The 40,917-nt window shown below is 70.4% G+C and carries 28 protein-coding genes and 1 pseudogene (1 of these 29 cut by a window edge); 15 read left to right on the forward strand and 14 right to left on the reverse strand.

Going from position 1 to position 40,917, the window contains the following annotated elements; all coding sequences use genetic code 11:
- Nucleotides 1–191: the 3' portion of a hypothetical protein gene (locus ACFYWX_RS30380; protein ID WP_389427461.1), read on the forward strand. Its footprint begins 1,192 nt before the window's first position; the window shows 191 of its 1,383 coding nt (coding positions 1,193–1,383); its start codon lies off the left edge, out of view; the stop codon is at nucleotides 189–191.
- Between the two features lie 102 nt (nucleotides 192–293).
- Here ACFYWX_RS30380 and pyk read toward each other — a convergent pair whose 3' ends face one another.
- The 3 genes from pyk to pta all read right to left on the reverse strand — a co-directional run bounded on the left by pyk (nucleotide 294) and on the right by pta (nucleotide 5,143).
- Nucleotides 294–1,724, reverse strand: a complete 1,431-nt coding sequence (pyk, locus tag ACFYWX_RS30385) for a pyruvate kinase (RefSeq protein WP_389427463.1) — start codon at nucleotides 1,722–1,724, stop codon at nucleotides 294–296.
- Between the two features lie 129 nt (nucleotides 1,725–1,853).
- Nucleotides 1,854–3,056 (reverse strand): acetate kinase, encoded by a 1,203-nt coding sequence (locus ACFYWX_RS30390; protein WP_389427465.1) that lies wholly within the window; start codon nucleotides 3,054–3,056, stop codon nucleotides 1,854–1,856.
- On the reverse strand, nucleotides 3,053–5,143 hold the full coding sequence (gene pta / locus ACFYWX_RS30395) for a phosphate acetyltransferase (protein ID WP_389427467.1): 2,091 nt from the start codon (nucleotides 5,141–5,143) through the stop codon (nucleotides 3,053–3,055). Before pta ends, ACFYWX_RS30390 begins: the two co-directional genes overlap by 4 nt.
- A gap of 242 nt (nucleotides 5,144–5,385) precedes the next feature.
- Here pta and ACFYWX_RS30400 point away from each other — a divergent pair, with 242 nt between their 5' ends.
- A complete protein-coding gene (locus ACFYWX_RS30400; RefSeq protein WP_389427469.1) occupies nucleotides 5,386–6,411 on the forward strand; it encodes an ATP-dependent 6-phosphofructokinase in 1,026 nt (341 codons plus the stop codon).
- Here ACFYWX_RS30400 and ACFYWX_RS30405 read toward each other — a convergent pair.
- Complete coding sequence (locus ACFYWX_RS30405; protein WP_389427471.1) at nucleotides 6,408–7,124, reverse strand: helix-turn-helix domain-containing protein; 717 nt, start codon at nucleotides 7,122–7,124, stop codon at nucleotides 6,408–6,410. The two genes, ACFYWX_RS30400 and ACFYWX_RS30405, sit on opposite strands and share 4 nt — an antisense overlap.
- 177 nt (nucleotides 7,125–7,301) lie before the next feature.
- Here ACFYWX_RS30405 and ACFYWX_RS30410 point away from each other — a divergent pair.
- A pseudogene (locus tag ACFYWX_RS30410) lies at nucleotides 7,302–7,792 on the forward strand (PPOX class F420-dependent oxidoreductase).
- A 42-nt stretch (nucleotides 7,793–7,834) separates the two neighbouring features.
- On the opposite strand, the gene ACFYWX_RS30415 reads toward ACFYWX_RS30410, so the two are convergent.
- Nucleotides 7,835–8,713, reverse strand: a complete 879-nt coding sequence (locus ACFYWX_RS30415) for a nucleosidase (RefSeq protein ID WP_389427473.1) — start codon at nucleotides 8,711–8,713, stop codon at nucleotides 7,835–7,837.
- A 65-nt stretch (nucleotides 8,714–8,778) separates the two neighbouring features.
- Here ACFYWX_RS30415 and ACFYWX_RS30420 point away from each other — a divergent pair, with 65 nt between their 5' ends.
- Complete coding sequence (locus ACFYWX_RS30420; RefSeq protein WP_389427475.1) at nucleotides 8,779–9,339, forward strand: hypothetical protein; 561 nt, start codon at nucleotides 8,779–8,781, stop codon at nucleotides 9,337–9,339.
- Nucleotides 9,340–9,346: 7 nt separating this feature from the next.
- On the opposite strand, the gene ACFYWX_RS30425 is transcribed toward ACFYWX_RS30420, so the two are convergent.
- Both ACFYWX_RS30425 and ACFYWX_RS30430 read right to left on the reverse strand, forming a co-directional pair.
- Nucleotides 9,347–10,045 carry a response regulator gene (locus tag ACFYWX_RS30425; protein ID WP_389427477.1) on the reverse strand — a complete coding sequence of 233 codons (699 nt, stop codon included), beginning with the start codon at nucleotides 10,043–10,045 and terminating at the stop codon, nucleotides 9,347–9,349.
- On the reverse strand, nucleotides 10,042–11,721 hold the full coding sequence (locus ACFYWX_RS30430; RefSeq protein WP_389427479.1) for an ATP-binding protein: 1,680 nt from the start codon (nucleotides 11,719–11,721) through the stop codon (nucleotides 10,042–10,044). Before ACFYWX_RS30430 ends, ACFYWX_RS30425 begins: the two co-directional genes overlap by 4 nt.
- 153 nt (nucleotides 11,722–11,874) lie before the next feature.
- Between ACFYWX_RS30430 and ACFYWX_RS30435 the strand changes: the two genes are divergently transcribed.
- Nucleotides 11,875–13,269 (forward strand): cation:dicarboxylate symporter family transporter, encoded by a 1,395-nt coding sequence (locus ACFYWX_RS30435; protein WP_389427481.1) that lies wholly within the window; start codon nucleotides 11,875–11,877, stop codon nucleotides 13,267–13,269.
- Between the two features lie 151 nt (nucleotides 13,270–13,420).
- Here ACFYWX_RS30435 and ACFYWX_RS30440 read toward each other — a convergent pair whose 3' ends face one another.
- The gene (locus ACFYWX_RS30440) at nucleotides 13,421–14,038 is read right to left on the reverse strand and encodes a TetR/AcrR family transcriptional regulator (protein WP_389427483.1); all 618 of its coding nucleotides are present in this window, start codon (nucleotides 14,036–14,038) and stop codon (nucleotides 13,421–13,423) included.
- Between the two features lie 114 nt (nucleotides 14,039–14,152).
- Between ACFYWX_RS30440 and ACFYWX_RS30445 the strand changes: the two genes are divergently transcribed.
- On the forward strand, nucleotides 14,153–14,800 hold the full coding sequence (locus tag ACFYWX_RS30445; protein ID WP_389427485.1) for a TetR/AcrR family transcriptional regulator: 648 nt from the start codon (nucleotides 14,153–14,155) through the stop codon (nucleotides 14,798–14,800).
- On the opposite strand, the gene ACFYWX_RS30450 is transcribed toward ACFYWX_RS30445, so the two are convergent.
- Both ACFYWX_RS30450 and ACFYWX_RS30455 read right to left on the reverse strand, forming a co-directional pair.
- Nucleotides 14,784–15,740, reverse strand: coding sequence for an aldo/keto reductase (locus ACFYWX_RS30450; protein WP_389427487.1), 957 nt, complete (start codon nucleotides 15,738–15,740; stop codon nucleotides 14,784–14,786). The genes ACFYWX_RS30445 and ACFYWX_RS30450 overlap by 17 nt on opposite strands.
- A 1-nt stretch (nucleotide 15,741) precedes the next feature.
- On the reverse strand, nucleotides 15,742–16,662 hold the full coding sequence (locus tag ACFYWX_RS30455; RefSeq protein WP_389427489.1) for an NAD-dependent epimerase/dehydratase family protein: 921 nt from the start codon (nucleotides 16,660–16,662) through the stop codon (nucleotides 15,742–15,744).
- A 45-nt stretch (nucleotides 16,663–16,707) separates the two neighbouring features.
- Here ACFYWX_RS30455 and ACFYWX_RS30460 point away from each other — a divergent pair, with 45 nt between their 5' ends.
- The 9 genes from ACFYWX_RS30460 (at nucleotide 16,708) to ACFYWX_RS30500 (ending at nucleotide 34,554) form a co-directional block, all read left to right on the forward strand.
- A complete protein-coding gene (locus tag ACFYWX_RS30460; RefSeq protein ID WP_389427491.1) occupies nucleotides 16,708–17,217 on the forward strand; it encodes an Lrp/AsnC family transcriptional regulator in 510 nt (169 codons plus the stop codon).
- Nucleotides 17,218–17,246: 29 nt separating this feature from the next.
- Nucleotides 17,247–17,675 (forward strand): MerR family transcriptional regulator, encoded by a 429-nt coding sequence (locus tag ACFYWX_RS30465; RefSeq protein WP_389427493.1) that lies wholly within the window; start codon nucleotides 17,247–17,249, stop codon nucleotides 17,673–17,675.
- Complete coding sequence (locus ACFYWX_RS30470) at nucleotides 17,648–18,004, forward strand: thioredoxin family protein (RefSeq protein ID WP_389427495.1); 357 nt, start codon at nucleotides 17,648–17,650, stop codon at nucleotides 18,002–18,004. Before ACFYWX_RS30465 ends, ACFYWX_RS30470 begins: the two co-directional genes overlap by 28 nt.
- 170 nt (nucleotides 18,005–18,174) lie before the next feature.
- Nucleotides 18,175–20,406 (forward strand): HelD family protein, encoded by a 2,232-nt coding sequence (locus tag ACFYWX_RS30475; protein WP_389427497.1) that lies wholly within the window; start codon nucleotides 18,175–18,177, stop codon nucleotides 20,404–20,406.
- Between the two features lie 81 nt (nucleotides 20,407–20,487).
- On the forward strand, nucleotides 20,488–21,897 hold the full coding sequence (locus ACFYWX_RS30480) for a cytochrome (RefSeq protein WP_389427499.1): 1,410 nt from the start codon (nucleotides 20,488–20,490) through the stop codon (nucleotides 21,895–21,897).
- Between the two features lie 409 nt (nucleotides 21,898–22,306).
- The gene (locus ACFYWX_RS30485; protein WP_389427501.1) at nucleotides 22,307–26,632 is read left to right on the forward strand and encodes a LamG-like jellyroll fold domain-containing protein; all 4,326 of its coding nucleotides are present in this window, start codon (nucleotides 22,307–22,309) and stop codon (nucleotides 26,630–26,632) included.
- 161 nt (nucleotides 26,633–26,793) lie between these two features.
- Nucleotides 26,794–33,765, forward strand: a complete 6,972-nt coding sequence (locus ACFYWX_RS30490) for a polymorphic toxin-type HINT domain-containing protein (RefSeq protein WP_389427503.1) — start codon at nucleotides 26,794–26,796, stop codon at nucleotides 33,763–33,765.
- A gap of 26 nt (nucleotides 33,766–33,791) precedes the next feature.
- The gene (locus tag ACFYWX_RS30495) at nucleotides 33,792–34,043 is read left to right on the forward strand and encodes a hypothetical protein (protein WP_389427505.1); all 252 of its coding nucleotides are present in this window, start codon (nucleotides 33,792–33,794) and stop codon (nucleotides 34,041–34,043) included.
- A gap of 106 nt (nucleotides 34,044–34,149) precedes the next feature.
- Nucleotides 34,150–34,554 carry a hypothetical protein gene (locus ACFYWX_RS30500; RefSeq protein WP_389427507.1) on the forward strand — a complete coding sequence of 135 codons (405 nt, stop codon included), beginning with the start codon at nucleotides 34,150–34,152 and terminating at the stop codon, nucleotides 34,552–34,554.
- Between the two features lie 58 nt (nucleotides 34,555–34,612).
- Here the strand turns inward: ACFYWX_RS30500 and glgB are convergent, their stop codons facing one another.
- The 4 genes from glgB to ACFYWX_RS30520 all read right to left on the reverse strand — a co-directional run.
- Nucleotides 34,613–37,291 carry a 1,4-alpha-glucan branching enzyme gene (gene glgB, locus ACFYWX_RS30505; RefSeq protein ID WP_389427509.1) on the reverse strand — a complete coding sequence of 893 codons (2,679 nt, stop codon included), beginning with the start codon at nucleotides 37,289–37,291 and terminating at the stop codon, nucleotides 34,613–34,615.
- 33 nt (nucleotides 37,292–37,324) lie between these two features.
- Nucleotides 37,325–38,713, reverse strand: coding sequence for a maltokinase (locus ACFYWX_RS30510; protein WP_389427511.1), 1,389 nt, complete (start codon nucleotides 38,711–38,713; stop codon nucleotides 37,325–37,327).
- 87 nt (nucleotides 38,714–38,800) lie between these two features.
- A complete protein-coding gene (gene treS, locus ACFYWX_RS30515; RefSeq protein WP_389427513.1) occupies nucleotides 38,801–40,501 on the reverse strand; it encodes a maltose alpha-D-glucosyltransferase in 1,701 nt (566 codons plus the stop codon).
- On the reverse strand, nucleotides 40,498–40,917 hold a 420-nt coding region (locus ACFYWX_RS30520; RefSeq protein WP_389427515.1), incomplete at its 5' end, for a DUF3459 domain-containing protein. The genes ACFYWX_RS30520 and treS, both read right to left, overlap by 4 nt.

The following is a 40,917-nucleotide window of genomic DNA, read 5'->3' on the forward strand; positions in this document are numbered from 1 at the left end:
GCGCCACGGTGATGTACACGGAGAAGATATCCGGCAACCTCTTCGGTCTGATCCCGGTGACGTTCAGCCCGGAGAGCCCGCCGCCGCTGAACATCCCGCTCATCTACTTCACCAATGTGACGGTCCAGCAGGCCGGTCAGTTCGGCGGCACCCTGCACGTGCCCGGACTGCATCAGTACGCGACCGGCTGAGCGGCCTTCAGAAGCCCGTTCGGGAGCCGCAACACACTGAGGGCGCCCCCTGACTCAGGGGGCGCCCTCAGCGCCGTACAGGGCCTTGTGGGCCCGGGGGCATCAGTTCTGCGAGCCGCCGCCGAGGTGGTGGACGCGAACCATGTTGGTGGTGCCAGGGACACCGGGGGGCGAACCGGCGGTGATGATGACGATCTCGCCGGGGTTGAAGCGGTTGAGCTTGATGATCTCCTGGTCCACCAGGTCGACCATCTCGTCGGTGCTGTTCACGAACGGCACGACGTGCGACTCGACGCCCCAGCTGAGCGCCAGCTGGTTGCGGGTGCCCTCGTCGGTGGTGAACGCGATGATCGGCTGGGCCGCGCGGTAGCGGGACAGGCGGCGGGCGGTGTCGCCGGACTGGGTGAAGGCCACCAGGCCACGGCCGCCGAGGAAGTCGGCGATCTCGCACGCGGCACGCGCGATCGAACCACCCTGCGTCCGCGGCTTCTTGCCCGGGACGAGCGGCTGGAGGCCCTTGGAGAGCAGCTCCTCCTCGGCCGCGGAGACGATCTTCGACATCGTCTTCACGGTCTCGACCGGGTAGGCGCCCACGCTCGACTCGGCGGACAGCATGACCGCGTCGGCGCCGTCCAGGATCGCGTTGGCCACGTCGGAGGCCTCTGCGCGGGTCGGACGGGAGTTGGTGATCATCGACTCCATCATCTGGGTCGCCACGATCACCGGCTTGGCGTTGCGCCGGCACAGCTCGATCAGGCGCTTCTGCACCATGGGGACCTTCTCGAGCGGATACTCGACGGCCAGGTCGCCACGGGCCACCATGACGGCGTCGAACGCCATCACGACGTCCTCCATGTTGTCCACCGCCTGCGGCTTCTCCACCTTGGCGATGACGGGGACCCGGCGGCCCTCCTCGTCCATGACCCGGTGGACGTCGGCGACGTCCTTGGCGTCCCGCACGAAGGACAGCGCGACCATGTCGCAGCCCATGCGCAGCGCGAAGCGCAGGTCCTCGATGTCCTTCTCGGACAGCGCGGGCACGTTCACGGCCGCGCCGGGCAGGTTGATGCCCTTGTGGTCGGAGACGACACCGCCCTCGACGACGATCGTCTTCACCCGCGGGCCCTCGACCTCCACGACCCGCAGCTCGACGTTGCCGTCATTGATCAGGATCTGGTCGCCGCGCGAGACGTCACCGGGCAGGCCCTTGTAGGTCGTGCCGCAGATCTGCTTGTCGCCGGGCACGTCCTCGGTGGTGATGACGAACTCGTCATCCCGCTCCAGCTCGACCGGCCCCTCGGCGAAGGTCTCCAGACGGATCTTCGGGCCCTGCAGGTCGGCGAGGACGCCGATGGCGCGGCCGGTCTCCTTGGCGGCGGCACGGACACGGTCGTACCGGCCCTGGTGCTCGGCGTGGGTGCCGTGGCTGAAGTTGAAGCGGGCCACGTTCATGCCGGCTTCGATCAGGGACACGAGCATCTCGTGGGAGTCGACCGCGGGGCCGAGAGTACAGACGATTTTCGAACGGCGCATGGGACGATCCTATCGGTTTGTTTCCCTACGGAATATTCCGTCTGGCGGAAAATACAAATGGGCGGCTCTGTGCTCAGGCGTGTTACTGCCGTGTATTGCTCAGCTGCCACGCGGCGGAGCCGCATATTGTTACTGCCCGACCAGTGCGTACGTCTGTGTGGCGATCTCCAGTTCCTCGTCCGTCGGCACCACCGCGACCGCCACACGCGCGTGCGCGGGCGAGACCAGCCGCGGCTCGTCGGCCCGTACGGCGTTCAGCTCGCCGTCCACCGCGAGCCCGAGTTCCTCCAGGCCCGCCACGGCGGCCTCCCGCACCGGCGCCGCGTTCTCGCCCACTCCGGCGGTGAAGGCGACCGCGTCCACCCGGCCGAGCACCGCGTAATAGGCGCCGATGTACTTCTTCAGCCGGTGAATGTAGATGTCGAAGGCCAATTGGGCCTGTTCGTCGCCCTCGTCGATCCGGCGCCGGATCTCCCGCATGTCGTTGTCCCCGCACAGGCCGATCAGCCCGCTCCTCTTGTTGAGGAGAGTGTCGATCTCGTCGATGGACATTCCTCCAACGCGCGCCAAATGGAAGATGACGGCCGGATCCATGTCTCCGGAGCGCGTACCCATCACGAGCCCCTCCAAAGGCGTCAGCCCCATGGACGTGTCCACGCACTTCCCGCCCCGCACCGCGGAGGCGGACGCCCCGTTGCCGAGGTGCAGCACGATCACGTTGACGTCCTCGGGCGCCTTCCCCAGCAGCTTCGCCGTGGCCCGGGAGACATAGGCGTGCGAGGTGCCGTGGAAGCCGTAGCGCCGTACGCGGTGCTCGTCGGCGGTCTTCACGTCGATCGCGTAGCGCGCCGCCGACTCCGGCATCGTCGTGTGGAAGGCGGTGTCGAAGACGGCGACCTGGGGCAGGTCGGGGCGCAGCGCCCGGGCGGTGCGGATGCCGGTGAGGTTGGCCGGGTTGTGCAGCGGGGCCACCGGGATCAGCCGCTCGATCTCGGCGAGCACCGCCTCGTCGATCACCGTCGGCTCGGTGAAGGACTGCCCGCCGTGCACCACCCGGTGCCCGATCGCGACCAGTTCCGGCGAGTCCAGGCCGAGCCCGTCCTTCTCCAGCTCCTGCGCCACGGCCTTCAGGGCGGCGTCGTGGTCGGCGATCGGGCCGCTGAACTCGCGGGACTCGCCCGTGCCGAGCGGCGTGTGCTTGAGCCGGGAGCTCTGCTCGCCGATGCGCTCGACGAGGCCCAGCGCCAGCCGGCTGTTGTCGCTCATGTCGAGCAGCTGGTACTTCACCGACGAGGAGCCGGAGTTGAGGACGAGGACGCGGGTGGCGGTCACTGGGCGGTTGCCTTCTCGGTTGTGGTCTGGGCCTGGATCGCCGTGATGGCGACGGTGGTGACGATGTCCTGGACGAGGGCGCCCCGGGACAGGTCGTTGACCGGCTTGCGCAGACCCTGCAGGACCGGGCCGACGGCGATCGCGCCGGCCGAGCGCTGCACGGCCTTGTAGGTGTTGTTGCCGGTGTTCAGGTCGGGGAAGATCAGCACGCTGGCCTGCCCCGCCACCTCCGAGCCCGGCAGCTTGGTCGCCGCCACCGTCGGCTCGACGGCCGCGTCGTACTGGATCGGCCCCTCGATCTTCAGGTCGGGCCGCAGCGAGCGGGCGATCTCCGTGGCCAGGCGCACCTTGTCGACGTCGGCGCCCGAACCGGACGTACCCGTCGAGTACGACAGCATCGCGATCCGCGGCTCCACGCCGAACTGCTCGGCGGTCGCGGCCGACTGGATGGCGATGTCGGCGAGCTGCTCCGCGTTCGGGTCGGGGTTGACCGCGCAGTCGCCGTAGACGAGGACCTTGTCGGCCAGGCACATGAAGAACACGGACGACACGATCGAGGCGTCCGGCTTCGTCTTGATGATCTCGAAGCCGGGCCGGATGGTCGCGGCCGTGGAGTGCACGGACCCCGACACCATCCCGTCGGCCAGCCCCTCCTGCACCATCAGCGTGCCGAAGTAGTTCACGTCGGAGACGACGTCGTAGGCCAGCTCCACCGTGACGCCCCGGTGGGCGCGCAGCAGGGCGTACTGCTCGGCGAAGGAGTCCCGCAGCTCGCTGGTGGCCGGGTCGATCAGCTGGGAGTCGCCCAGGTCGATGCCGAGGTCGGCGGCCTTCTTGCGGATCTGGTCGACCGGCCCGAGCAGGGTCAGGTCGCACACCCCGCGCCGCAGCAGCACCTCGGCCGCGTGCAGCACCCGCTCCTCGGTGCCCTCCGGGAGGACGACCCGGCGCCGCTCGGAGCGGGCCTGCTCGATCAGCTTGTGCTCGAACATCATCGGCGTGAGGCGGTCGCTGCTGGGGGCGGAGACGCGCCTGTTGAGGTCGGCGGTGTCGACGTGCCGCTCGAAGAGGCCGAGTGCCCGCTCCGCCTTGCGCGGGGTGGCCGCGTTCAACTTCCCCTCCAGGGAGAAGAGTTCGGCGGCGGTGGGGAAGCTGGTGCCGGGGACCGAGATCACCGGGGTGCCCGGGGCGAGGCGGGCGGCCAGGGTGAGGACGTGGTCGCCGGGCACCTCGTCCAGCGTGAGCAGCACGCCGGCGATCGGCGGGGTGCCGGCGCTGTGCGCGGCGAGCGAGCCCACCACCAGGTCGGCGCGGTCGCCCGGGGTGACGACCAGACAGCCCGGGGTCAGGGCGCCCAGGAAGTTCGGCAGCATGGCCCCGCCGAAGACGAAGTCCAGCGCGTCCCGGGCCAGCCCCGAGTCGTCGCCGAGCAGGACCTTCGCGCCGAGCGCGTGGGTGATCTGGGCGACGGTGGGGGCGGAGAGGGCCGCGTCGTCCGGGAGGACGTAGTACGGCACGGGCAGCCGGGAGTCGAGCCGCTCGGCTATCTCGTCCCGGTCCTCGGGGGCCACGCGGTTGGCGACCATGGCCAGCACGTCGCAGCCAAGGCCCTCGTACGCCCGGTAGGCGTTGCGGGTCTCGGCGAGCACGGACTCGGCGGTCTGCTTCCGGCCGCCCACGACCGGGATCACGGACGCGCCGAACTCGTTGGCGAGCCGGGCGTTGAGGGACAGCTCGTCCGGGAGCTGGGTGTCGGCGAAGTCGGTGCCGAGGACGAGGACGACGTCGTAGTCCCGGGCGACGGCGTGGAACCGGGCGACGAGCGTCGAGACCAGCTCGTCCGTGCCCCGCTCGGCCTGGAGGGCGGACGCCTCGGGGTAGTCCATGCCGTAGACGGTCGCCGGGTCCTGGGACAGCCGGTAGCGCGCCCGCAGCAGCTCGAACAGGCGGTCGGGCCCGTCGTGGACGAGGGGGCGGAAGACCCCGACCCGGTCGACCTGCCGGGTCAGGAGTTCCATGACCCCCAGCTCGACGACCTGGCGACCGTCGCCGCGGTCGATACCCGTCACGTACACGCTGCGCGTCACGCGGGATCTCCGTTTCGTCTGTGCGTACAAACCGTGAGTACAAACCGTGTGTATAAAAATCGCCCACCGAGGTGAGCAGAACCCTCTTGACAATACCCCTGGCGATGGATAAGGCGCTCGGAGCCAGGGTGGAGTGCGGGGGGAGTGCCGGTGGAGCTGGACGGAAGCGACATGGCTCCGGAGGGCATGAAACAATCGGACCTGGCTCACCGGTGTCAACAGCGAGCAGGAGACACAGCACGATGCGTATCGGAGTTCTCACCGCAGGCGGCGACTGCCCCGGCCTGAACGCCGTGATCCGGTCGGTCGTGCACCGCGCGGTCGACAATTACGGCGACGAGGTCATCGGCTTTGACGACGGGTACGCGGGCCTGCTGGACGGCCGCTACCGCGGCCTCGACCTGAACGCGGTCAGCGGCATCCTGGCCCGCGGCGGCACCATTCTCGGCTCCTCCCGCCTGGAGCGCGACCGCCTGCGCGAGGCCTGCGAGAGCGCCTCCGACATCGTCCACGACTTCGGCATCGACGCCCTGATCCCCATCGGCGGCGAGGGCACGCTGACCGCCGCGCGCATGCTGAGCGACGCGGGTCTGCCGGTGGTCGGCGTCCCCAAGACGATCGACAACGACATCTCCTCCACCGACCGCACCTTCGGTTTCGACACCGCCGTCGGGGTCGCCACGGAGGCGATGGACCGCCTGAAGACGACTGCCGAGTCCCACCAACGAGTGATGGTCGTCGAGGTCATGGGCCGGCACGCGGGCTGGATCGCCCTGGAGTCCGGCATGGCGGCCGGCGCCCACGGCATCTGCCTCCCCGAGCGCCCCTTCGACCCGGCGGACCTGGTCAAGTTGGTCGAGGAGCGCTTCTCCCGCGGCAAGAAGTTCGCGGTGATCTGCGTCGCCGAGGGCGCCCACCCCACCGAGGGCACCATGGACTACGGCAAGGGCGCGATCGACCAGTTCGGCCACGAGCGCTTCCAGGGCATCGGCACGGCCCTCGCGTACGAGCTGGAGCGGCGGCTCGGCAAGGAGGCCAAGCCGGTCATCCTCGGCCACGTCCAGCGTGGCGGCACGCCGACCGCGTACGACCGCGTCCTCGCGACCCGCTTCGGGTGGCACGCGGTGGAGGCCGCGCACCGGGGCGAGTTCGGGCGCATGACCGCGCTGCGCGGGACGGACATCGTGATGGTGCCGCTCGCGGAGGCGGTGACCGAGCTGAAGACGGTCCCGAAGGACCGGATGGACGAGGCGGAGTCGGTCTTCTAGGACGGGCCCCGGCCGGAGTTGTTCTCCACGGCCGTCCAGAAGTGATCGACGATCCCGTCGAGGAACTCCCGGCCGCCCTCACCCGAGTCGCCGGCGTCGCCCCAGTTCAGGGTGGCGACCATCTGCCCCTGGTAGGTCCTGTGCAGCTCCTGGAGGACACCCTCCAGGAGACGCCGCTCCAGGGGCACGACCTTGCCGAGGGGGCGCACGTACGCCTTCCAGCGCGTGGTGACCGCGCCGCGCAGCAGGTCGGCCAGTTCGGCGTCACGCCCCGCGACGGTGACCAGGTCGGAGGCGGACAGGCCGAGCAACTCGGCGAGCGCGGCGGACTGCCGCTCGGTGCCCTGCCATCGCTCGCCCTCCTCCATCCGCAGATACGCCCGCAGTTCCTGCCCGACGGCACGGGCGACGTCCTCCGGCGCGAACCCGCGGGCGATCCGGTGTTCGCGCAGGGTGCGCGGACGGCCGATGAGTTCACCGGGGGAACACCACAGCACGCCCGCGAGCGCGGTGAGTTCCGGGCTGCTCGGGCTGGTGGCCCCGCGCTCCCAGGCGATGACGAGGTCCGGGGTGACGTAGGGAAGACCGTACGAGGAACGCAGGCCGTAAGCGACGTGCTCGGGCCCCATGCCGAGGGCGGCGCGCAAGCGTCGGGCGGCGGGGGCGTCGAACGGGGGGCCGGGCTGGTTCGGCAGGGCTGGGGGGCGGCGCATTGGCCACAACGTAGGGGCGGGGCGAGGAGCTGACTACGCTCTGTTCGGCCAGTATCACTCATTGTAGAACATACGGTTTCGGGTGTGGGGTAGGGGTGGCTGAAGATCGTCTGTCGACGGGACAGGACCGGTCGCGAGGATGGCGTCGGGCCACCCGGGCGGGGGGCCGGGAGGAGCGTGACTTTCGTGTACGAGGTGAACGGCAAGGTCGAGGGGCATGTGCGCGAGCGTCTGCTGGCGCCGAACTTCTGGCATCTCGCGACGGTCGGCCCTGACGGGACGCCGCAGATCTCGCCCATGTGGGCGGACCTCGAAGATGAGTTCGTCATGGTCAACACGTCGATGGGCCGGGTGAAGGAGGCGAACCTGCGGCGCAATCCGAACGTTTCCCTCTCCCACCACGACCCCGACAACCCCTACGACCGCGTGGAGATCCGGGGCCGGGTCGCCCTCCCCCACTGCCTTAAGGGCGTGGGAGGTGCCCCCACGTCGAGGGCGAGGAGGCGGAACGCTCCATGGACCGCCTCACCCGGAAGTACATCGGCGAGGACCGCTACCCGTGGCTCCTGGCCGGCGAACGCCGCGTGATGCTGCTGATCGAGCCGGTACGGGTGCGCAGGGTCGTGGGGGTGGAGCCGTTCCGGCCGGGGGTGTTGCCGGAGGGGTGACCGGAGGGGCTCAGCCGCGGTACGGGACCGTGGATCGTGCCCTTACCCCCGCCCTCCGTTGATCTGCTTGCCGATGACCGTCCCGTGGAACGTCCCGCCCCGGAAGTCGAAGTGGTCCCCGGTGTTCGACACTGCGTCGCCGGGACCTCGTCGGGGTCCCTCCTTGGAGCCGACGGAGTCCGCGGAGTCGGAGGAGGCCCTCGGGCGGTGTTTGTGGAGCACGCCCATGGCCACCGTCGCCGCCTGTTCGGCCGCCCGCTTCTGGGAGCCCGAGGCGTCGGCCCTGTGCTTCGCCGCGTCGGCGTGGTCGCTGATGCCCCGGATCACGAGCGCGCCCACCTGGCCGTTCAGATGGGCCGCATGGGCCGCCCCGGAGCCCTCCATCTCGATCGCCGCCGCGTCGTTGTAGTGCTCGCGCAGGTGCCGGGCGATCTCGGAACGGGAGTGCGCCAGCACCACGTCCGCCGTCGCGATCGGCTTGAAGTGCGCCCGTACGTCATCCATGTCCCGCACCGCGGAACGCGCCGCCTGCACCAGCGCGTTGGAGCCCGGCCAGGCCTCGGGGCGGACGAGGAAGCCCTCGGGGGTCTGCTTGCCGCCGTGGATGCCGTAGACCTTCGTGCCCACGACGACGTCCCCGATCCCGATGTCGTCCTTCAGGCTGCCCGCCACCCCGACGAACAGCACCGCCTGCGGCCGCAGCCATGACACGAGCTGTGCCGTCTGCGCGGCGGCGTTCGTCGCGCCCTCGCCGAGTTCCGCGAGGGCGACCGTCCACGGTGTGCCCTCGAGGCGGCCGCGTTCGACGCGGGGCCCGTCCTCGTGGACGAGTTCCGTCCGCTCGGCGATGTGGGCGCGCACGGCGGCGTACTCGACCGCGAGGGCGGTGAGGATCACGACGGTGGGAGGTGTCTCGGGCACCCCTTTAAGGTACTGGCAAGTCGCCGACGCGGGAGTGTCGTTGGCAGTGGGGGAAGGGGCAGCGTGTGGCAGAGCGGGAGGATCTCGGGGTCGGGCAGCTGCTGCTCGCCGAGTACCAGAGCGTCAAGGACGAGCAGAAGGCCCGGATCGGCTTCCGGGACAACCTGCTGTACGTGACGCTCGCCGTGGTCGCCGCGGTGATCGCCGCCGCGGCTCAGGCCAGGCAGACGTCCATGCTCCTCGCACTGCCACCGGTGTGTGTCGTGCTCGGGTGGACCTATCTGGTCAACGACGAGAAGATCTCGGCGATCGGCGCCTATGTGCGGGGCGACCTGGGGCCCCGGCTCGCCGAACTCACGGGCGAGGGGCGGACGAACGCCTTCCACTGGGAGACCTTCCACCGCGGTGACGCCCGCCGGGTGTCGCGGAAGATCGTGCAGTGCGCCGTCGATCTCCTCGCGTTCTGCCTCGTGCCGTTGAGCGCACTGGTCGTGTACTGGGCGGGTGGGCAGGTCTCCGCCGGGCTGCTGGTGCTCTCGGTGGCCGAAGCCCTCGCGGTCCTCGGGCTGGGGGTGTACATCGTGGTCTACGCCGTGCCGTTCGGGGTGGGGAGCGGCACACGGTGACCCGCCCTCACCGCCCCCGCCCGCCCGGAACCCACCGATACACCAGCTCAGGTCTCCCCACCTGCCCGTACAACGGCTTCCGCTCGGCTCTCTTGCCCTCCACCAGGTGCTCCAGGTAGCGGCGGGCCGTGATGCGTGAGATGCCCACGACCTCGGCCACCTTGGCGGCCGTGAGGCCCTCGGCGACCTCGCGCAGTGCGCCGGTGACGCGTTCGAGGGTCGGTGCGCTCAGGCCCTTCGGCAGGGCCGCGGGGCTCGGGGCCCGTAGCGCCGCGAGGGCGCGGTCCACCTCGTCCTGGCCGCTGGCCTCGCCGGCGGCTCCCCGGAACTCGGCGTACCGCACGAGGCGGTCGCGCAGGGTGGCGAAGGTGAAGGGTTTCAGGACGTACTGGACGACGCCCAGGGACACGCCCTCGCGTACGACCGTCAGGTCCCGCGCGGACGTCACCGCGATGACGTCCGCGTGATAGCCGGCCGCCCGCAGGGTGCGCGCCAGTTGCAGGCCGTGCACGTCGGGCAGGTGCAGGTCGAGGAGGAGCAGGTCGACCGCCGTACGGTCGAGCATCCGCCGGGCCTCGGCGCCCGTGTGGGCCTTGCCGACGGCGACGAAGCCGGGGACCCGGCTGACGTACAGGACGTGCGCGTCCGCCGCGACCGGGTCGTCCTCCACGACCAGGACACGGATGGGCTGCTCGGACGTCGTCACACCGCACCTCCAGAGGCTGTTCTCTCAGAGGTGCTTCTTACGGAGGTGGGGCTCACGGAGGAAGAGGCGGAGGCGGAGGCGGACGGCCCCAGGGGCAGTCGTACCTCGAACTCCGCGCCGCCTCCGTCGGCCTCCGCGACCGCCAGCGTGCCCTCGTGCCGGTGCACAGCCTGCCGTACCAGGGCCAGGCCCAGGCCACGGCCGCCCGGTCCCGCCGGCTTCGTCGAGAAGCCGCGCTCGAAGACGAGGGAGGCGTGCGCGGGATCGACGCCCGCCCCCGTGTCCGACACCCGCAGCACCAGCTCGGCGCCCTCGGTGCGCGCCGTCACCGTGACGCGGGCCCGCAGGCTGCCCTGGGCCGCGTCCACCGCGTTGTCGATCAGGTTGCCGAGGATCGTCACCAGGTCGCGGGCCGGCAGCGACTCCGGCAGCAGCCCGTCGTCCAGGCCGCTCTCCTCCGACACCACCAGTTCCACGCCCCGCTCGTTGGCCTGGGCCGTCTTGCCGAGCAGCAGGGCCGCGAGCACCGGCTCGCTCACCGCCGCCACCACCTGGTCGGTGAGTGCCTGGGCGAGTTCCAGCTCGGCCGTCGCGAACTCCACGGCCTCCCCGGCGCGGCTCAGCTCGATCAGGGAGACGACCGTGTGCAGCCGGTTGGCGGCCTCGTGCGCCTGTGAGCGCAGCGCCTGCGTGAAGCCCCGCTCCGAGTCCAACTCGCCCATCAGGGACTGGAGTTCGGTGACATCGCGCAGTGTCACGACCGTTCCGCGCCGCTCACCGCCCGACACCGGGGACGTGTTCACCACCAGGACGCGCGACGACGTCAGGTGCACCTCGTCGACCCGCGGCTCCGACGCCAGCAGCGCCCCCGTCAGCGGTGCCGGGAGGCCGAGTTCCGCCACCGACGTGCCCACGACGTCACCGGGCACGCCCAGCAACTCCCGGCCGCCGTCGTTGATCAGCGCCACCCGGTACTGACCGTCGAGCATGAGCAGCCCCTCGCGTACGGCGTGCAGCGCGGCCTCGTGGTAGTCGTGCATGCGGCTGAGTTCGGACGCGTTCATGCCGTGAGTGTGGCGGCGCAGCCGGGCGTTGACGACGTACGTGCCGACGGCGCCGAGTGCGAGCGCGCCGGCCGCGACGCCGAGCAGGGCCGTCACCTGGCCCCGCACCCGCTCGCTGATCGCCTCGACCTTGATGCCCGCGCTGACCAGGCCGATGATCCGCTTGTCGCCGTCCTCGATGGGGACGACCGCGCGGACCGACGGGCCGAGGGTGCCGGTGTAGGTCTCGCTGAAGGCCTCGCCCTTCAGGGCCCGCGCGGTGTGGCCGCGGAAGTGCTGCCCTATTTCGTCCCGGTCGGGGTGGGTCCAGCGGATGCCCTGCGGGTTCATGATCGTGACGAAGTCGACCTGGGTGTCGTGCATGATCCGCAGCGCGTACGGCTGGAGTGCGGCCGAGGGGTCGGGGCCGCGGATCGCCAGGTGCACGGAGGGGGCGTCGGCGACCGAGTGGGCGACCGCCATGGCCTGGCGGGTCGCCGCATCCTCGGCCTGGCGGGTGTCGCTGACGTACGTGAAGAGCGCATATCCGGCCACGACGACGGCGATCAGCACCGCCTGCATGGCGAAGAGCTGACCGGCCAGGCTGCGCGGCCTCGGGGCGGGTATACGCATGTCGTCAGTCTGCCTCTTGGCCGATTGTGAACTAAATGAACGGAAGGGTGACCGCGCTCACAGGGGCGGGAATAGTCACGGCTAACCCCCACAACCCCATCCGGACGTGAGCCGCACGCCGGTGATGCCGACGAAGACGTCAAGGAGGGCACCGTGGCCGCCGCCAGCAACTCCCCAACGGCACCTGCCGCACCCGCCAAGCGGGACCGCACGCATTATCTCTACATCGCGGTGATTGCCGCGGTTGCGCTCGGTATCGCCGTGGGCTTGATCTGGCCCGACTTCGGAGTCGAGCTCAAGCCGCTCGGCACCGGATTCGTGAACCTGATCAAGATGATGATCTCGCCGATCATCTTCTGTACGATCGTGCTGGGCATCGGCTCGGTGCGCAAGGCAGCCAAGGTCGGCGCCGTCGGCGGTATCGCGCTCGGCTACTTCACGGTGATGTCCCTGGTGGCCCTGGGCATCGGCCTGGTCGTCGGCAACATCCTGGAGCCCGGTACGGGCCTGCAGCTCACGGACGCGATCAAGAGCGCCGGGCACGACCAGGTGGACGCCGAGGCGCTGCCGCCGGTGGACTTCGCGCTCTCGATCATCCCGAAGACCATGGTCTCCGCCTTCACCGAGGGCCAGGTCCTCCAGACTCTGCTGGTCGCCCTGCTCGCCGGCTTCGCGCTGCAGGCGATGGGCCAGGCCGGTGCGCCGATCCTGCGGGGGATCGACCACATCCAGCGACTCGTCTTCCGTATCCTCGCCATGGTGATGTGGGCCGCCCCGATCGGTGCCTTCGGCGCCATCGCCGCGGTCGTCGGTTCGGCCGGTGTGGACGCGCTGAAGAGCCTCGCCGTGCTGATGTTCGGCTTCTACGTCACCTGCTTCCTGTTCGTCTTCATCGTGCTCGGCGTGCTGCTGCGGGTCGTCGCGGGCCTGAACATCCTCACGCTCTTCAAGTACCTGGGCCGTGAGTTCCTGCTGATCCTGTCCACCTCCTCCTCCGAGTCCGCGCTGCCGCGCCTCATCGCGAAGATGGAGCACCTGGGTGTCAGCAAGCCGGTGGTCGGCATCACCGTCCCGACCGGCTACTCCTTCAACCTCGACGGCACCATGATCTACATGACCATGGCCTCGCTGTTCATCGCCGACTCCATGGGTACGCCGATGTCGATCGGGGAGCAGATCCCGCTGCTGCTCTTCCTGCTCGTCGCCTCGAAGGGTGCGGCCGGTGTCTCCGGTGCCGGTCTCGCCACGCTGGCCGGCGGCCTGCAGTCGCACAAGCCCGCCCTGGTGGACGGCGTCGGCCTCATCGTCGGCATCGACCGCTTCATGAGCGAGGCCCGCGCCCTCACCAACTTCGCGGGCAACGCCGTCGCCACGGTCCTGATCGGCACCTGGACCAAGGAGATCGACAACGACCGCGTCCGGCAGGTCCTCGCCGGCGAGGTGCCCTTCGACGAGAAGACCCTGCTCGACGACGGCGAGGGCGACACCGCCACCGCCGGGGTGCCCGAGCAGCGTGAGGACGGCGAGAAGGAGCTGGCGAAGGCCTGACCTCCGCCCCCTCCGCCCACCCGCTCCGGGTGTCCGGCCCGGCCTGAACCCGGGCCGGGCACCCGGCACGGACGCCGGGCGGCTGAGTACTCCCCCGTATGCTCAGCCGCCCGGTTCCCTTTCCCCAGGTCCGGGGAGTCCGGAACGAGACCTACTCGCTCAGCTCGGCCACCAGCGAGGTGGCCCTGGAGGCGGGCACGCCCGCCGTGGTCAGCAGTGTGACCGCGGCGGAGCGGCCCGCCTCCTGTGCTGCCGGCAGTCCGTCGTTCACCGCTTCCATGAGGGCGAACAGCATCTGCTCGTGCACGTACGCCAGCGCCTGGGGCGGCAGCGGTGACGTGAAGACCCCCTGCTCCAGGCCCCGCCGGAGCACTTCGGCGCCGGCGGCGCGGGCCGGGGCGAGCCGCTCGCGGATGCCCTGCACGGTGACGCTGCGCTGGGCCGGCGCCACGAGGATGCGGTAGCGGTCGGCGACCTCCCAGACCGCGAGCGTGGAGCGCGCCACCGCCTCCGCCGGGTCCCGGGCGTCCTCGCGGCCCGTGGTGTGTGCCGCCTCCACCGCCTCCACCGCACCGTCGACCAGCGTGCTGATCAGCGCCTCCCGGCTGGGGAAGTGCCCGTACACCGTCCGGCGGACGACGCCCGCGGCGCGCGCGATCTGGTCCATGGACGCGTCCGGGTCGCGCAGCAGCTCGGCGAGGGCGACGTCGAGGATGCGGCGCCGGTTCGCGTCCGCGCGGCTGGTGCTACCCGTGGTCATGGCCGTCATTCCGCCTCCCTGCTCATCGGCCCCGGCCTCGCTCCGTGAGGGCTCCGCCCCCACCTCCCAGAACTAAGCGCACGACCGATCGTGCATGTCGCTCATTTGTGGCAGGATGACGGAGTGAACGAGCCGGTGCAGCGTGTGGGGACGGGGACGAGGGCGGCGACACGGGTGCGGGACGGGCGGCTGCTGCGCGGCGTCCGGAGCCGGCAGGTGGTCGCCCGGCGGGCCGCCGACGTGGCCTCCGTGGAAGGGCTCAACGGGCTCAGCATCGGGCGGCTGGCCGCCGATCTGGGGCTCAGCAAGAGCGGGGTCCAGACGCTGTTCGGGACCAAGGAGCGACTCCAGGTGGCCGCCGTGGAGTTCGCACAGCAGGCGTTCGTCGAGGCGGTCGTACGGCCCGCGTCCGCCGCTGAGCCCGGGGCGGCCCGGCTGCGCTCGCTGGTCGAGCACTGGATCGCCTACGCCGAGACACCCCTGTTCCCCGGCGGCTGCTTCTGGGCCGCCAACCTCGCCGACTTCGACAGCCGCCCCGGCGTGGTCCGCGACGCCCTCGCCGCCCATCACCGCGACTGGCTCGGCCTCCTCGCCGGGGAGTTCCGCGAGGCCGCCCGCGCGGGCGAGACCGCCCCGCTGAACGCCGAGCTCACCGCCTTCCAGCTCGACGCGGTCCTCACGGCCGCGAACATCGCCCTGCGGATGGGCGACACGGACGCACCGGCCAAGGTCCGGCAGGTCCTGACGGAACTCCTCACCCCGCCTGCCTGACCTCCGCCCGCCCGACCTCCTCGTCGAGGCGGGACAACTCCTGCGCCCCCAGCACCAGATCAGCCGCTGCCGCCGAGTCCCGGATCGTCTCCGGGCGGCTTGCTCCCGGGATCGGAAGCACGGTCGGGGACTGAGCCAACAGCCAGGCCAGGCAGACCTGTTGGGGGCTCACGCCGCGCTCGCGGGCGACCTCGTGAAAGGCCCCGAAGGCCCCGAAGGCCCCGAAGGCCCCGGAGGCCCCGGAGGCCCCGTGCCTCCGCTCGCCCGCCAGGCGGGAAGGGCCGTCCAGCGAGCTGCGGGAGATGCCGCCCAGGGGGCTCCAGGGGAGGAAGGCCAGGCCGAGCTCGGCGCACAGGCGCAGCTCGGGGGCGCTGTCGCGCACCGCGGGGGAGTACCGGTTCTGTACGGAGACCAGTCGGTCGCCGAGGATCTCGCGGGCCGTGTGGATCTGCCGGGTGGTCGTGTTGGAGACGCCGGCCAGCCGGATCTTGCCCTCGTCCAGCAGATCGCGCAGGGCGCCGACCGACTCCTCGAAGGGGACCTCCGGGTCGGGCTTGTGGAGTTGGTAGAGGCCGATGGCCTCGATGCCGAGCCGCTCGAGGGAGGCCTCGGCGGCCGCCCTGAGGTGGCGCGGGGAGCCGTTCACCGTCCAGTCGGCGCCGGCCGGTCTGCCCCGGCCGCCCTTGGTGGCGACCAGGACGTCCGCCGTGTCACCGCCGTGGGTGGCGAGGGCGCGGGCCACCAGGTGCTCGTTGTGGCCGGGTGCGGCGCCCGGCAGATGGTAGGAGTCCGCCGTGTCCAGCAGGGTGACGCCCGCGTCCAGCGCCGCGTGGACGGTGGCCAGGGCGCGGGCCTCGTCCGGGCGGCCCTCGATGGACAGCGGCATCGCGCCGAGCCCGATCGCGCTCACCCGCAGGCCGCCCAGGGTGCGGTATCGCATGTCAGGCGCCCTTTCCCACGGTCTGGAGGGTCTCCGCCACCGCCCGTGGCAGCCACTGGCGGACGTGGCCGAAGGCGAAGCCGAGCCGGGTGGCCCGGGAGTTGTCCATGCCGTAGGAGCGGGTGAAGGCGTAGGGGGAGAGTTCACCCACCTCGACCTCGTGGAAGCGGGTCCTGCCGTCGGGCAGCTGGGCGGCCACCGCCGCGCACAGGTCCTCGGTCGTCAGCGTGCCGTGCGACGCCGCGTTGACCGGGCCCGTGAAGTCCTCGCCCACCGCCCAGAACAGGAAGTCGGCGATCTCCTCGACGTGGATGTACGTCGCCGGCTGGTTCACGGGGGGTACGGCGATCGCCTCGCCGGCCCGGACGCGGTCCACGTAGTGCCGCAGGCGGCCGGTGAAGTCGTCGTCCCCGCCCAGCACATGGGCCACCCGTATCGAGGTGTACGGGAAGCCGGGGTCCGCCGCGAGCACCGCCTCCGCCTGCCGCTTGCCCTCGCCGTAGTGCGTGTCGAGGAACTCCGGGTCCGTCCAGGGGAGTTCGAGGTCGACGGGGACGGTCGTCGGGTCGACGTCGGCCTCGCGGACGGGGGCGATGGAGTCCTCGTACTCGTACACCTCGACCGTCGAGGTCATCACGTGGCGTCGGGTGCGGCCCGTGAAGACGCGGCGGGCGATCGCCGCCTGGAGCGGGGTGTAGCAGACCTGGTCGACCACGACGTCGAAGGTGCGTGAACCGAGCGCTTCGTTCAGCGACTTCTCGTCATCGCGGTCGGCGACCAGATGAATCGCTCCGGGAGGGGGAGCGGAAGAGCCGCGATTGAGGACCGTGACCCGGTCGCCGGCGGCCAGCAGACGTGCGATCAGTCGCTTGCCGAAATAGCGGTTCCCGCCGATGACCAGTATCTCTCGTTCCTTTTTCATGACCATAATTCTCCCGGCGTACACGCACGTCCTGAAGGGGGAACCATGGGAGTTGAGGCCGCCGCACCGAAAGAAACGCGGTATCTGCGCGCCGCCGCCAACGAAACGTCGGTGGCCTTCGACGCGTTGGACCGGCAGATCCTGGAGCTCCTGCAGACCGACGGTCGGATCAAGCTCAGTGAGCTGGGCCGCAGGGTGCGTCTGAGTCCGGCGGCCGTCACCGAACGAGTCCGGCGGCTCGAAGCCGCGGGCGTGATCGGCGGCTACGGCGCCCGGGTCGACCCGGCCCGCCTCGGTTACGGCATCCAGGCGTTCATCCGGGTCAACCCGCACGGCGGCTACAACCTGAAGCACCCCAGGACCCTGGAGCTGATCGAGCGTCCCGAGATCACCGAGGTGCACCACGTGGTCGGCGAGGACTGCTGGATCCTCAAGGTCGCCGTCCGGGACACCGTCCACCTGGAGGAGGTCCTGGAGGCGGTCTCGGCCCTGGGCCGCACGACGACGTCGATCGTGCTCACCTCGCCGGTCGAGCGGAAACCGCTGTTGCCTTGACGTCGGCGTCAAGCCGTACGTTCGTAGGCATGCGAATCGGCGAGCTGGCCGCTCGGGCCGGGACCACGACCCGGACGCTGCGGTACTACGAGTCACGGGGGCTGCTGCCCGCACGCCGCGACGACCAGGGATACCGGTCGTACGACGAGCGCGACCTCAGGCTGCTGCAACAGATCAGGACGCTGCAGGACTTCGGGTTCGATCTGGAGGAGACGCGGCCCTTCGTGGAGTGTCTGCGGGCCGGGCACCCGGAGGGCGACTCCTGCCCCGCGTCCCTCGTGGTCTACCGGCGCAAGCTGGACGAACTGGATGCGCTGATCGGCGATCTGCGGGCGGTGCGGGAGCAGGTCGCCCAGCAGCTCACGCGGGCCGAGCGGGCGCGCGACGAGCTGGGCGCCGAGTCGCTGGTTCCGGGGGGTCCGGAACCTGGATGCGAACTGGGAGGGCAGGAGCTGTGATCAAGGCAGCCGGTGTGGCCGAGGTGACGGACGCGGACTTCGAGGCGGAGGTGATCGGGGCGCGGCTGCCGGTGCTGGTGGAGTTCACCGCCGACTGGTGCCCGCCGTGCCGGCAGATGGGTCCGGTGCTCAGTGCCCTAGCGCAGGAGGAGGGCGACCGGCTCAAGGTGGTCCAGCTGGACGTGGACACCAACCCGGAGACCACGAACGCGTACAAGGTGCTGTCGATGCCGACGTTCATGGTGTTCCGCGACGGCGAGCCCGTGAAGGCGATGGTGGGGGCGCGGCCCAGGCGCAAGCTCCTGGAGGAGCTGTCCGACGTGATGTGAAACCCCGGTGCCCCACAAGAAATCCCCCGAGCAATTGCGCTCGGGGGATTTCTCTGCGTATATTCAATGGTTCGCGACTTCAAGGAAAATGGAGTCGCAAAGAAGTTCAGTGAGCACAGTATATCCGGGCGGGAGTGGAATTGTCAAACACCGAATTGCCAGACGATGAAATGCGACGCGAGCAGGAATTCATCGACGGCCTGTACGCGCGCGTGGACGCGCTGCGCGGTGACACCGAGACCTCCGTCACGGACGCGCTCGCCCAGGGCCACACCCCCAGGCAGGCCAGGCTGGAGCGGGACATCCTCGTCGCCGAGCGCTCGGGGCTGCTCGCCGCGCTGAACGCGGTGGACGGCTCGCTCTGCTTCGGCCGGATCGACCTCACCACCGGCACCCATCACCACATCGGCCGGATCGGCCTGCGCACCGAGGACGCCGAGCGCACGCCGATCCTCATCGACTGGCGGGCCGACGTCGCCCGCCCCTTCTACCTGGCCACCGGCCACACCCCGATGGGTCTGCTCCGGCGCCGGCACATCACCACCGAGGGCCGCCGGGTGGCCGCCCTGCACGACGAGATCCTCGACCTCGGCGACGCCACCCGCACCGGCCACGAGGACCCGACCGGCGACGCGGTGCTGCTCTCCGCGCTCAACTCCGCCCGCACCGGCCGCATGAGCGACATCGTGCAGACCATCCAGGCCGAGCAGGACGAGATCATCCGCGCCCCCCACCGCGGGGTGCTGGTGGTGGAGGGCGGGCCGGGCACCGGCAAGACGGCGGTCGCCCTGCACCGGGCCGCGTACTTGTTGTACGAGCACCGTGAGCTGCTCGCCAAGCGGGCCGTCCTGATCGTCGGCCCCAACCCCGCCTTCCTCGGCTACATCGGCGAGGTGCTGCCCTCCCTCGGTGAGACGGGCGTGCTGCTCGCCACGGTCGGCGAGCTGTTCCCCGGCGTCAGGACGACGGCCACGGACACGCCCGAGGCGGCCGCCGTGAAGGGCCGCGCGGGGATGGCCGACGTGCTCGCCGCCGTCGTACGGGACCGGCAGGCGCTGCCCGATCCGGTGATCGCGATCGCGCACGACCGCGAGGTCCTGATGCTCGACGACGGCCTGGTGAGCGTCGCCCGAGAGCGCACGCGGGAGGCGAAGCTGCCGCACAACGCGGCCCGCGAGCACTTCGAGGGCCACATCCTCAACACGCTCACCGAGCTCTACGCCGAACGCGTCGGCACCGACCCCTATGACGGATCCAGCCTGCTGGACCCCAGCGACATCACCCAGATCCGCGACGAACTCGCCGAGAACCCGGAGGTCTGGTCCGCGGTCGACCAGCTGTGGCCGCGCCTGACCCCGCGGCGCCTGGTCGCCGACTTCCTCGCCGACCCCGAGGGGTACGTGAGCGAGGAGGACGCGGCCGCGATCCGCCGCCCGGTGACACGGGCGTGGACCGTGGCGGACGTACCGCTGCTCGACGAGGCGGCCGAACTGCTCGGGGAGGACGACCGCTTGGCGCGTGCGCGCGCCGAGCGCGAACGGGAAACCCAGATCGCCTACGCCCAGGGCGTCCTCGACGTCTCCTACGCCTCGCGGACCTACGAGTTCGACGACAAGCAGGACGACGACCCCGATGCCAGCGAGATCCTGTCCGCGCACGACATCATCGACGCCGAACGGTTCGCCGAGCGCCAGGAGGAGGACGACCACCGCAGCGCCGCCGAGCGCGCGGCGGCCGACCGGACCTGGGCGTTCGGGCACATCATCGTCGACGAGGCGCAGGAGCTGTCGCCGATGGCGTGGCGGCTGCTCATGCGGCGCAGCCCGACCCGCTCGATGACCCTGGTCGGCGACCCCGCGCAGACCGCGGAGGCGGCCGGTGTCGGCGCGTGGGCGGACATCCTCCAGCCGTACGTGGAGGACCGCTGGGAGCACACCCGCCTCGGTGTCAACTACCGCACCCCCGCCGAGATCATGGAGATCGCGGCGGCCGTGGTCCGCGCCGAGCACCCCGCGTTCGAACCGCCGAGTTCCGTGCGCTCCACGGGTGTACGGCCCTGGCTGCGCGCCACCGACGACCTGCCCGGCGCCGTCGCCAAGGCGGTCGAGGAGCTCACCCCCGCCGAGGGGCGGCTCGCCGTGATCGCCCCGCGCGACCTGCACCGTAAGCTCGCCGCACGCCTCGACGGAGTGACGGCGGGCGCGGAGCCCGACCTGACCCACGCGGTCGTCCTGCTGGACCCGCGCCAGTCGAAGGGCCTGGAGTTCGACTCGGTGCTCGTGGTCGAGCCCGGGCGGTACGGCACGAGCGACCTGTACGTGGCGCTGACCCGGGCCACCCAGCGGCTGGGGGTGCTGCACACGGGTTCGGTGCCGAATGCGCTGGCCAAGGCGTTCGCGTAGGGATCCGGATTCGTGTAGGAGCCGTAACAGTTCGTGACACGATCACTGCGTGTGCACGGTCGGTGCGGTAAGCGTTGCGGTATGGACGTGCACCCCCCCTTCGCCACCGCGCCGGCCGACAGCCCCACGCTCGCGTCGCTGCCCGTGGAACCGCTGCTCACCGCGGAGTTCGACAGCGATCCCGGCGCGGTGTACGCGCGGCTGCGGCACACCTACGGTCCGGTCGCGCCCGTCGGTTTCATGGGCGTGCCGGTGTGGCTGGCCCTCGGCTACCGCGAGGTCCTCGAAGTGCTCAGGAACGAGAGCCAGTGGCGGCGGGACATCCGCTACTGGCGGGAACGGGCGCAGGGACACCTGCCCGCCGACTGGCCGCTCCTCGCCGGGTACGAGGTACGGCAGACGATGTTCATGGACGAGGAGGAGCACCGGGCGGCGCGGCGCACGCACCACTCGGCGCTCAGCCCCTTCCAGGCCACGGCGAGCCCCGAGGGCTGGGAGCTGCGGGCGGCCGTCGAACGCTACGCCGACGAACTCGTCGCCCTGCTCGCCGCGGAGTCGGGCACCACCGGCTTCGCCGACCTCGGCGCGCAGTACACCCGGCCGCTGCTGCTGATGGTCACCACCCGGCTGTTCGGCTGCCCGGTCGAGCTCGGCGACGAACTGGTCATGGACCTGTGGCGGATGCTGGACGGCGGTCCCGACGCCGGGCCCGCCACGGCACGTGCGCTGGCGACGATGACCAGGCTCGCCGCGCACCGCAGGGCCCGCCCCGGCGACGACCTCACCTCGTACATGCTGCTCGCCGACCCGGACCTGAGCGACGAACAGCTCGGCCGGGAGCTGTTCATGAACGCCGTCTACCTCAACGACATCACCGGCAACATGGTCCTCAACACTCTTCTCGAGGTACTGCGCGGCAACGCCACCGTGCGGCGCAGCCTGTCCGCCGGGCAGCTCGGCGAGACGGTGAACCGGGCCGCGCTCGCCAACCCGCCCGTCGCCAACATGTGTTTCCGCTTCGCCGCGCGGGACGTCCGGCTCGGCGACTTCTGGGTCCGGGCCGGAGACATCGTCTCCCCGTCCGCGGCGGCCGCACACCAGGACCTGCTGGCCATCGGCTCCTCGCACATGATCGGCACCACCGTCAGCACCCGCGCCCACCTCGGCTGGGGCGCCGGACCCCACCAGTGCCCCAGCACCGCCCGCGAGTTGGGCACCCTCATCGTGACCACCGCGGTCGGCCGCGTCTTCGACCACTTCACCAAGGTCGAACTGACCCTCCCGCACGACCAGTTGCCCTGGCGCTCGGGCCCGGTGGTGCGGGGCCTGCGCCTGCTCCCGGTGCGCTACGAACTGGCGGCGACCGCCCCGTCCGCCCACCGACCGGTGCCGGCCCCCGCCGCCACCGACACACACGGCTGCGACGGCCACGCCAGGGGGCTGCTGGCGGCCCTGCGCAGACTGATGTTCGGCGGTAAGAGGGAGGGCTGACGCGCCTTCAGGCAGGGTGAGACCGGCTCGATGTTGGTGCAAAGACCCCCAAATTACGGTAATGGGCCGCGGTGTTCACGCGGTCGCGGTACGAAGGCCGACGGCCGTACGCCGTCGGCCCGCCGGTCGCGGATGTCCTGATCCGTCCCCCGGGGCAAATGGGGCGAGCGGGGATCAGATCTCCCCGGACGGGCACGTGGTACCCACGGCCGCAGGAGCCCGCTTTACCTAAAGGGTCGGCCAGGAGAGGCAGGCGCACTCTCTTGACGTGCGCAAGTAAGGGCCAGTTAAGGTCCGTCCGCTTTTGAACTTCTTATGACCCCCGGGTGGGGACTCTGTGAGGTCGGAGGGGGCGGCGGGGATGAGTGTGTCCGGAAGACGGCGGCACGCCGGAAGAACGCTGATCGGAGTGATCACGGCAGCGGTCGTGGCGGGAGCGGTGCCCGCGTTGGGCACCGCGGTCCCCGCGCACGCCGCGCCCCGCTCGGCCCCCGTCGCGGGGCCACAGGCACCGAAGACCGCGACGACGCTGTCCGCCGCCGAGCACGCGGCCACCGCGGGCGGCGCCGATGTCGAGGTCACCTCGCTGCGCACCGAGTCGAGCGAGGTGTACGCCACCCCCGACGGCCAGGTGGAGGCCGTGCAGCACCTCAAGCCCGTCCGCACCCGCGTCGACGGGCAGTGGAAGGCGATCGACAACACGCTGGCCAAGCAGCCAGACGGTTCGGTGGCCCCGCACGCGGCCGCCGTCGGGATGACCTTCTCCGGCGGCGGAAAGACCCCACTGGTCACCCTGGAGCGGACCGGCCGGAAGCTGGCGTACTCCTGGCCGACCCCGCTGCCGGTCCCGGCGCTCGACGGGGACACGGCCACCTACGCCGATGTGCTGCCGGGCGTGGACCTGAAGATGCGGGCCACCACGGACGGCTTCTCCGAGGTGCTCGTGGTCAACACCTCGCAGGCGGCGAAGAACCCGGCGCTCGCCGAGCTGAAGCTGGGCGTCGACTCCCCGGGTCTCGACCTGCGCGCCACGTCTTCCGGCGGACTGGAGGCGGTCGACGAGACCGCGGGCGGTGTGGTCTTCCAGGCGCCCACACCCCTGATGTGGGACTCCGGCACCCGGCAGGCCACGGCGGCCGCGGGCGCGAAGAGCCGGACGGCGGCGGCACAGACCGACAGCACGCCGTCCACCGCCACTGCCTCCCCGACCGCTCCCGCTCCCGAGCGGAGCGGCCCGAAGGGCCCCGGTGACGCCGCGAGGGTCGCCCCCCTCGGCGTCGACGTCGCCGCGGGCGGCGGCGAGCTGCGACTCACCCCGAACCACGGGCTGTTGACGGGCACCGACACCACGTTCCCGGTCTACATCGACCCGCAGACCTCCACCCCGAAGGCGGGGGAGTGGACCATGGTCTCGCACTACTGGTCGTCCTCCCCGCAGTGGCGGTTCAACGGCGACTCGGACGCCGGCGTCGGCTACTGCGGCTGGGACTACTGCGCCCCGCACGACATCAAGCGGCTCTTCTTCAAGTTCCCGACCTCGAAATTCTCGGGGAAGTCGATCCTGAGCGCGACGTTCGTGGGGCACGAGACATGGTCCGGCTCCTGCGACACCCGCACGGTCCAGCTGTGGCGCACGAAGTCCTTCGATTCGGGCACCACCTGGGACAGCTCCGACGACAACTGGCTCGACCACCTCGACTCCCGGGACGTCGCCAAGGGCGCCAGCGCCTCGTGCCCCAGCGGAGACGTGGAGTTCGACGCCACCGCCGGCGTGAAGTACGCGGCCTCGCACGACTCGGCGTACACCTCCTTCGGACTGAAGGCGGCCGACGAGGGTGACGCGTACGGCTGGAAGCGGTTCTCCGACGACGCCTACCTGCGGGTGAAGTACAACCAGCCGCCCAAGCAGCTCACCATGAGCCAGCTGACGATGGACCCGGGCAGCACCTGCCACAAGCCCGAGAGCAAGGTCTCGATCCGTTCCCTGCCCAAGCTCATGGCCAACAACGTCACCGACCCCGACGGCGACCAGGTCAGCGTGCAGTACCAGGTGTGGTGGGACTCCGGCAGCGGCTTCCAGGCCCAGTGGACCTCGGCCAAACTGACGCCCCGCGCCTCCGGCAAGGACTTCAGCATCACGCTGACCGAGACCCTCTCCAACGGCAAGAAGATCCCGCAGAACAAGACCATCGCCTGGTACGCCCGGGCCGTCGACTACGACGAGGGCACCTACTACAGCTACTCGCCCTGGTCGGGGTCCGGTTCGGCGACGGGCTGCTACTTCATGTGGGACACCACCGTGCCCGTCGGGCCCACCGTCACCTCCGGCGACTACCCGGCCAAGGACGACAGCGACCCCGACGACCCCGTCTACGACGGAGTGGGCCGCTACGGCACCTTCACCGTCGACTCGCCCGACCCGGACGTCGTGAAGTACTGGTACGGCGTCAACGAGGACGCCTCCTCGGCCAACGAGGTCACCACCACCGGCGGCGCGGCCCGCACGGTGAGCTTCCGTCCGACCCGCTCGGGCACCAACTTCCTCAACGTGCAGGCCGTCGACTCGGCAGGCCGGGTCAGCGAGCCCACCACCTACGGCTTCCGGGTGAAGCAGGGGCAGCCGACCCGCGCCGAGTGGAAGCTGGACGAGGCGTCCGGCGCCACCCAGGCCGAGGGCAGCGCCGAACCGCGCACCGTGGACCTCAAGGGCAGTCCGACCCTGGGCGTGACGGGCAAGAAGGGCACCGCGGCCTCCTTCGACGGCGTCGACGACTACCTGGTGTCGGACATCCCGACCGTGGACACCTCGTTCAGCTTCTCCGTCGCGGCCTGGGTCAAGCTCGACCGGATGCCCGACACGGCGGCCGTGATCGCCGCGCAGCCCGGCAACAACGCCCCCGGCTTCGAGCTGTACTACTCCAAGACCTACGACCGCTGGGCGTTCAACCAGTACAGCGCCGACACCGCCTCGGCCACTCCGGTGCGCGCCATGCAGTCGGCCGCCGGCGGCGTCACCGCGGGCCAGTGGGTGCACCTCGTGGGCACCTACAGCACCTCGAACAACGTGCTGTCCCTCTACGTCAACGGAGCGCTGGCCGGGACCACGACGTACTCCACCCCGTGGGACGCCCGGCGCGGTCTGCAGATCGGCGCCGGCTCCTACAACGGGGCACCCGGCTCCTTCTTCCCCGGCACGATCGACGACGTCCGCATCTTCGAGAAGCCCCTGTCGGCGAACGAGGTCAGCGGCCTCTACACCAGCGGCGCCATCGGCAGCGGCCGCCCGGCCCGCGCGGTCTTCCCGCTGGACGAGCCGGCCACCGACGCCGACGGTGCCCCGACCACGCAGGTCACCGGCCGCGCCGACGTCAACCCCCAGGTGCTCCAGAACGGGGCGAACCTGGGCAGGGCGGGCCGCGAGGGCACCGCGCTGACTCTGGACGGCGTGGACGACTACGCCACCACCTCCGGTCCGCACCTCAACAACCAGCGCAGCTTCTCCGTGGGGGCCTGGGCGAAGCTGCCCACCACCAAGCCCACCCACGCCGGTGTCATCGCCGGCCAGGAGGGCAGCGTGATGCCGGGCTTCGAGCTGTACTACTCGGCCACCTACGGCTGGACGTTCGACCAGTTCACGCAGGACACCACCAGCGGCACCCCCATCCGCGCCACCCAGGGCGCCGCCTCCCTGGCCCCGGGCGGCGAGTGGACGTACGTCGTCGGCTCCTACGACGCCGTCAGCGACGACCTACGGCTGTACGTGCAGGGCAAGTGGGTGGCGACCAGCACGGTCAGCGCCCCCTTCTACGCGGGCGGCCCGGTGATGATCGGGGCCAGCCGGTTCAGCGGCAGCCCCGGCAGCTTCTTCACCGGCCAGATCTCGGACGTGCAGTTGTACGACCGGGCCCTGTCCGCCCCGGAGATCGCCGCGATGTTCGACAGCCAGGCCACGGTCGAGGGCCGCTGGAAGCTGGACAGCGCCTCGGGCAGCCCGGCCACCTCCCCGGACGACCTGGTGCGCGACGACCACACCGCGCACCCGCTGACCCTGGGCGGCGGAGCCGCCGTCGACACCACCAGCTTCAGCAACATGGTCGGCGGCGGTGACCTGACCCTCAACGGCACCAGCACCGGCTACGCCTCCACCAGCGTCTCGCCCGTCGACACCAGCAAGAGCTTCACGGTGTCCGCCTGGGTGACCGCGCCCAGCCGTCCGACCAAGGCGGTCACCGTGCTGAGCATGGCCGGCACCACCACCAACGGCTTCGCGGTGCGCTACGTGCCGGACACCACCGACCCGGCGAACGCCGGCCGCTGGCAACTGGTCATGGCCAACGCCGACAGCTCCACCGCGACCACGGCCACCGCCGAGCACACCAACTTCCAGAACAACACCTCCTGGAACCACATCGCCGTCGTCTACGACGCCTTCATCGGCCGGATGACCCTCTACGTCGACGGCCAGCCACAGGTCAGGCCCTGCCTGGACAGCGACGACGACGGCGTGCCCGACGACCCGAACTGCGCCGAGCAGGTCTCCTGGAACACCTCGGTCCTGCCCTTCGCGGCGGCCAAGGGCCTCCAACTCGGCCGGCTCAAGACGGGCGCGAGCACCTGGGGCGAGTACTGGAGCGGCGCCATCGACGACGTCTGGGTCCTCCAGGGCGCGGCGAGCGACAGCCAGATCGCCTCCCTCGCGGGCGGCGCCGACCTGGACACCACGGCAGGCCCCTGACCGGGGCTCGTCCCCACGCCCCCCACCGCACACCCGTCACGGGTGGGCCGCTTCGGCGGCCCACTCCCCGACAGTCACGCCGCTCGGCCCTGCGACGACGCACGGCTCGCGCGCACACGAACAACCTCCAGGACACGAGGAATGAGGGCGGAGCGATCGTGATGAGAGCACGGATGTGGGGCACGGGCGGCCTGTGGCGCCGCGTCGCCCTCCTCGTCCCGGCCGTCCTGGTGGGCTCGATCCTCCAGGTCACGGCCGCACCCCTGGCCGAGGCCGGCGACCGGCCCCACGTGCCCGCGGCCGAGAAGCCCCTGGCCGGACACGGCCTGACCCCGCGCCGCCGGACGAGCGACGGCGAGCCACGGGTGCCGAAGGCCGCCCCCCGCCACGCCTGGGCCGAGGCGGGCTCGGCCACGGTCACCCTCAAGCCCGGGCCCAGGGCGGCCACCGTGCACGCGGGCGGCCTGCCGGTGTCCCTGATCACCCCGAAGACCGGCGGCACCTCGAAGGCCAAGGCGGGCAAGCACACCCCCCTGTCCGGCCCGGCCACCGTCCGCGTCCTCGACCAGAAGACCGCGCGCCGCGCCGGCGTCGACGGCCTGCTGTTCTCCCTCGCGCCGCAGCCCGGAGCCAAGGGGAGCACGGTCGGCGTCCGCATCGACTACGCGAAGTTCGCGCAGGCCTACGGCGGTTCCTACGGCGCCCGGCTCAAGCTCGTCCGGCTGCCCGCCTGCGCCGCGACCCGCCCCACGGACCCGATGTGCGCCACGGCGACACCCCTCGCCTCGGACAACGACACCGCCACCCGGACCCTCACCGCCTCCGCGGTGACCATGTCCGCCCAGAGCGCCGAGCCCCGGAGCACGGCGACCGAGGGCACCGCCACGCCCATGCTGATGGCGGCCACCACCGGCTCCTCCAGCGACCACGGCGACTACACGGCGAGCCAGCTCTCCGCCTCCTCCGCCTGGCAGACCAACCTCAACACCGGCGACTTCTCCTGGTCCTACGACATGCCGGTGCCCGGCGTCCCCGGCGCGTTCGCCCCGAAGGTGTCCCTCGCGTACTCCTCGGGCGGCATCGACGGCCGTACCGCGAACACCAACAACCAGGCCTCCTGGGCGGGCGACGGCTTCAGCCTGTGGCCCGGCTCCATCGAGCGCAGCTACAAGAGCTGCGCCGACGACGGGGTGCAGAACGCCGACGGCAGCAAGCCCGGTGACGTGTGCTGGGCCTACGACAACGCGAGCCTGTCGTTCAACGGGCACTCCGGCGAGCTGATCGCGACCGGCACCGACAGCTTCCGCATCAAGGGCGACGACGGCACCAAGGTCGACCGCCTCTACGGCTCCGGCACCAACGTCCGGGCCAACGGCGCCCACAACGACGAGTACTGGCGGGTCACCACCACCGACGGCACCCGCTACTACTTCGGCTACAACCGGCTCACGGGCTGGGCCTCCGGCGACCCGGAGACCAACTCGACGTGGACCGTGCCGGTGTTCGGCGACGACAGCGGCGAACCGTGCCACGCCGCCGCGTTCGCCGACTCGTGGTGCCAGCAGGCCTGGCGGTGGAACCTCGACTACGCGGTCGACACCCACGGCAACACCATCGCGTACTACTACAACAAGGAGACCAACTACTACGCCCGCGACCTGAAGCCGGCCGACGAGACGGTCTACGACCGGGGCGGCTACCTCGACCGTATCGAGTACGGGCTGCGCAGCTCCTCCAACTACTCCGCCAAGGCCCTGGCGCGGGTCCGCTTCACCTCCGCCGAACGCTGCCTGCCGGAGACCGGCGTCACCTGCGACCCCGCCACGATCGACGACAAGTCGTTCTACTGGTACGACACCCCGTGGGACCTCAACTGCAAGTCCGGCGAGGACTGCACCAAGTCGTACTCACCGAGCTTCTGGACCCGCAAACGCCTGACCGGAGTCACCACCGAGACCCTCCAGTCCGGCGGCACGTACGCTGCCGTCGACAACTGGACGCTGGCCCACCGTTGGGGCACCTCGGACATCGACTACCAGCTGCTGCTCGACTCCCTCCAGCACACCGGCAAGTCGGCGAGCCCCGAGATCCCGCTGCCGAAGGTCACCTTCGACTACGACCAGCGCGCCAACCGCCTCGACGTCAGCGGCGACGACACCTCGCCCTTCATCAAGGAACGCCTCTCCGGCGTCTCCGACGAGTCCGGCGGAGAACTGGCCGTGGAGTACTCCACCGCCCCCTGCGACGCCTCGAACCTGCCGACCCCGCAGACGAACACGACCCGCTGCTTCCCGGTGTACTTCACCAAGGAAGGCGACGCGGACCCCAGCCTGCAGTGGTTCAACAAGTACGTCGTCGACTCCGTCACCCAGATCGACCGTACCCAGTCCTCCCCGGAGATGGTCACCCGCTACAGCTACCTCGACGGGGCGGCCTGGCACTACGACGACGATGACGGGCTGACCAAGGAGAAGTACAAGACCTGGTCCACCTGGCGTGGCTACGCCCACGTCCGGGTGCAGACCGGCGGCCAGGACCCGGTCGGCATGAAGTCGCAGACCGACCACTACTTCCTGCGCGGCATGGACGGCGACCGCGCCGGCCCGTCCGGCGGCACCAAGTCGGTGTCCGTCTCCGACGACAACGGCGGCACCATCACCGACGACGACTCCGTCTCGGGCTTCGAGTACAAGACGGAGAACTACAGCGGACCGGGCGGAAACGTCCTGGAGAAGTCCGTCAGCACGCCCTGGCACCACCAGACGGCCTCCCGCGTGCGCACCTGGGGCACCACCACCGCCGACCTGACCGGCACCGCCTCCACCCGCACCTGGACCTCCCTCGACGACGGGGCGGGCGCGAGCTGGCGCACCACGTACAAGACCAACACCTTCGAGAACACCGCCGGACGCGTCGTCCAGAGCGACGACTTCGGCGACGAGACCACCTCGGCCGACAACCAGTGCACCCGCACCACCTACGTCGACAACACCAGCGCCTGGATCCTCACCAAGCCGTCCCGTTCGGAGACCGTCGCGGTCAAGTGCGCCGACACCCCCGACCGCTCCAAGGACGTCGTCTCCGACGTCCGCTCCGCCTACGACGGCCAGGACTACGGCGTCGCCCCCACCAAGGGTGACGCCACCCGGACCGCGTCCCTGCAGAGCGACGACGGGACGACCGCCACCTACCTGGAGGCGGGCGCGACCCTCGACACCTACGGCCGCCAGCTCACCGCCACCGACATCACCGCCACCGTCAAGGCGACCGAGACCACCGCACCGGTGCGTACGGCCCGTACCGACGGCCACACCACCACCACGGCCTACACGCCCACGACCGGCTTCCCCACCAGCTCCACGGTCACCACTCCACCGGCCACCGCGAGCGACTCCACCACGGCCCAGACCACCACCACGACCTACGACGCCCTCCGTGGCGCGCCGGTCGCCGTCGTGGACCCCAACAGCAAGCGCACCGACACCACCTACGACGCGCTGGGCCGCTCGTTGAAGGTGTGGCTGCCCAATCGCTCCAAGGCCAACGGTGACACCCCGAACTACGAGTTCTCCTACACCCTCACCGACGGCAAGCCCCCCGCGATCGGCACCACCACCCTGTACGGCACCGGCCGCAGGACCTCGTACACGCTCTACGACGGCTTCCTGCGCCGGCGCCAGACCCAGGCCCCCGGCCCGGACGGCGGCCGACTGGTCAGCGACACCTTCTACGACGAGCGCGGCCTGACCACCAAGGCCTTCGCCCCGTACTACAACACCAGCGCCCCGTCGTCCGACCTGCTGGTCCCGGACAACGCGCTGTCCGTGGAGACGCAGACCTGGAACACGTACGACGGCATGGGCCGGATCACGCAGTCGCAGCAGGTCGCGGGCAACGGCGACCACGGCACGGTGCTGGCCACGACGACCACCGCCTACGGCGGCGACCGCACCACCGTCACCCCGCCCCAGGGAGCGACCCCCACCACCAAGGTGACGGACGCCCGCGGCAACACCACCGAGCTGTGGCAGTACCACGGCGCCACCCCCACCGGCACGCCCGACAAGACGCTCTACGCCTACAACCCGGCGGGCAAGCTCACCAGGCTCACCGACCCGGCCGGCAACGTCTGGACGTACCAGTACGACCAGCGCGGCAACGAGACCCAGGCGACCGACCCGGACAAGGGCACCACCACCTCGAAGTACGACGACCTCGGGCAGCTGACCTACACCCTCGACGCCAACCAGAAGAAGATCACCCACGTCTACGACGGCCTCGGCAGGGAGACCGAGACCCACGACGGCGACGTCTCAGGACCGCTGATGACCAAGCACGTCTGGGACCCGAGCGGCTTCAAGGGCCAGTTGGCCTCCACCACCCGCTACGTCGGCGGCGCGAGCGGCAGCGCCTACACCACCACCTTCAGCCTCTACGACACCCTCTACCGTGCGCACCGCACCACCGTCACCATCCCCTCCTCCGAAGGGGTGCTGGCGGGCTCCTACCAGACGAACATCCAGTACAACGTGGACGGCACGGTCCAGTCGACGAGCTACCCGGCCGGGGGCGGCCTCGCCGCCGAGACGATCACCCCGGCGTACGACGACGCGCTGCGGGTGAAGACCATCGGCGCGAGCAGCGGCGCCACCTACCTCACCAACACCGCCTACAGCTACACCGGCAAGCCGCTCCAGTTCACGTACCAGGCGACCGGCGGGAACAAGACGGACGTCACCAACACCTACGAGTGGGGCACGCAGCGGCTGCACAACTCCAGCGTCAACCGCGACGGCGTCTCCGGCACCGACAAGTCGGCCACCTACTCCTACGACGAGGCCGGCAGCATCACCGCCGTCTCGGACGTCTCCCGGGACGGCACCGACAACCAGTGCTACACCTACGACTACCTGGGCCGGCTGGCCGAGGCCTGGGCGCAGAACACCACCACCTGCGCGACCGGCCCGTCGGCCTCGGTGCTGGGTGGACCCGCCCCGTACTGGCAGTCGTACACCTACGACCTCAGCGGCAACCGCCGCACCGAGACCCAGCACGACACCACCGGTGACACCACCAAGGACGTCAAGCGCACCTACGGCTACCCGGCCGCGGGCGGCACGCGTCCGCACGCGCTGACCCAGGTCGACACCACCGGACCCAACGGCGTCTCCCAGGACACCTACACCTACGACAACGCGGGCAACACCCACACCCGCACCGTCGGCGGCGACCAGCAGACCCTCACCTGGGACGCCGAGGGGCACCTCACCCAGGTCACCAAGCCCGACGGCAGCGGCGGCACCGCCACCACGTCCTACGTCTACGACGCCGACGGCAACCGCCTGATCACCCGCACCGACGCCGACACCACGCTGTACCTCGGCGACACCGAGCTCACGCTGGTCAAGAACGCTTCCGCGGCCAAGGCCACCCGCTACTACGACCTCGGCGGCGGCAACCAGGCCGTACGCACCAGCGACAACAAGCTCTCCTTCCTGATCGGCGACCAGAACGGCACCTCCCAGCTCGCCGTCGACGCGGCGAACGCCACGCTCCAGCAGCGCCGCTCCACGCCGTTCGGCACGGCGAGGGGCACGTCACCCACCAGTTGGCCGGGCGACAAGGGCTACGTCGGCGGCACCCAGGACGCCACCACGGGCCTGGTCCACCTGGGCGCGCGCGACTACGACCCGACCACCGGCCACTTCCTGTCCGTCGACCCCGTACTGGACCCGACGGATCCCCAGCAGCTCAACGCCTACGCCTACGCCAACAGCAGCCCGGTCACGTTCAGCGACCCGAGCGGGCTCTACTACTGCCGCAACGGCCGCTCCGACAACTGCGACGTCCACGGCAACCCCCGCGGTGACGGCGCGTGGTGCCCCAGCTACGACGACCCCTACTGCGGCGACCGGCCCATCGACCGCGGCGGCAGCGGCGGTGGCGGCGGTGGCGGCGGTCACCACACGAGCGCCAGCTCCGGCGTCAGCAAGGACCAGAAGAAGAAGATCAAGAAGATCTACAACTACTTCTTCAATCCCAACCAGTGCTTCGGCAACCCCGTGGACCCGAACCCGAAGTTCGACGCCTGCTACACACAGGCGGAGATCGACGCCGACAAGCAACTCGGAAAGGAACTGCTCTCCGCACTGGGCGACATGACCGTCCTGGTGCCGTGGGTGCGCTGTGTCCGAGGAAACCAGGACGAGTGCGACGTGCTCGGGGAGGCCATCTCCACCTTTGACGCGGGAGCGGTCGAGGTGGGATCCGCGCGATTCATCAGAACCGTCGCCAGGGACGTCAAGCGATTCTGCAGCTTCACGCCGACGACCGAAGTCCTGATGGCGGACGGGAAGAAGAAACGCATCGCGGACGTACGCCCCGGCGACGAGGTCGAGGCGGCCGATCCCAGGAACGGCAGACATGTCGGCAAGCGCCGGGTGACGGCCAGGATCGACCATTCCGACACCGACCTCGTGGATCTGCTGGTCCGCGAAGGAAAGGGCCGTACCTCGGTCGTCCACACCACGGCCAACCATCCCTTCTGGAACGACTCGGCCCACGCGTGGCAGCGCGCCGGCGAACTCCGGCGAGGCAGCGTCCTCGTGACCGACACCGGTCGGCACCTGCGGGTGGAGCGCACCGCGGAGCGCCTCGACACCGCGCGGATGTACAACCTCACGGTGGAGGACCTCCACAGCTACTACGTGCTGGCCGGCGAGGCCCCCGTCCTGGTGCACAACTGCGACGGCGTGGTCGACTGGGTCACCGAGGGCAGGCGCATGGGGGCGGCACAGGACTTCGAGGACGGTGCCTACGGCGCCCGGTCGCGGGTCTCCACTCAGAAGCGCGAGGTTCCCGCCCTCGACTTCATCACCCTCGACGGCGACACCAAGCAGGTCAAGTTCGACGGGTTCGACGAGGACAACGGAGTCCTGATCGACCGCAAGTACGGCAGCGTGGTCACCACGACCAAGGTGCAGAACGCCGTGCAGAACCAGTCTCTCGCACTTGAACAGAACGGTTTCCGCGGCTTGTGGGAAGTGACGAACCAGCGCTCCTACAATAAGGCGGTCCGTATGTTCTCCCGGCTGGGTGTCGACAACATCGACGTGAGGATCGTGACGCCATGAGTTATCGCGCAATCGTCAAAGCCCTGGTGGATCTGACCGTCTCCATCGATCTGACCGACGAGGACACGGTGGATTCCGATTTCGCCACCGCGGCCTTCGGTGACGTGGCCGTCACTCTTCGCACCATGCCGGAGGATATCCGCGAAGAATTCCTGCGCATCGTGCGCGAGTTGGCCGATGAGGAGGAGATCCCGGAAAGGCGCGAGCTGCTTCGCGAATTCCCCGAACACTTCGACCTCCTGGACGAGGACGACGAGGACGACGAGGACGACGAGTGACGACGACGAGGAGGCCGAGCAGGGACAGTGATCCGGCACGACATCTTCGCGGACAAGGTGAGGAGGACCCTGGCCGGTGCTGCAGCAGCATTTCCGAGGAGTCACCGTGGCGTTCGAGTACGGCGTTCTGGGCCGGTCCGGCGGCCGGTCCGCCCTGGCCGCACTGGAGCAGCTGCTGGATTTCATCGAGGCGGAGGACACGGACGTCTCCCGCGGCGAGATCACGCCGGGGGACGGCTGGGCGGCCACCGACGTCCGGATCCGCCGTCCGGGCGAGCAGGAGCTGGAACAGTACGTGCAGGTGAGCGTGGGCGGCGAGATCCCTCAGCTCTACGTCGAGCTCGCCACCGCCACGTCGAGCGAGATCGACGTCACGGGCGTGGACCTGATGCTGAACACCACCCTCAGCAAAGTCACCGACCCTGTGGTGAACGACCTCATCCAGGCCTACGCCCTGCCGGAGTGGAACGGAATCCTGTGGGACGAGACGTCCGGGTTCCACCTGCCGTGACGGCAGGCGTCCGGGTTCTCCCTCGCGGGGGCGGACCCGGACGCCTCGTCGTCCCGGCTCAGGCCGGGCGCAGCCAGAGCGTTGCCAGTGGGGGCAGGGTCAGGCGGATGCTCGCCGGGCGGCCGTGCCATCCGGCCGCCTCCGGCTTGATCGCGTCGGGGTTGGTGACGTCGCCGCCGCCGTAGCGGGCGGCGTCGGTGTTGAGGACCTCCAGCCAGGCCGGGACGTCGTCGGGGACGCCGAGGCGGTAGTCGGGGCGGGCCACGGGGGAGAAGTTGCTGACGGCGAGGAGGGGGGTGCCGTCGGCGTCGTGGCGCAGGAAGGCGAACACGTTGTCGTCGGCGGCGTCACCGACGATCCAGCCGAAGCCGGAGGGGTCGGTGTCGCGCTCCCACAGGGCGGGGGTGTGACGGTAGACGGCGTTGAGGTCGCGGACGAGGTCCCTGACCCCGCGGTGGTCGGCCTCCGCGCCGTACGCGGGATCCAGCAGCCACCAGTCGGGGCCGTGGGCCTCCGACCACTCGGCGCCCTGCGCGAACTCCTGCCCCATGAAGAGCAGTTGCTTGCCGGGGTGGGCCCACATGAAGCCCAGGTACGCCCGGTGGTCGGCGCGCTGCTGCCACCAGTCGCCGGGCATCTTCGACACCAGGGCGCGCTTGCCGTGGACGACCTCGTCGTGGGAGATCGGCAGGACGTAGTTCTCGCTGTACGCGTACACCATCGAGAAGGTCATCTCGTGGTGGTGGTACTTGCGGTGCACCGGCTCGTGGCTCATGTACTGGAGCGAGTCGTGCATCCAGCCCATGTTCCACTTCAGACCGAACCCGAGGCCCCCGAAGCCGCTCGGGCCCTGGTGGTGTGTGGCCCGGGTGACACCGTCCCAGGCGGTCGACTCCTCCGCGATGGTCACCACACCCGGCGCCCGCCGGTACACGGTGGCGTTCATCTCCTGGAGGAAGGCGACCGCGTCCAGGTTCTCCCGGCCGCCGTGCTCGTTCGGCGACCACTGGCCCGCCTCGCGCGAGTAGTCGAGGTACAGCATCGAGGCGACCGCGTCCACGCGCAGGCCGTCGATGTGGAACTCCTCGCACCAGTACACCGCGTTGGCGACCAGGAAGTTGCGCACCTCGCGACGGCCGAAGTCGAACTCCAGGGTGCCCCAGTCGGGGTGCGCGGCGCGCAGCGGGTCCTCGTGCTCGTACAGGGGACGTCCGTCGAACTCGGCGAGCGCCCAGTCGTCGCGCGGGAAGTGCGCCGGCACCCAGTCCATCAGGACGCCGATGCCCGCCCGGTGCAGCGCGTCCACCAGGTACTTGAAGTCGTCGGGGGTGCCCAGCCGGGCCGTCGGCGCGTAGAAGCCGGTGACCTGGTAGCCCCAGGAGCCGCCGAAGGGGTGCTCGGCGACCGGCATCAGCTCGACGTGTGTGAAGCCGAGGTCCTTGACGTAGGCGGGGAGCTGCTCAGCGAGTTGACGATACGTCAGTCCAGGGCGCCAGGACGCGAGATGCACCTCGTACACCGAGAACGGGCCCTCGTGCGCGGGGCGTTCTGCACGGTGCGCGAGCCACTCCTCGTCGGCCCACTCGTGGTGCGAGGCGTGCACGATCGACGCCGTCTCCGGCGGGTTCTGGGTGCGGCGTGCGAGCGGGTCGGCGCGCAGGGTCTTCGTGCCGTCCGGCCGGGTGATCTCGAACTTGTACTGCTCGCCCTCGCCGATGCCCGGCACGAACAGCTCCCAGACGCCGGAGCCGCCCAGCGAGCGCATCGGGAACCCGGTGCCGTCCCAGTAGTTGAAGGTGCCGGCCACCCGCACGCCCCGGGCGTTCGGCGCCCACACCGTGAAACGGGTGCCGGTCACGCCCTGGTGGGTCATCGGCTCCGCGCCCAGCGCCCGCCACAGTTCCTCGTGCCGGCCCTCGCCGATGAGATGCAGGTCCAGCTCGCCCAGCGCGGGCAGGAAGCCGTACGCGTCCTCGGTGTCCTGGACCGTCCCCTCGTAGGTGACGAGGAGGCGGTACGGCGGGACCTCGGTCAGGGGGAGCAGGCCCGAGAAGAAGCCGTCCCCGTCGTCGTGCAGCTCGGCGCGCACGTCACCGGCGACGACGGTGACGGCCAGCGCGTACGGACGGAAGGCCCGGAACACCACTCCGCCGGCGACCGGGTGCGCGCCGAGCACGGAGTGGGGGGCGTGGTGCGTGCCGTCGAGCAGCCGGTCGCGGTCGCCGCCGTCGAGGGCGGGGGAGAGCGCCACGGGCCGGTCGCGGACCGGCTCGTCCTGCGGCGACGCCTGCTGGGGGATGAGCTTCTTGGCCGGTGCCTTCTTGGCCGGTGCTTTCTTGGCGACGGCCTTCTTCGTCACGGCCTTCTTTGCTGCGGCCTTCGTCGTCACGGCCTTCTTTGCTGCGGCCTTCGTCGTCACGGCCTTCTCGGCGACCGCCTTCTTAGCAACCGCCTTCTTCACGACCGTCTTCTTGGCCACGGTCTGCTTGGTCACGGCCTTCTTCGCCGGCGCCGTCTTCTTCGCGGCCGTCTCCTTGGCCGCGGCCTTCTTCGCGACCGTCTTCTTCGCCGCCGCCGTCTTCTCGCCTGTCGCCGCCTTCTTCGCTGCCGCCGTCTTCTTCGTGGTGCTCTTCTTCTGTTTCGGTACAGACGCCGACTGCTCGGTGCTCTTCTCCTCGGCCGTCTTCTCGGCCGTCTTCTTCGGGTGCGGACCGCTGGACGGGGGACTGGGGGTCACGGACAGTGCCTCCTGGGCGAAGGTGAAGTCAGGTCAGGACAGGTCGGGTGAGGCGAGGCGGCGTATCGCGGACAGGGGGACCGCGAGCCAGTCGGGGCGGTGACGGGCCTCGTAGACCACCTCGTAGACCGCCTTGTCGGTCTCGTAGGCCCGCAGCAGCACCGGGTCGGTGCGCGGGTCGACGCCGCTGACGTCGGCGTATCCGGAGCAGTACGCCGCCTTGCACGCCTCGGCCCAGCCGGGCGCCGGCGGGTCGGCCGAGTGGGCGGCGTAGTCGAAGGAGCGCAGCATGCCGGCGACGTCCCGCACCGCCGGCTGCGGCATCCGCCGTTCGGCCAGCGGCCGGGCCGGCTCCCCCTCGAAGTCGATCAGCGACCACTGACCGGAGGCCGCCCGCAGGCACTGCCCGAGATGCAGGTCGCCGTGAATGCGCTGGGCGGTCCAGGCGTGGCCCTCGCCGGCGAGGTCGGCCAGCGCCTCGAAGGCGGAGTACAGCCCCGGCACGTACGGGCGCAGCGCGGGCACCGCCTGCGCGGCCGCGTCCAGGCGTTCCACCATGCCGTCGACCAGCGGCTGGAGCTGGGCCTGCCCCAGGGTGACCGTGGGCAGCGCGCGGGCGAGGGCCGTGTGCACCTCGGCGGTGGCCCGCCCGAGCGCCCTGGCCTCCCCGGCGAAGTCCTCGCCCTTGGCCAGCTCGCGCAGCGCCAGCTCCCAGCCGTCCGCCGCACCCTGCACGAACGGCTGGAGCACGCCCAGGACGTACGAATCACCGGCGAGCTCCGCGTGCATCCACGCTGTGGGCGCGGGCACCCGCGGGCAGCCCTCGCGCGCCAGCGCCAGCGGCAGCTCGAGGTCGGGATTGACGCCGGGCACGACCCGGCGCAACAGCTTCAGGATGAACGTATCTCCGTATACGACCGACGTGTTGGACTGTTCGGAGGTCACCATGCGGGGCACCAGGCCGGCCCGGATCTCCCGGTCCGGGGCATGGTCGAAACGCAGGCCGCCGATACGGGCCTGGGTGCGCAGTGCCTCCAGGAGCACCTCGGCGGGCCGCAGGTCGTACAGGGCGTCGTACACCGTTCCTCCGGCGAGCGGTCCGTCCTCGACATGACCGATCAGCGCAGGCGCCAGCCGGGGCGGCAGCGCCTCGCGCACGCCTATGAGGAGCTGGTAGCAGTCACCGGGTTGGGCGGGGGCGCCCAGCGTGGGTGGCTGATGGGCGCGTACGAGCAGGTGGTACAGGCCGAGGCGGGCGCCGGTCGGCAGCAGCTCGGTGGCCGCCACCAGCGTGAACCCGGTGACCGGACGGCCCTTGCCCGCGAACCAGCGCTGGCGCGGGAGCCACTCCCGCAAGAGCGGATCCAGTGACGCGAGGAGACCGGGAGTTGTCTTGCTGGAACGTGTGACAGTGTCCGCCATGGCGTCACGTCCTTTCCCCGGGGGCGGTCGGGGTGCTACTGATGCGTGCCCCGGGTGGGACAGCGGAAACCGCCCCACCCGGCCCTTCTACGCGGCGTCCCTGCGGAGCCGCAGCCAGTAGAAGCCGTGGCCCGCCATGGTCAGCAGGTACGGCAGTTCGCCGATCGCGGGGAAGCGCACCCCGCCGAACAGCTCGACCGGATGGCGTCCGTTGAACCTGCTCAGGTCCAGCTCCGTGGGTTGGGCGAACCGGGAGAAGTTGTTCACGCACAGCACCAGGTCGTCCTCGTACTCGCGCAGGAACGCGAGGACCGCCGGGTTCGACGACTGCAACTCGGTGTAGGAGCCGAGCCCGAAGGCAGGATTCTGCTTGCGGATCTCGATCATGCGGCGGGTCCAGTGCAGCAGCGACGAGGGCGACGACATCGACGCCTCGACGTTGGTGACCTGGAAGCCGTAGACGGGGTCCATGATGGTGGGCAGGGACAGCCGGCCGGGGTCACAGGACGAAAAACCCGCGTTGCGATCCGGTGTCCACTGCATCGGCGTGCGCACCGCGTCGCGGTCGCCGAGCCAGATGTTGTCGCCCATGCCGATCTCGTCGCCGTAGTAGAGGATCGGCGAGCCGGGCAGGGAGAGCAGCAGGGCGGTGAACAGCTCGATCTGGTTGCGGTCGTTGTCCAGAAGAGGTGCCAGCCGCCTCCGGATGCCGATGTTGGCGCGCATCCGCGGGTCCTTGGCGTACTCCGCGTACATGTAGTCGCGCTCTTCGTCGGTGACCATCTCGAGCGTGAGCTCGTCGTGGTTGCGCAGGAAGATGCCCCACTGACAGCTCGAGGGGATGGCCGGGGTCTTGGCGAGGATTTCCGAGACCGGGTAGCGCGACTCGCGGCGCACGGCCATGAAGATGCGGGGCATGACGGGGAAGTGGAACGCCATGTGGCACTCGTCGCCGCCGGAGGAGTAGTCGCCGAAGTAGTCGACGACGTCCTCGGGCCACTGGTTGGCCTCCGCCAGCAGCACCGTGTCCGGGTAGTGGGCGTCGATCTCCTTGCGCACCCGCTTGAGGAACTCGTGCGTGGCCGGGAGGTTCTCGCAGTTGGTGCCCTCCTGCTGGTACAGGTACGGCACCGCGTCCAGCCGGAAGCCGTCGATGCCGAGGTCCAGCCAGAAGCGCAGCGCGGAGATCATCTCCTCCTGCACGGCCGGGTTCTCGTAGTTGAGGTCCGGCTGGTGGGAGAAGAACCGGTGCCAGAAGTACTGCCCCCGCACCGGGTCGAAGGTCCAGTTGGAGGCCTCGGTGTCGACGAAGATGATCCGCGCGTCCTTGAACTGCTTGTCGTCGTCGGCCCAGACGTAGTAGTCGCCGTACGGGCCGTCGGGGTCCCTTCTCGACTCCTGGAACCACGGGTGCTGGTCGCTGGTGTGGTTCATGACGAAGTCGATGATGACGCGCATGCCGCGCTGGTGGGCGGCGTCGACGAACTCCACGAAGTCGGCGAGGTCGCCGAACTCGGGCAGGACGGCCGTGTAGTCGGAGACGTCGTAGCCGCCGTCACGCAGCGGCGACTTGAAGAAGGGCGGCAGCCAGAGGCAGTCGACGCCGAGCCACTGGAGGTAGTCCAGCTTGGCGGTGATGCCCTTGAGGTCGCCGACTCCGTCGCCGTTGCTGTCCTGGAAGGAGCGGACGAGGACCTCGTAGAAGACGGCACGCTTGAACCAGTCCGGGTCCCGGTCCTTGGCGGGCGTGTCCTCGAAGGTGTCCGGGACGGGCTCGTTGACGATCATGTTGTGGGTGACCCTCCGATCTGCGGGGTGGACGGTCGCAGAACCGAGAAGACGTGCGCCGGCCGGTCACCCGGTTCGAGACGCACGTAGTTGGCCCTGCCCCAGTGATAGGTCTCGCCGGTGAGCTCGTCGCGCACCGGCACCGACTCGTGCCATTCCAGGCCGAGTTGCGGCATGTCCAACGAGACCGTGGCCTCCTGGGTGTGGTGAGGGTCGAGGTTGGCGACCACCAGAACCGTGTTCGAACCCTTTCGTTTCGAATACGCGATCACCGCTTCCTTGTCCGTGGGGTGGAAGTGGAGATCACGCAGCTGGCGCAGGGCCGGGTGGTCGCGTCGGATGGTGTTGAGCCTGGTGATGAGGGGGGCGATGGTGCGGTTCTCGCGGGCGGCGGTGTCCCAGTCGCGGGGGCGCAG

Origin of the sequence: Streptomyces sp. NPDC002888 (genome assembly GCF_042888465.1) — a bacterium.
GTDB lineage: Bacteria > Actinomycetota > Actinomycetes > Streptomycetales > Streptomycetaceae > Streptomyces.

Coding starts and splice junctions, on each gene's coding strand:
- ACFYWX_RS30490 (WP_389427503.1), top strand. CDS start 26,794: ATGAGAGCACGGATGTGGGGCACGGGCGGCCTGTGGCGCCGCGTCGCC.
- ACFYWX_RS30455 (WP_389427489.1), bottom strand. CDS start 16,662: ATGAAAAAGGAACGAGAGATACTGGTCATCGGCGGGAACCGCTATTTC.
- ACFYWX_RS30440 (WP_389427483.1), bottom strand. CDS start 14,038: ATGACGGCCATGACCACGGGTAGCACCAGCCGCGCGGACGCGAACCGG.
- ACFYWX_RS30460 (WP_389427491.1), top strand. CDS start 16,708: ATGGGAGTTGAGGCCGCCGCACCGAAAGAAACGCGGTATCTGCGCGCC.
- ACFYWX_RS30430 (WP_389427479.1), bottom strand. CDS start 11,721: ATGCGTATACCCGCCCCGAGGCCGCGCAGCCTGGCCGGTCAGCTCTTC.
- ACFYWX_RS30475 (WP_389427497.1), top strand. CDS start 18,175: ATGCGACGCGAGCAGGAATTCATCGACGGCCTGTACGCGCGCGTGGAC.
- ACFYWX_RS30465 (WP_389427493.1), top strand. CDS start 17,247: ATGCGAATCGGCGAGCTGGCCGCTCGGGCCGGGACCACGACCCGGACG.
- ACFYWX_RS30450 (WP_389427487.1), bottom strand. CDS start 15,740: ATGCGATACCGCACCCTGGGCGGCCTGCGGGTGAGCGCGATCGGGCTC.
- pyk (WP_389427463.1), bottom strand. CDS start 1,724: ATGCGCCGTTCGAAAATCGTCTGTACTCTCGGCCCCGCGGTCGACTCC.
- ACFYWX_RS30405 (WP_389427471.1), bottom strand. CDS start 7,124: ATGCGCCGCCCCCCAGCCCTGCCGAACCAGCCCGGCCCCCCGTTCGAC.
- ACFYWX_RS30510 (WP_389427511.1), bottom strand. CDS start 38,713: ATGGCGGACACTGTCACACGTTCCAGCAAGACAACTCCCGGTCTCCTC.
- ACFYWX_RS30400 (WP_389427469.1), top strand. CDS start 5,386: ATGCGTATCGGAGTTCTCACCGCAGGCGGCGACTGCCCCGGCCTGAAC.
- treS (WP_389427513.1), bottom strand. CDS start 40,501: ATGATCGTCAACGAGCCCGTCCCGGACACCTTCGAGGACACGCCCGCC.
- ACFYWX_RS30480 (WP_389427499.1), top strand. CDS start 20,488: ATGGACGTGCACCCCCCCTTCGCCACCGCGCCGGCCGACAGCCCCACG.
- ACFYWX_RS30470 (WP_389427495.1), top strand. CDS start 17,648: ATGCGAACTGGGAGGGCAGGAGCTGTGATCAAGGCAGCCGGTGTGGCC.